Consider the following 55,140-nt stretch of genomic DNA (forward strand, 5'->3'; position numbering starts at 1 on the left):
GAACACCCTTCACCCATCTCCACACACCACCCAGGGTTAGGACTTACTCATCTAGGGCCAGGGCAGAGCGTGAGGCGGCAGGAGCGGCCGCGATCGCACGAGCGGCACTCTCGTGACGCCACGAGAGGCACAGTCGTGCAGGGGCCAGGTGGTGGTGCGGGCCGGCCGCTGAACGCCGCTCGAGGGTTCAGGCGCAAGTGCAGCCAAAGAGGGCGAAGCCCGGTGGAAACCAGGCCCGACCGAAGACGGAGGCCCAGGCAGGAGCGGGCCAAGCGCAAGCCCTGCTCGCGGCAGAGCTGAAGCGTGAAGAGGCCCGGTCGGCAGCGAAACAAGCGGGACCACCGTCGGCGGAAGCAGGACCGGGCGAAGGAGCGGGACCACCTGCGGCCGAAGCAGGACCAGGCGGCGGAAGACCCGCCGAACGGCACCACCGAGCACCACCGCCGGGCAGCGCGCACGCCCGCGGACAACGAAGCCAAGCAGCCCCGCCAGCCAAAGCAGCGGAAGACCCGGACAGCAAAGCCATCCCCCCACCAGTAGCCGAGGGACGGAGAGCAAGGCCCTCCCACCACACCCACAGCCGAGGGACGAACAGCACAGCCCTCCCACCACGCCCACAGCGGAGGGACGCATCCCGCATCACCAGTCGCCGAGGCCCGAAGAGCAAAGCCACCCACCGCACCCATAGCCGATCGATCGATCGATCGCCTAAGCTCCTCCCATGACCTCGGTGGACCTCGAGATCGACGAAGGCGTCGCGCACATCTGGCTCAACCGGCCGGACCGCCTGAACGCCGTCGCGCCCGAACTTGTCGACGACCTGCTCACCGCGCTGGACCGGACGACCGGCACCAAAGCCGTCGTGCTCGGCGGGCGGGGGCGGGCCTTCTGCGCGGGCCACGACCTGAAGGAAAACCCCCAGGGCGACTCCCGTACACGCATCGAGCGCCTTCAGGAAGTCACCCGCCGGCTGCGCACCATCCCGCAGCCGGTCATCGCCGCCGTGCATGGGTACGCCATCGGCGCCGGGGCGGAGTTCGCGCTCGGCTGTGACCTCGTGCTCGCCGCCGAGGACGCCGTCTTCGCGTTCCCCGAGGCGAGCCTCGGCCTCAGCGTCACCGGCGCCGCGTCCCGCCTCCTGCCCCTCATCGTCGGGCCCCTCAAGGCGAAAGAGCTCCTCCTCCTCGGCGAGCGCGTCGACGCCCGCACCGCCCACGAGCTCGGCCTCGTCAACGCCGTCGTGCCGGACGTGCACGAGACGGCGCGCGACTGGGCCCGCCGCATCCCCGCCCACCCGGCCACCACCCTCGCCAAGCGCGCCCTCGACGCGGGCATCGACAGCGCCCTCGAACAGGCCCTCGAACTCGAGGTCAGCCACGCCCTGATCACCGAGCACCTGCCCGGCAACGCACTCGGCAGCCGCGCATGATCCCCGACGACCTGGTCGCCCTCACGAAACGCGCCGCGCGGAACTGGCCGGACAAAACCGCGTGGCTCTTCGACGAGACGGGCACCCGCTTCACCTTCGCCGACATCGACCGCGAAACCGACCGCCTCGCCGGCAGCCTCGCCGCGCTCGGCGTCAACCCCGGCGACCGCGTCGCCGTCATGCTCCGCAACGAGCCCGCCTTCCCCCTGCTCTGGCTCGCCCTCGCCAAACGCGGCGCCGTCCTCGTCCCCGTCAACACCAACTACCGCGAACTCGACGGCGCCCACGTCATCCGCCACTCCGGCGCCCGCCTCGCCATCGCCGCGCCGGAGTTCACCGACCTGCTCACCCGCATCGGCATCACCACCCGCACCCCGGACGACCTGCCCGCCGGCACGCCGCCCGAACACCACCCGGCCGCCGAGGCGCCCACCAACATCCAGTACACCTCCGGCACCACCGGCGCCCCCAAGGGCTGCGTCCTGCCGCACCGCTACTGGACCACCCTCGCCCGCAGCCTCGTCGACGACTTCCCCCACCTCACCGACGACGACACGATCCTCACCGCCCAGCCGTTCCACTACATTGATCCACAGTGGAACGTCGCGGCCGGCCTCGCCGCGGGCGCGACGCTCGTCGTGCTCGACCGCTTCCACCCCAGCACCTTCTGGGCGAAGGTCCGCGAACACGGCGTCACCTGGTTCTACTGCCTCGGCCTGATGCCGACGCTCCTGCTGCGCCAGCCGGAGCACCCGGACGACAAGAACCACCGCGTCCGCTCGGTCATGGCCTCGGCCATCCCCCGCGACCGGCACGCCGAACTCGAAGCCAGGTGGGGCGTGCCCTGGTACGAGGCGTTCGGCATGACCGAAACGGGCGGCGACATCCGCGACCGCCCCGAGGACCACCGGCCGGGCAGCGGCAGCATCGGCCGCCCCATCCGGGAGCGCGAGGTGGTGATCGCCGACGACGACGGCAAGCCGGTGCCCCGCGGCCGGACCGGGGAGCTGCTCATCCGCGGCGTCGGCCTCATGCACGGCTACCACGACGACCCCGAGGCGACCGCCCGCGCCTTCCGCGGCGGCTGGTTCCACACCGGCGACCTGGCCACAATGGACGCCGAGGGCCGGGTCCACTACGTGGGCCGCACGAAGGACATGATCCGCCGCAGCGGCGAGAACATCTCGGCCGACGAGGTCGAGCGCGCGCTCCTGCTGCACCCCGCCGTCGCGCTGGCGGCCGTCATCGCGGTGCCCGACGACCTGCGCGGGGAAGAAGTCAAAGCCTTCATCGTGCCTGCGAAGGACACCACCCCGGACGAGCTGGCCGAACACTGCGCGTCCCAGCTGGCCTACTTCAAGGTCCCGCGCTACTGGTCGCTCACCGCGGACCTGCCGCGCACCCCGTCGGAACGCATCGCGAAGGGCAAGCTCGCCGCCCTCGACACCCCGACCTACGACCGGGTGGCGGGCACATGGCTCTGACCACCGAGCAGCGCGTCCGCCGCGCCGCGGTCAAGCTGTTCGCCGCCAAGGGGTTCCACGGCACCGGCATCCGCGACCTGGCCCAGGCCGCCAAGATCTCCAGCGCGAGCCTCTACCACTACATGGGCACCAAGGAGGACCTGCTCGTCGACATCATGCGGGAGTGCCTCGACCGGCTCCTGCTGGCCGCGCGCCGGGCCCTGGACACCGTCGACGACCCGGCCGACGCGCTGTCCGCCCTGGTCACGCTGCACGTCATGGCCCACGCCGCCCAGCCGGACGAGACCCGCGTGGTGGACAACGAGGTCAGCGCCCTGTCCCGGGCCCCGCGGCGGCGGATCGTGGCGCTGCGGGACCAGTACGAGGCCATCTGGGCGGACACCATCGACAAGGGTGTCTCGGCGGGCGTGTTCGACGCCCCCGAACCGGCCGTGACCAGGCTCGCCCTGCTGGAGATGTGCACCGGCGTCGCCCGCTGGTACTCACCACGGGGTCCACTGCCGCTGGACCGCCTCGCCGCCCGATATGCCCAGCTCGCGCTGCGCATGCTGGGAAGCCCGGCGCTCCTCGGCGGCGACGGCGCCGAACGGGCACGCGAGGTCGCCGCTGAGGTGTGGCGCATACGGCCCTAGCTGGGGTCTTGCCGACTCGGCCGGGCTGAGGGACCCTCGAAGGGTGACTGAGCGAACGATCCAACTGGAATTGGATGAGCAGGGTCTCGCACTGGGCCTCCCTGCACCGTCCCACCCTCAGGATCATGTACACGATGTGCCCTACCGCCCCGTCCAGTTCCGTGACGACGACCTGCCCACCGCGCTCGAGCGCTGTGCGCACTGGCTCAGGTCGGCACAGGAGTGGCTGGGCGAGCCGGTGGATGTGGTCTCCATCCACCTCGACTACGACGACCGCGAAGGCGCGCCGTACTACGACCTGAAGCTCCTCTGCAACGAGGAGGACCTGGCCGGGGCGCCGCGCGCACTGCGGGACGCCGCCAACGAATCCTGAGTCAGTTGTCAGATCCCTCGGGGCCGCCTCCGGAACTTTCCGGGGGCGGCCCTGAGGGTTGTTCTCAACCCAGCGCGCCGCCGACCTTGACGTGCCCCTTCAACAGGTTCCGGGCGATGGTGCGGCGCTGGATCTCGTCCGTGCCCTCGTAGATGCGCAGCAGGCGCAGCTCGCGGTACCACCGCTCGATCGGCAGCTCCCGCGTGTAACCCATGCCACCGTGGATCTGCAGCACGCGGTCGACGATCTCGTTGGCCTTGATGCCGCCGTACAGCTTCGCGATCGACTGCGCGTGGCGGGAGTCCATTCCGGAATCGACCTGCCAGGCCGCGTGCAGCACCAGCCAGCGCAGCGCTTCCAGCTCCACACCGGAGTCCGCGATCATCCACTGGATGGCCTGCCGGGTCGCGATCGGCGCCCCGAACGTCTCACGCGTGTTGGCGTGCTCGATCGCCATCGAAATCAGCCGCTCGCAGGACCCGATCGCGCGAGCCGGCAGCAGGTAGCGGCCGCGGCCGATCCACTGCATCGCCAGCGCGAAGCCCTGGCCCTCCTCGCCGAGGATCTGGCTCTCCGGGACGCGCACGTTGTCGAACACCAGCGACGCCGGGCCCCACTCGCCCATGGTGTCGATCGGCTCGGACTTCCAGCCCATGTCGCGGTCGACGAGGAAGCAGGTGACGCCGCCGCCCGCCCCCTTCTCCGGGTCGGTCACGGCGAACACCATCACGAAGTCGGCCTCGTTGCCGCCGGTGATGAACGTCTTCTCGCCGTTGATGATCCAGTCCGCGCCGTCCTTGCGGGCCGAGGTGCGGATGTTCTTCGCGTCGGAGCCGGCGCCCGGCTCGGTGATCGCGAAGCACGACTTGCGCTCGCCGGAGATCGTCGGGAGCAGGTAGCGCTCCTTCTGCTCCTCGTTGGCGTGGAACAGGATGTTGTCCGCCGCGCCGCCGAAGCGGAAGGGCACGAAGGTGCGGCCGAGTTCGGCCTCCAGCAGCGCGGTCATCACGGCCGACAGGCCCATGCCGCCGTACTCCTCCGGGGTCTGCACGCCCCAGAAGCCGGACTCCTTCGCCTTGAGCTGCAGCGCGGTCAGCTCGTCCGAGGTGAGGCCGGGTTCGCCGCGGCGTTCGCGGCGCAGCACCTCCTGTTCGAGCGGCATCAGCTCACGCTGCACGAACGTGCGCACCCAGTCGCGCACTTCCCGCTCTTCGGTGCTCAAGCTGAAGTCCATCGTCGGCCCTCCTACTAAGCGCTTGCTTACCTGTCAGGCTAGCGCACGCGGCTCGTTCCCGGAATGGCGTTCGGCGAGGAACCCACGCAGCGCGGCCGTGACCCGGTCCGGCCGTTCGACCGGCGGGAGGTGACCGGTGTCCGGCAGGTCGAGCCGCCGAGCTCCGGCGATACCCGCGCTGAGCAGGCCGGACACCTCCTGGATCTCCGGCACGTCGAGGAGGCCGTTGACCACCAGCGTGGGCGCCACCACCTCGGCCAGCCGGCCGGCCGGGCCCGGTTCCAAATGGCGTTCGGTCCGCTGCGGCCCGCTCCAGGTCCGCTGGAAGACGCCGCGGAGCATGTCGAGGACGAGTTCGGACGGTTCCGGCACCAGGAACCGCGCCTGGGCCAGCGCCATCGCCTCGACGTCGGCCGGGTCGGGCGCCCGGGTCCGCGCCGCGTAGGCGCGCAGCCGCTCGGCCGGCACCGCGCTGTGCACCTCGCGCGCGGCGCGGGCGCGCATCGACTCCGGCCACTCACGGCCGGACAGCCCCGAGCAGATCAGCACCAGCCCGCTGACCCGGTCGGGCGCCGCGAGCGCGGCCTCCAGCGCGTACGACCCACCCATCGAGCAGCCGACCAGGGCCGCCCGGCCGACGCCGAGCGCGTCCATCAGCCCGAGGAGGTCCTCGTAGTGGCAGTGGTCGCCGACGGCGTCGCTGGAGTCGCCGAAGCCGCGCTGGTCGTAGCGGATCACCCGGTGGGTGTCGGCGAGCCCGTCGAACTGGGCGGCCCACATGCGCCGGTCGGCCGCTCCGGCGTGCACAAAGACCACCGGCGAGCCCGCGCCGGCCTCGTCGTAGGCCAGGTCTGCCCCGTTGACGTGAACCAGGTTCATGACGGCCAACGTAGGAGGATCATCCGCTGTTCGCGCCCGTGTTCGCGCACCGCGTAGGTTTGGGGGCGTGATCGAGTGTGCGGTGTGGTGGGCGGTGCCGCTGCCGAACGAGCCCGGGTACCTCGACCTGCTGGACGACGTGGAGCGCGGACGGCACGCCGGCTACCGCAAGGAGATCGACCAGCGGCGGTTCCTCACCGGGCGGGTGCTGGCCAAGACGGTCGCCGCCGAGCTGCTCGGTCGCGCGCCCCACGAGGTGTCCTTCGACGCGACCTGCGACGACTGCGGCAAGCCCCACGGCAGGCCGCGGGTGCCAGGCGCCGGGTTCGACCTGTCCATCTCGCACTCCGGCGAGCGGATCGGGGTGGCCGTGACCAGCGGCGTTCCGGTGGGCCTGGACGTCGAGACGGCCACCCGCCGCGCCGAGGACTCGCTGATCGCCTACGCGCTGAACGAGACGGAGGTCGCCGCGCTGGACGGCCTGACCGGCGCCGAGCGGGTGGCCGCGTTCTTCCGGTACTGGACCGGCAAGGAGGCGCTGATGAAGGCCACCGGGCGCGGGCTGCGGATCCCGCTGCAGAGCATCACGCTGGCCGGTCCGGACGAACCGCCCCGGCTGCTCTCCTCGACCGACCCGGCATTGGACCCGGCGCGCGCCCGGCTGGCCGACCTGGACCCGGGCGAGGGCTACCGGGCGGCGATCGCCGTGCTGAGCGACGACGAGTTGAAGGTCACCGAGCGCTGGTGGAGCCCTACAGCTCCAACCCCATAGCGCGCAGCAGCGTCTGGAACTTCGCGGACGTCTCGTCCAGCTCGGCCTTCGGGTCGGACGCGGGCACGATGCCCCCGCCGGCGTACAGCCGCAGCCGCGACGAGGACACCTCGGCGCAGCGGATCGACACCGCCCACTCGCCGTCGCCGTTGGCGTCCATCCAACCGACGGTTCCGGCGTAGTACCCGCGGTCGAACGGCTCCAGCTCGCCGACCAGCTGCCGCGCGTCCTCGGTGGGCGAGCCGCAGATGGCGGGCGTCGGGTGCAGCGCGCCGGCCAGGTGCAGCGCCGTCACGTCCGGGTCGGTCAGCTCGCCCGTCACCATGGTGCTCAGGTGCCACATCGTGGGCGTCGACACGAGCGACGGGGTCCGCGGCACGTGCAGGTCGCGGCAGAACGGCCGCAGCGTCTCGACGATCGCCTCGGTCAGGACCGCGTGCTCGACGTGGTCCTTGCGCGAGGCCGCCAGCCGTTCGGCGTTCTCCCGGTCGGTGGCCGGGTCGGCCGAGCGCGGCGCGGACCCGGCGTGCGGGTGCGACACGACGCGCCGGCCGCTGCGGGACAGCAGCAGCTCCGGCGTCGCGCCGATGAGGGACCGCCCGCCGGGCAGGGCCGCGGCGAACGTGTAGCCGTGCGGGTTGTCCTTGACCAGGTTGTGCAGCACGGCCTTGACCGGCACCTCGCCGGAGAACTCCAGGTCGAGGGCGCGCGCGAGCACGACCTTGCGCATACCGCGATCGGACAGGGCCCGGACGGCGCGGGCGACCGCCTCCGCGTGGTCGACCGGTTCGGGCACGGCCCGGACGACGTCCGGACCGTCGACGGTCATCCGCGGCAGGTCAGCGGCCGCGGGGTGCGCCGGGGCGGCCACCTGGACCGCCTCGGGCACGACGAGGTGCCCGGGCGTCGCGGTGGTGTCGAAGGGCAGGACACCGACCGCGAGCGACCCCGGGGTCCCGGCCAGAGCGGCCGGGACCGCGTCACCGAGTGCCGGCACATCGGTGCCGGTGAAGGTCAGCCGGGAGCCGGACCCGAAGATCGTGTGCCGTGAGGTGGCGAAGTAGAAGTCGCCTGGCGTGTACTCCTCGAGCGTCTCCCTGGCATCCACACCCCCATTGTGCTCCCGCTCAGGCAGCGGCGAGCGGAAGTGTCACGGGCGCAACACTTCGCCGCCGACCTGCGGAAACGGTTACTTGAGGGCGTCGATCAGCGCCGCGCGCTGGCGCTCGCCGAGTCCGCCGGCCCGCCGGTCCGGGTCGATCCCGGCCTTCTCCAGCAGCGCGGCGACCTTGACGGCGCCGAGCCCGGGAACCGCCTTCAGCAGCTGGGTGACCTTGGTCTTGCCGATCGTCTTGTCGTCCTTGGCCTTCGACAGCACCGTGTCGATCGACTGCTGACCGGACTTGATCGACGCGAGCAGCTCGGAGCGAGCCTTCCGGGCCTCGGCCGCCTTGGCCAGGGCCTCCGCACGCTGCTCCGGGGTCAACGTGGGCAGAGCCAACGTAGTAGTCCTTCCGTGTGTCGGATATCCGCTCTCGCGGCGACGGCTGGCACCCAGCGAGGTGCTTGCTCGTGCAAGCGCTGGCCAGGCCGTCTGGTCCACGCGCCCAGTAAACGCCACCTGGGCTGATGCCGCGACACCGACACGCGAGGAAACCCCCGGTCGGGGCGGGGGCGATCAGTCCTGGCAACAGGCGGTGTCTTCCACTTAGAGTGACCGCAACACGTTCAACGCCGAACTTCACCGCGCGGGAGTGCCCATGCTGAGCACGATGCAGGACGGACAGCTTTCCCTTGCCAACCTGCTGCAACACGGAAGCCGGGTGCATGCCACCAGTCAGGTGACGACCTGGACCGACCAGGGGCCCCGCCGCGAGTCGTACGCGGATCTGGGTCGTAACGCTGCGCGACTGGCGAATGCGCTCCGTAGTCTGGGTGTAACCGGCGATCAGCGGGTCGGCACGTTCATGTGGAACAACGCCGAGCACCTGGCGGCCTACTTCGCGATCCCCGCGATGGGCGCCGTGCTGCACACCCTCAACATCCGGCTGTTCCCCGAGCAGCTGACCTTCGTCGCGAACCACGCCGAGGACCACGTCGTGATCGTGGACGGCTCGCTCGTCCCGCTGCTGGCCAAGCAGCTGCCGGAGCTGAAGACCGTCCGGCACGTGATCGTGGCCAACGGCGACCCGGCGACGCTGCAGGCCCCGGACGGCGTCGAGGTGCACTCCTACGACGCACTGCTGGCCGCACAGCCGGACACCTTCGACTGGCCGGAGATCGACGAGCGCTCCGCGGCCGCGATGTGCTACACGTCGGGCACGACCGGTGACCCGAAGGGCGTCGTCTACTCGCACCGCTCGATCTGGCTGCACTCGATGCAGGTCTGCATGACCGACAGCATGCAGCTCTCGCCCGCCGACAACGCGCTGGTCATCGTGCCGATGTTCCACGCGATGTCGTGGGGCCTGCCGTACGCGGCGTTCATGGTCGGCGCCTCGCTGGTCATGCCGGACCGGTTCCTGCAGCCGGGTCCGCTCGCGCAGATCCTCGCCTCGGAGAAGCCGACGTTCGCCGGCGCGGTCCCGACGATCTGGCAGGGCCTGCTGCAGCAGCTGGAGGCCCAGCCGCAGGACATCTCGCACCTGCGTGAGGTGGTCGTCGGCGGGTCGGCGTGCCCGCCCGCGCTGATGCACACCTTCGAGGAGCGCTACGGCGTGCCGATCCTGCACGCGTGGGGCATGACCGAGACGTCCCCGCTGGGCAGCGTGGCCCGGCCGCCCGCGGGCGCGACCGGCGAGGAGGCCTGGAAGTACCGGTACACGCAGGGCCGCTTCCCCGCGTCGGTGCGCGCGCGGCTCATCGACGACAACGGCAACGAGCAGCCGTGGGACAACGAGAGCGTGGGCGAGCTGGAGGTCGCCGGGCCGTGGATCGCCGGCGCCTACCACGGCGGCGCGGACCCGGAGAAGTTCCACGACGGCTGGCTGCGCACCGGTGACGTGGGCAAGATCAGCCCGGACGGCTACCTGACCCTGACCGACCGCGCGAAGGACGTCATCAAGTCCGGCGGCGAGTGGATCTCCTCGGTCGACCTGGAGAACACGGTGATGAGCCACCCGGCGGTCGCCGAGGCCGCGGTGGTCGGCGTGCCGGACGAGAAGTGGGACGAGCGGCCGCTGGTCGCGGTCGTGGTCCGGGAGGGCCAGAGCGTGACCGCCGAGGAGCTGCGTGAGTTCCTGTCCGACAAGGTCGCGAAGTGGCAGCTGCCGGAGCACTGGACGTTCATCGACGAGGTGCCCAAGACCAGCGTCGGCAAGTTCGACAAGAAGCGGCTGCGGGCCTTCCACTCGCAGGGCAAGCTGGACGTGACGCACTTCTGACGTTCACCGGGAGGCCACCCGCGTCTGCTTCGATGCGGGTGGCCTTCGCACATCTGGGGGATGCATGGGAATCAGCAGGCGGCACGTGCTGGCGGCGACCGGTGCGGCCGGGCTCGGGATCGTCGTCGGCGCACCGTCGGCGCAGGCGATCGACCGGGCGCTGCGGGAAAGCAGCCGGCGCGCGGTCGGCACGGCCGGCACCACGCTGGAGAGCGTGGCCACCCCGCTGGACGGCGCCGCGGCGTACACGCGACTGACCGGCGGGCCGGGCTGGCCGCTGGTGGTGCGCGAGGACCTGGCGGCGGGCAAGGCGGGCCGGGACGATCGGCGCACGGCGCTCACCGCGTTCGTCCAGTTCACCGACCTGCACATCACCGACTCCGAATCGCCGGCGCGGTTCGAGTACCTGCACCCGCTGATCGGGTCCGCCCACCGTCCACAGGAGACACTGGGTTCGGTGGCCACGGCCGCGCTCGTGGACCGGGTGAACAGCCTGCGGCAGGGGCCGTTCACCGGGCGGCCGCTGGACTTCGTGATGACCACCGGCGACAACACGGACAACCACGAGCACCTCGAACTCGGCTGGTTCCTGGGCGTGCTGGGCGGCGGCGAGGTCACCCCGAACTCCGGCGACCCGGGCGCCTACGAGGGCGTGCAGGCCTCCGGCGACCCGCTGTACTGGAACCCGGACCGCCGCCTGGACGGCGACTGGTCGGCGTTCCCGGTGCTGCCCGGCATCCTGACCGCAGGCACGCGCACGTTCACCTCGGCGGGACTCGACGTGCCCTGGTACTGCACGTTCGGCAACCACGACGACAGCATCGTCGGCAGCCTGCCCGACCTGCCGGGGATGGCGCACTGGTACACCGGCCGCTACAAGGTGATCGGCAAGGACTCCGGGACCGCGGAGAAGCTGGCGCGGGCCATCCGGACGCCGGGGGCGAGCGTGCCGGTCACCGAGCTGTTCGGCGGCAGCGGCACGATCCGCGAGATCACGCCGGACGAGCGGCGACGGCCGTTCACCACCGCCGAGTTCGTGCAGGCGCACCTCGATCCCGCCAACACCGGGCCCGGTCCGCAAGGCCACGGCTTCACCGGCAGCAACGCCGACGGCCTGGACGTCTACTACACGTTCCGCATCGCCCCGGGCATCACCGGCATCAGCCTGGACACCACCACGCTCGCCGGGTTCGCGGACGGTTCGATCGGGCTCGGGCAGTACCTGTGGGTCGAGCGGACGCTCAAGCGCGGCAGCTCGGTCCACTACGACTTCTGGGGCAACCGCGTCACCCGGCCGGTCACCGACGAGCTGTTCATCCTGTTCAGCCACCACACCTCGGACACTATGGGCAACGTCCTGCCCGACGCCCGCCACCCGCTGGAGCCGCGCCTGACCGGGGACGCGTTCGTCGCGCTCCTGCACCGGTTCCCGAACGTGCTCGCGTGGGTCAACGGGCACACGCACGAAAACCGCATCACGCCGCGGCCGGGCGCGACCCCCGCGCAGGGGTTCTGGGAGATCAACACCGCGTCCCACGTCGACTTCCCGCAGCACGCGCGGGTGATCGAGGTGGCGGACAACGCCGACGGCACGTTGTCGCTGTTCACCACCCTGATCGAGGCGCAGGCGCCGTACTCGGCCGACTACGGCGACACCTCGCCGGCCGCGCTGGCGTCGCTGTACCGGGAGCTGGCGTTCAACGACCTGCACGCCGACCCGGCCCGCACCGGCGCGGCGGCCGACCACAACACGGAGTTGTTGCTGGTCCACCCCTTGCGGTAGGAACGGATCATGACTCAGCTCGACGAGGCCGGGACGGCGTTGTTCCACCAGTCGATGCCGTTCTCCGAGCGGCTCGGCATCGAGGTCCTGGAGCACTCGAAGGACGTCGTGCAGGCGCGGCTCGCCTGGGACGCCACCCTCTGCACGATCGGCGGCGTGCTGCACGGCGGCGCCCTGATGGCGCTGGCCGACTCGACCGGCGCGGTGTGCGCGTTCCTCAACCTGCCCGAAGGCGCGCAGGGCACCTCGACCATCGAGTCGAAGACGAACTTCCTGCGCGGGGTGCGTGAGGGGCACGTGACCGCGACCGCCCGCCCGCTGCACGCGGGCCGCAAGGTGATCGTGGTGGAGACCGAGCTGCACGACGACGCCGGGAAGCTCGTCGCGAAGGTGACGCAGTCGCAATCAGTCCTTTGACTGGTTTACACCACCGGCGGCGGCGGGGAGAATTCCCGGATGACCCGCGCCCTGCTCGCCGTGCTGGCCGCCGCCATGATGGCGACGGTGACCGTGCAACCCGCGTCCGCTGCCCCCGGCCGGGCCGACGAGGCCGTCGACTACCACGAGTGGACGCCGGCAGGCCCGTTCGCGCCCGCAGGCACCGAGCCGTACGAGGGCCGGGACTACGAGCGGGCACAGTGGACCTCGCCGTTCCACGCGCCCGGGTTCGACGCGACCGAGCTGATCGCGTCGTGGAACGCGCAGACGCCGCCGGGCACCTGGATCCAGGTCGAGGCGCAGGCGCGCACCGCGACGGGCGCGGAGACCGCGTGGTACGTGATGGGCCGGTGGGCCGCGGGCGACGGTGACATCAAGCGGACGAGTGTGGACGGCCAGGACGACGCGCACGCGCAGGTCTCGGTCGACACGCTCGTGATGAAGCCCGGCGTGCTGCTGCGCTCGTACCGGCTGCGGGTCTCGCTCTACCGCGCGCCGGGCACGCGCGCCTCGGCCACGGTGGGCGCGGTCGGCGCGATGACGTCCAACGTGCCGGACCGGTTCGAGGTGCCGGTTTCCCGGCCGGGCAAGGCCTCCGGCATCGAGCTGCCGGTCCCGGCGTACGCGCAGAACATCCACAAGGGACACTTCCCGGAGTACGGCGGCGGCGGGGAGAGCTGGTGCAGCCCGACCTCCACCGAGATGGTCGTCGAGTACTGGGGCAGGCGGCCGCGCGAGGAGGACATGACCTGGATCCCGGCCGACTACCCGGACCGGACGGTCGACTACGCGGCCCGGCACACCTACGACCACTCCTACGAGGGCACCGGCAACTGGCCGTTCAACACCGCGTACGCGGCGACCTTCGGCCTGCGCGGGCACGTCACGCGCCTGCACTCGCTGACCGAGCTGGAGGACTACATCGCCCGGGGCATCCCGGTGATCACGTCCCAGTCGTTCCGGGCCGACGAACTGGACGGCGCGGGTTACGGCACCGCGGGGCACATCATGGTCGTCGTCGGGTTCACGGCGGACGGCGACGTCATCGCCAACGACCCGGCCGCGAACAGCAACGCGAACGTGCGCACGATCTACCCGCGGGCCCAGTTCGAGAACATCTGGCAGCGCACCAAGCGGCACACCGAGGACGGCTCCGTCGCGAGCGGCCCCGGCGGCGTCGTCTACCTGATCACCCCGTGACGCCGCGAACGGGGACATCGAGGTCAGAGCGCTTACTGGTAACTGGTGAACCCGTTCGGGTCACGGCGGTGACCTCGTCCGCGATCGTCTAATATCGCCCGCCTACAAAAGGCACCGCGCCTCACACCGGATTTCCCGATACCCTCGGTACCGGTGGGGGCAACGAACCACGAGGCATGGTGGTCAACAATGGCGGCAACGGGCTGCAGTGCGACAGATGGACGATGAGAGTCGCGCTGTGATCGGCGAGGCCCGGCCCTCCAGCGCGCTCGCGAACGCCCGCGGACGTCCCACGGCGGCACGCGTGTCCGACGACGTCCTGCTCGACGCGGCGCGCCGGTGCGTCCTCGCCTCCGGGCTGCGGCGCACCACGCTGGCCGAGATCGCGCGCACGGCGAAGGTCAGCCGGATGACGCTCTACCGGCGGTTCCCGGACGTGCGCAGCGTGCTGTCCGCGCTGATGACCCGCGAGTTCGGCGCGCTGCTGCACCAGGCGACGGTGAGCGGGGCCGACGCCCCGACCGCCCGCGCGCGCCTGGTGCGCAGTTCGGTGACCGCGGTGCGGCTGCTCAACGCAGATCCGCTCATGCGCACGGTCCTCGACGTCGACACCGCGCTGGTGGTGCCCTACGTCCTGGAACGGCTCGGCGGCACCCAGCGGCTCGGCGAGAAGTTCATCGTCGCGCTGCTGGAGGCCGGGCACCGGGACGGCTCGATCCGGCGCGCGGCCACGGCCGTGCAGGCGCGGTCGGTCCTGCTCGTGGTCCAGTCGTTCGTGCTGTCGCTGCGGCCGGCCACCGCGGACGTCGCGGCCGAGGCGCTGCTCGGCGAACTGGCCCACCACCTCAACGCGGCCCTGCGGCCGCTGTGACCCCAGAGATGCCCGCACCGGCACTGAAAATTGACCGGTTGTCCAAACGCTACGGATCGGTGGTTGCCCTCGACGGGATCTCCTTCGAGGTCGCACCGGGTGAGCTGTTCGGGTTCGTCGGCAGCAACGGCGCCGGCAAGACCACGACGATGCGCATCGTGCTGGGCGTGCTCGCGGCGGACAGCGGCGCGGTGCGGTTCGGCGGGGAGCCGGTCACGCACGCCACCCGGACGCGCATCGGGTACATGCCGGAGGAACGGGGCCTGTACCCGAAGATGCGGGTGCTCGACCAGCTCGTGTACCTCGCTGAGCTGCACGGGCTGGACAACACGCGGGCGCACCAGGCGGCGGAGGGCTGGATCGAGCGGCTCGGGTTGCGTGAGCGGCGCCGGGACGAGGTGCAGAAGCTCAGCCTCGGCAACCAGCAGCGGGTGCAGCTGGCGGCCGCGCTCGTGCACGACCCGGCGGTGCTGGTGCTGGACGAGCCGTTCTCCGGGCTGGACCCGATTGCGGTCGACGTGATGAGCGAGGTGCTGCGCGAGAAGGCGGCGACCGGGGTGCCGGTGGTGTTCTCCAGTCACCAGCTGGATCTGGTCGAGCGGCTGTGCGACCGCGTCGGGATCATCCAAAAGGGACGGGTGGTGGCGTGCGGGACGGTGGCGGAGCTGACTTCCGCGGCGCTGCTGGTCGTGTCCGCGCCGGACGCGCCGTGCGGCTGGGCCGGGCAGCTGGCCGGGGTGCGGGTGGTGGCCGACGAGCCGGGGCGGACCGTGCTGGAGCTGGATCCCGGGGTGGACGACCAGCGGGTGCTGGCGGCCGCGCTCGCGACGGGCGTGGTGCGAGAATTCCGGTGGCGGCGGCCGAGCCTGGCCGAGCTGTTCCGGAACGTGGTCACGGGGAGCGGGGAATGACGGTCTCACCCATCAAGGGTGTCGTCCTGGTCGCGCGGCGGGAGCTGAACACCCGCCTGCGCACGCGGTCGTTCGTGGTCGGGACCTTGGTGATCCTGCTGGTGATCGGCGGGTACCTGCTGCTGCAGGCGACGCTGATCAAGGGCGCGGACACGTCGAAGGTCGGGCTGACCGGGCAGGCCACGGCCGTCGCGGAGCAGCTGCGGGAGGCGGCCGAGGCGGCAGGCGCGCACGTCGAGACGGTGCCGGTGGCGAACCCGGAGCAGGGCGAGCAACAGGTGCGCGACGGCGACCTGGACGCGCTGGTGTCCGGCAGCGCGGCCGATCTGCGCGTGGTGGTGAAGGCGGAGCTGGACCAGCAGCTGCGGGCGTTGCTGAACGGGATCGCGCAGCAGCAGGTGCTGAACGCGAAGCTGCTGGAGGCCGACCTCGATCCGGCGCAGGTGATGCGCGAGGTGGGGCAGGCGCAGGTCCGGCTGACCGAGCTGGAGCCCCGCGACGCCGACAGCGGCCAGCGGCTCGCGATCGGGCTGGTGATCGTGTTCCTGATGTTCTTCGGCATCCAGGCCTACGGTGGCATGGTCGCGCAGGGCGTGGTCGAGGAGAAGGCCAGCCGGGTTGTCGAGATCCTGCTGTCGACGCTGCGGCCGTGGCAGCTGATGCTGGGCAAGGTGATCGGGCTCGGGCTGGTCGGCCTGGTGCAGCTGCTGATCCTGGCGGTGGCCGGGCTCGCGATGGCCGTCGGGAGCGGTGCCGTGACGCTGGGCGGGGTCGCGATCGGCACGGTCGCCTGGGGGCTGCTGTGGTACCTGCTGGGCTTCTTCCTGTACGCGACGGTCTACGCCGCGGCCGGCTCGCTGGTGTCGCGGCAGGAGGACACCGCGTCCGTGGTGACGCCCGTGAGCATGACGCTGATGGTCGGGTTCGTGGCCGGGTTCAACGTGCTGATCCAGGACCCGGATTCCACGGGCGCCCAGGTGCTGTCGCTGATCCCGGTGTTCTCGCCGATCCTGATGCCGGGCCGGATCGCCGCCGGGGTGGCCGCGTCGTGGGAGGTGGCGGCGGCACTGGCGCTGACCGTCGTGTTCGGCGCGCTGCTGACCTGGGTGAGCGGCCGGGTGTACCGCAACGCGGTGCTGCACACCGGCAGCCGCGTGCGGTTGCGCACGGCGCTGCGGATGTAGGTTCTGTTTCATGAGCGGCGGAGCCGCTTGCGGTGGGCCGTCAGGCAGGTCACGTCCAAAACACCCTAGGCGCCGAACTCCAAATTGAGGATCGTGGCGAGGTCGCGCAGGCAGTCCTCGAACACCGGCTCCAGGTCGGAGAAGGCGAAGTCGAGCTGGTGCAGCACTTCCATGCACAGCAGGCCGTACAGCCGGATCCAGCAGGACAGGAAGACGTGCGCGGCCGCGGGCGGCAGCTGTCCGTCGATGGCGGCCGAGTAGGCGGTCAGCTGCTCGCGCAGTGACGCGGGCAGCTCGGCCAGGTCGGGCACCGGGAACGGCCGGGTCCGCCACTGCTCGGCCACCAGGTCCAGCAGCACCTGCTCGAACCGCTGCCCGGCCTGGTGGCGCGGCGACTCCCGGTCGGACGGCGGGATCGGGCTGGCGAAGATCCACCCGAACTCGGCCGGGTGCGCGATCGCCCAGGCCCGCATGGCCCGGCAGGCCGCGAGGATCCGCTCGCCGGCCGGGGCGTCCGCGCGGGCGTCCCTGGCCTCCTCCATGGCCGTGGTCAGCTCACGGAAGAAGTCGGCGGTCACCGCACTGACCAGCTCCTCGTGACCGGCGTAGTAGTGGTACAGCGCCGGGCCGCTCATGCCCACCTTCCGGGCGACCGCGTTGATCGTCACCGCGGACGACCCCTGCTCGACCAGCAGCGCGCGTGCCGCCGCGTGGATCTCCGCCAGCGTGGACCGGCGCAGCTTCTCCCGCCTACTGCTCGTGCCTGCGGGCATCGTCACCCCTCTCGTCACTCCGTTGACATCCTAGAGCATCTATGTTCACTTAATACCTCTAAGCCAACTTAGAAGCGATAAGGAGAACCGATGAACTGGTGGTGGGCGGCGGTCGCGTTCGTGCTGCTGACGACGGCCGTGTGGTGGCGCAGGTCCAGGACCGTGCACCTGCGGCGGGCGGAGTCCGGGCGGTGAAGGCGACCATCGTGGGCGGCGGCATCGGCGGGCTGGCCGCGGCCGTCGCCTTCCACCGGCGCGGCTGGCAGGTCGAGGTGCTGGAACGGGCGCCCGAGTTCTCGGAGATCGGCGCGGGACTGTCGATCCAGCCCAACGGTCTCCGCGCGCTGGACGAGATCGGGCTCGGCGACGCGGTGCGCGCCGGCGGACTGGCGGACCCGCCCGCGGGCATCCGCCGCGCGGACGGGAACTGGCTGGTCCGCAACGACGTCGGCGACCTGCGGCGCCGGTTCGGGCCGTGGGTTGTCGTGCACCGCGCCGCGCTGGTCGACCTGCTCGTCGCGGCCCTGCCGGCCGACGCACTGCGGCCCGGCGCCGAGGTGCACACCGTGCGCGCCGACGGTTCAGTAGTCCACAGTGGAGGAACCTCGACCGCGGATGTGGTGGTGGGCGCCGATGGCGTGCGCAGCGTGACGCGGCGGTCGCTCTGGCCGGACCACCCCGGGCCGCGCTACGTCGGGTACACCACCTGGCGGTTCATCGCCCCGCCGCACCCGGTGGACGGGAGCGTGGAGATCTGGGGCCGCGGCGAGCGGTTCGGGCACGTGCCGATGCCCGACGGCCGCGTCTACTGCTACCTGATGGCGAACGCCGAGGCCGGCTCCCGCACCGGCCTGGCCGCGCTGCGCGACCGGTTCGCGCACTGGCACGCGCCGGTTCCCGCGCTGCTGGACTCGGTTTCGGCCGACGCAGTCCTGCAGCACGACACGCACGAGCTGCCGGAACTGCCCACGTTCGTCCGCGGCCGGGTCGCGCTCCTCGGCGACGCCGCGCACGCCATGACCCCCAACCTCGGGCAGGGCGCGTGCCAGGCGCTCGAAGACGCGGTCACCCTCGCGACCACAGTGGACAGTCGGGGTGTCGGCGCGGGACTGGCCGAGTACGACCGGATCCGGCGGCCGCGCACGCGGATGATCGTGCGCCGTTCCCTGCAAGCCGGCGCGCCCGCGCACTGGGCGGCTCCGCTGGCGGCGGTGCGTGACGTGGCTCTGCCGCGGCTGCCGGCGGCGCTCTTCGGGCGCTCCATCACGCCCGCCTACGTCTGGGAGCCGGCCCGATGACCCTCCCCCGCGTCCTGATCGCCGTGGTCGGTGTGGTCACCACGGTCAGCGCCGTGCTCGCCGACCTGGTCATCCCCGGCTTGGCGGCGCAACACGCGTTCAACCCGGCCTGGCCACCGCACGCCAAGTTCCACGACGCCCAGTACCTGGTCATGACGGTGCTGCTCGGCGTCATCGGCTTGGTGCTCGCGCGCCGGAACACGCGCGGCGGGTTGTGGTGCGCCGCCGCCGTCCTGGCCACGCCCTGGCTCGGCATGGTCGGCGCGCTCGCCTTCCCCGGCACCGCCACATACGACCCGGAGTTCGCCGACCGGACGCTGTTCGTGCTCGGGTTGCACGGGCAGGTCTTCCTGGCGATCGTCCTGCTCCTGGTCCTGCTCGCCGCGGCCGTCCTCGCGGCACGCGCCGAGCCGGCTAGGTGATGGCGTTGAAGCGGTCCAGCGCGACCTTGCGTTCCTGCGCGTGGTCGACCATCGGGGCCGGGTAGTCCTTCGGCGGGTGCGGCAGCTTCCACGGCTGGTGCACGGCCTTGCCGGGGATCTCACGCAGCTCCGGGACGTACTTGCGCACGTAGGCGCCGTCCGGGTCGAACTTCTCGCCCTGTCTGGTGGGGTTGAAGACGCGGAAGAACGGCGCCGGGTCGGTGCCGGTGCCCGCGACCCACTGCCAGTTCAGCTGGTTGGACGCCAGGTCGCCGTCCACGAGGTGGTTCATGAAGTGCCGGGCGCCCAGCCACCACGGCTGGTGCAGGTCCTTGACCAGGAAGCTCGCGACGATCATCCGGACGCGGTTGTGCATCCAGCCCTCGGCGAGCAGCTGCCGCATCCCCGCGTCGACGATCGGGTACCCGGTGCGGCCGTCGCGCCAGCGGTCGAAGGACTCCTGGTCGGTGTCGTACGCCAGTTTGTCGAAGCGCTCGTCGTAGTTCTCGCGCGCGGTTTCCGGGCGGTGGTGGAGCACGTCGGCGTAGAACTCGCGCCAGGCCAGTTCGCTGCGCAGCGATTCGGCGTCCTTGCCGTGCCGCGTGTCGAGGTCTGCCAGGACGGTGCGCGGGTGGATGCAGCCCCAGCGCAGGTACGGCGAGAGGCGCGTGGTGGCCGGCCGGTCCGGGCGGTCGCGGTCGGTCGCGTAGCCGTCCAAGCCGCCGTCGAGGAACTTCTCCCACACCTCGTGCGCGGCGGCTTCACCCGGTCGCGGCAGGGTCATCGAGCCGAGGTCGGGTTTCTCGGGGAGGCGGAAGGGTTTCTCCGGTTCGATCCAGTCCACTGTGGAGCCGGGGGCGGGGGCACGCCGGCCGTGCCGGCACCAGGCGCGGTAGAACGCGCTGAAGACCCGGTAGGGCTCGCCGTCGGGTTTCGTGATGCGCCCCGGGGTGACCGCGTAGGCCGAACCGCACTCCACCCACTCGATCTCCCCCAGCGCGTCGGCCACCGCCCGGTCGCGGCGGCTCCCGTACGGCGCCGTGTCGGTGCTGACGTGCACGCTTTCCGCACCGATCGACCGCGCCACCCGGGGCACCTCGCGGACCGGGTCGCCGCGCACCACCATCAACCGCCCGTCCAGGCTCTCCGCCAGCGCCTCCAGGCACCCGTACAGGAACGCCTGCCGTGGCTTGCCCGCCGGTTTCAACAGCGCGTCGTCGAGCACGTACAGCGCGAGCACCCGTGAGGCGCGTGCGCTCGCGCTCACCAGCGCGGGCAGATCGGCGAGCCGCAAATCGCGCCGAAACCATAACAAGGCGGTACTCACGGCCTCCGACTCTAGGCGATCCGGGGTAATCCGGCTCAGCGACTACTCGATCGGGAACGCCGGTGACCCTGCGTACGTCTAGATCATGTGCGGCAGACACCGGAGAACCCCGTGTTCGAGGGCGCCCATGCCCTGGTCGACCTCGTCAGGACGCTGTACCGGCGCCCGGGTCTGAGCAGGCGGGACCCGGAGCTGCGCATCCGCGGCGACGTGCCGCTCCCCCTGGTCTGCCTGCTGCGCAAGCCGGGCTCGGCGAAGTTCCTGCCGCGGCTGGGCGCTCAGCTGGACGTCGAACTCCGGCAGGTCCCGCACGCCTACCTCGACGCGAACGCGGTGCGCAACCCGGCGGTCCTGCCGCTGCTGGAGGAGCTGCACGACCGCCTCGGCGCGGACGCGTTCGGCCGCGGTCACCTCAAGCACTTCGACCACTACCGGCTCGCGACCTGGCTGACCGAGCGCTCCCTGCCACGCGCGGAGGGCAAGGGCGACCGGCCGATCGTGCGGCTGCTGCGCGACTGGACCGGGCAGCGCGGGCCGGGTGGCGCGGACGCGGCGGTCGACCACGTGCCGGCCGGTGGGTGGAGCAAGGTCGCGCTGAGCGTGCTGTGGTGGATCCTGCGGTACTTCGGGTTCCGGTGGGGCCGTCACCGCGTGCCCGGGCTTGGCCGGGAGAGCCGCTGGTTCATGCGCCAGCCGTTCATGGTCCCGCGCCACTCGGCGGACTTCCTCGGGTTCGCCGAGCGCCTGACCCGGGACCGGCTCGGATCGGAGAACCCCGAGCAGCTCAAGAAACTGCTCGTGCACGCGTTCCTGCAGGATCTGCGCGAGGCGTACCGCCGACGGAAGCTGCGGTTCCTGCCGCGGCGGCGGGGCTGGCGGCGCACGGCGTACGTGACCGTGCTGCTCGACAACGTCACCGAGGCCAACGGCGGCTGGGAACTGCTCCGGCTGATCAACGAGGTGCGCAACGAAACGGGCGACCTGGACCCGCTGCTGATCATCACCGCGAGCGACGAACGCCCGCCGCCGGCCGCGGAGTCGGTCGCGGGGGCCGAGCCGGCCGCCCGCGCCACCCGGGCGTGGTCGACGTGGAAGCACCGGCTGCCGGGCCGGCGGCAGATGCTGGCCGGCGACGCGCGGTACCTGTTCATCGACCTGCCCAAGCCGTCGGTGACGATCACCCCGGAGGACGCCGGCGTGTGGGAGGACCGGCAGGCCGGGCCGGTCACGCCGCCGTGGATCGCGCGTCGCGGGGTGCTCGAACTGGCTGTGGCGGCGCTGTTGGTGGTGAGCCTCGCGCCGACCGCGGTGCAGGTGAACGAGTACTGGGGCGCGCACTGCTCGTTCTTCCGGGCGGGGTTGTCCTCGGGCGTGGCCACGAAGGTCGTGGACGCGCAGTGCGTCGGCTACAGCGACAACGCGCGCCAGGTCTTCGGGGAGAACGAACGTCTGCGGCAGGCGCAGTTGCTGGTGTTCGCGGAGAACGCGAAGGCCGAGGAGCTGCACCGCGCCAACCCGGGACGCGCGTACGTGAGCCTGGTGTACCTGGCGGGGCTGACGAACAACGAGCACTCGCCGGCGACCGCCCACGCCGTCGCCGAGGAACTGGAAGGCGTGGTGATCCGGCAGCGTGAGCAGAACGACCCGTCGTCGAGCGTGAAGCCGCTGCTGCGGGTGGTCGTGGCCAACGGCGGGACCGGGATGTCGGCCGCGGACGTGGTGACCCGGGACATGCTGGTCCCGTTGATCGAGGGCGATCCGCGGATCCTCGGGGTGCTCGGGTTCGACCGGAGCGTCGCGCAGACCGAGCAGGCGATCGCGGAGCTGGGTGCCCACGGGATTTCGGCGCTGGGCACGACGTTGACGGCGGTGGGGCTGGCGGAGCGGTCGCCGCTGTACTTCCAGCTGGTGCCGGACAACACCCAGCAGGCCGAGTTGCTGGCCGGGTACGCGCGGTACGTGGGTGCGCCGAAGGTGACGATCTACCACCCGCCGCTGGATCCGGGGAACAGCTATGTGAGCACGCTGGTCGAGGTGGTGCGGCAGCGGTTGGCCGGGATCGAGGTGGCGAGCCAGGGCTGGACCACGAGTGTCGGGTCGTTGCCGTCGCTGTGCCGGGATTCGGCCGATCGGAGCAGCGAAATCGTGTTCTACGCGGGGCGGGAGACCGAGTTCGGTGATTTCCTGCGCACGGTGCGGAGCAATTGTGCCGAGCCGCGGAAACTGCCGCGAATCGTCGCCGACGACGCGGTGTCTCGGTTCGTGGCGCACGCGCCGGACCGGAATCGCAGCGAGCTGAACGGGATTCCCGTCTCCTACGTCGGGATGGGCAGCCCGGTGGTGCTCGGCGGGCAGGCGTGCGTGGACGGACGGCCCGGGGCGCTGCCCGGTGGCGGGCCCGCGCTGGACGCGTTCTGCGCCGGCTACGCCGATCTGTTGCGGGACTTGCGGAAGCTGCCCCCGGAGGAGGCGCCGACGACGCCGTGGGCCGGGGAGCGGGTGGGCGGCCTCTACGACGCGGCCGGGTTCTTCCTGGACGCGGCCCGGCGGTTGCCGCTCCTCGGGGGCGGCGCGGGGGCTTCCGGCGCTTCGGGCGCTTCCGTTGCGGTGGCCCCGAACCGGGCGGCGGTGGCGCAGCAGTTCCGCGAGATGACCTTCCAGGGCGCGACCGGGGAGATCAGTTTCGCGAGGTCCCGGATCGCGAACGACCGGAGCCTGGCGATCCTGACGATCGCGAACATCTCCCGGCTCGACGGCCCGGACGGCGTGCCCACGTGCGCATACCTGGTGGGCAAGCTGTACAGCGAAAACGAGCCCCGCGAGGCGAATGGGTGCCCGGCGGCGAGGTGAGGGGTTCTTTTGCGGGGGTAGCTCGGGTTGGGGCGGGGTGCTCGGGCTGGGGCGGGGTGCTCGGGTTGGCGGGGTCGAGTTGGCGAGTGGCGGGCTGCTCGGTTGGCGGGGTGCTCGATTGGCCCGGTGCTCGGGCTGGCGGGGTACCCGGAAACGGGTCGCCTGCGGGGTGCTCGGGTTGGGGCGGGGTGCTCGGTTGGCCGGTTGAGCGCGGTGTCCGGCGGGCGGGATGACGGCGAGGTACTGACTTGGCCGGATGGCTCGATGCTCGCTCGGCGGGGTGATGGCGCGGCGCTCGGCTGGCCGGCTGGCGGGGTGCTCGGTTGGCCGGGTGCCCCGGCCGGCGGGGTGCTCGATTGGCGGCGTGCGCGCGTTTCTCTGGTTGGCGGTTCCCCGGGCCGGTGCGTCGCTCGGGTTGGCGGGTTGCACGGATGTGCTCCGGCGGGCACGGCTCGGGACCCTGCGCGCGGTATCCGGCGGGCGAGATGACCACTCGCAGCCGTACCAAACGAACACTCGCGCGAGAACACCACTCACATGAGATGGCCACCGGTAGCCGCATCAATGGGCCAACCGCGCCAATACGCCTCCCGGAAAACAAGAACGGCGCGCCCCGCCAGGGACGCGCCGTCAGGGAACGCAGCAGAGTCAGCGCTCGGAGATCGCGGTGTACTCGCGCTCCTTCTCGCCGATGTAGATCTGCCTCGGGCGGCCGATCTTCGTCTGCGGGTCGTTGATCATCTCGCGCCAGTGCGCGATCCAGCCGGGCAGCCGGCCGAGCGCGAACAGCACCGTGAAGAACTGCGTCGGGAACCCGAGCGCGCGGTAGATCAACCCGGTGTAGAAGTCGACGTTCGGGTAGAGCTTGCGCTCGATGAAGTAGTCGTCCGAGAGCGCGGTCTCCTCGAGGCGCTTCGCGATGTCCAGGAGCTCGTCGTTCGGCGCGAGCTTGCCCAGGATCTGGTCCGCGGTGCGCTTGATGATCTTGGCGCGCGGGTCGTAGTTCTTGTACACCCGGTGGCCGAAGCCCATCAGGCGCACGCCCTTTTCCTTGTTCTTCACGCGGTTGACGAAGTTCGCCACGTCACCGCCCTCGGCCTTGATGCCGTTCAGCATCTCCAGCACCGCACTGTTGGCGCCACCGTGCAGCGGCCCGAACAGCGCCATGATCCCGGCCGAAATGCTCGCGAACAGGTTCGCCTCGGACGAACCGACCAGCCGCACCGTCGACGTGGAGCAGTTCTGCTCGTGGTCGGCGTGCAGGATGAACAGCAGGTCCAGCGCCTTGGCGACCTCGGGGTCGACCTCGTACGGCTCGGCGGGCAGGCCGAACGTCATCCGCAGGAAGTTCTCCACCAGGCCCAGCGAGTTGTCCGGGTACAGGAACGGCTGGCCGATGGACTTCTTGTAGGCGTACGCCGCCAGCGTCGGCACCTTGGCCAGCAGCCGGACGGTGGACAGCTCCACGTTCGGTTCGTCGAACGGGTTGAGCGAGTCCTGGTAGAAGGTGGACAGCGCGGACACCGCGGAGGACAGCACCGGCATCGGGTGCGCGTCACGCGGGAAGCCGTCGAAGAAGCGCTTGAGGTCCTCGTGCAGCAGGGTGTGCCGGTTGATCTTCTGGGTGAAGTCGTCCAGCTGCGCCTGGGTCGGCAGGTTGCCGTAGATCAGCAGGTAGGAGACCTCGAGGAAGCTGGAGCGCTCGGCCAGCTGCTCGATGGGGTAGCCGCGGTAGCGGAGGATCCCGGCGTCACCGTCGATGTAGGTGATGGCCGAGGAACACGACCCGGTGTTGACGAACCCCGGGTCGTACGTGATGTACCCGGTCGACGCCAGCAGCTTCCCCAGCTCGATGCCGGGAGCACCCTCGACGGCATTGACAACCTTCAGCTCGTGCTCGCCAGTCGGTAGGCGCAGCGATACGGTGCCGCCACCGGTCGCCGCAGTCGCGTCGGACATGCAGGTCGTCCCTCTCACGGTCACACGGGCCGGCAGCTCCTGCAGGTCACACAGGCAGCTTCGTGAACGCGCGTGACCGGAAATCGTCCGCGCACACCGCCCCGCTGGGGTATTAATTCTCCCATTACGCTAGTCGAACAACGGGCCTTCGCGCAGCCATTGTGTTACCTAGAGCAAACCGTTGGGATCAGGTTCACACCATCTCGGCCGCGGTGGGCGGCTCGGCGCCACTCCGCGAGACGGTGATGGACGCAGCCCTGGCCGCGAAAGTCAAGGCCTCGCGCCAGCCGGACTCACCCAGATCCGTGAGCGTGCCCACATTCCGATCGTGCAGCCACGACAGCAGCGCGCCCTGCACCGTGTCGCCGGCGCCGATCGTGTCCACCAGTTGCGCGGGCGCGGACGGTACCGAAACGGTCACGGATCCGGTGTGGACGGCCAGACCGTCGCCGCCGCGGGTCAGGACGACGGCGTCGACCCCGGCGTCCAGCCACGACTTGATCGCCGCGTCCAGCCCGGCGGCGCCGGCCAGCCACTCGCCGTCGTCGTCGGACAGCTTCAGCAGGCGCACGTCCGGCAGCCACGAGGTGAACCGGCGGCGGTAGCCGTCGGCGTCGGCGATGAGGTCGGCCCGGATGTTCGGGTCCAGCGCGGTCAGCACCCCGCGGGCGGCTTCGCGGCGCAGCACCGTCTCGTAACTGGTGGCGCCGGGCTCCAGGACCATGCCGAGCGTGCCCAGGCACAGCACGGTGACGTCCTCGGGCAGCGGGCCCGGGTCGGCGACGAGCCGGTCGGCCGTGCCCTCGGTGTAGAAGGTGTAGCTCGCCGACCCGTTCGGCGCGAGCGCCACCACGGCGAGGGTCGTGTTCTCCGGACCCTCCTGCACCATCGATATGTCGACGTTCGACGCCGTCAGCCGGTCCCGCAGGGCCTGGCCGAAGCGGTCGGTCGAGATCCGGGACAGGAACGCGGTCGGCGTGCCGAGCCGCCCGGCCGCGAGGGCCACGTTGTACGGGCCGCCGCCGAGGCGCGGCACCAGGGACGTCAGGCCGTCGTTCGTCTTCTCGGCACCCGGCACCAGGTCGACCAGCGCCTCACCACCCACCACGATCACGGGCGAGATGCTAGCCCGCCGAGCAACAGTTCGGACAACGCCGTGAAGGCCTCCGCGTCCGACACCCCGGTCCGCGAGCCGACCACCCCGGTCTGGATGGCCTCGACGAGCACCGCGGCCATCTCCGCGATGAGCGTCGCGTGCACGTCCCGGAACACCCCGTCCGCGACGCCCTTGGCGATGAACGACCGGATCTTCGCCGCCGCGGCCCTGCTGTTCAGCTCGTAGGCCGCGCGCGCCGGGGCGAAGTCGTTGATGTCCCGCATGAACGCCGGGGACGCCCGGTTCAGGTACTCGGCGATGCCGCTGAGGTAGACGCCGATGATCTCGCGCGCGTCCTCGATGCCGGCGGTCCGCTCGTCGAGCAGGTCGGCGGCGCCCTTGAAGTAGTGCGCCACGACGCGGACGGCGAGCTGTTCCTTGCTCGGCGCCAGCGCGTACAGCGTCGACTTCGAGCAGTGCGTCTTCGCGGCCAGGTCGTCGAGCGTGAAGTGGACGAAGCCCTCGACCAGGAACAACTCCTCCAGCTCGGCGAGCAGCGCCCGCTGCCGGGCGGTCAGCGCCTTGCCGCCCGGGGGTCGTAGCGCCTCGCGACTGGTCATCGGACCACCGTATGTGCTGTACTGGAGACGATTACAGAGTACTGTTTTGAGTACACTTCCGGAGGCAAAGATGCCGGTCGACCGCCTGCTCCCCGGCCGCGAGTACGAGGACCTGCTCGCGCTGGCGACGGAACTGGCCCGCGACGAGCTCAAGCCGCTCGCCGCCGAGTACGAGGAGGCCGAGCGCTTCCCGCGCGAGCAGTTCCGGCTGCTCGGCAAGTCGGGCCTGCTCGGGCTGCCGTACTCCGAGCGCTGGGGCGGCGGCGAGGTGCCGTACGAGGTGTACCTGCAGGTCCTGGAGGAGATCGCGGCCGCGTGGATGTCGGTCGGCGTCGGGCTGTCCGTGCACACCATGTCCTGCTACGCGCTGGCCCACTACGGCACCGACGAGCAGCGCGACCGGTGGCTGCCGGACATGCTCGAGGGGCAGCTGCTGGGTGCGTACGCGCTGTCGGAGTCGCACGCCGGGTCCGACGCGGCGGCGCTGTCGACGCGGGCGCGGCTGGACGGTGACCAGTACGTCGTCAACGGCACGAAGGCGTGGATCACGCACGGCGGCGAGGCCGACTTCTACACGACGATGGTGCGCACCGGCGAGTCCGAGATCTCGTGCCTGCTGGTGGACGGCGGCACGCCGGGCCTGTCCGCGGCGCCGCCGGAGCGGAAGATGGGGCTCACCGGGTCGACCACCGCGCAGATGATCTTCGCCGACGCGCGGGTGGACGCCGACCGGCTGATCGGCCCGGCGGGCGCCGGAATGCGCATCGCGCTGTCCTCATTGGACTCCGGACGACTCGGGATCGCCGCCTGCGCGGTGGGTCTGGCGCAGGCGGCGCTCGACGAGGCCGTCGCGTACGCGAAGGGCCGCACGCAGTTCGGCAAGCCGATCATCGACTTCCAGGGGCTGGAGTTCCTGCTCGCCGACATGGCCGCCGCGGTCGACTCGGCGCGCGCGACGTACCTGGACGCGGCGCGGCGGCGCGACCGCGGGATGCCGTTCGGCCGCCAGGCGTCGGTCGCGAAGCTGATCGCGACCGACGCGGCGATGAAGGTGACCACCGACGCCGTCCAGGTCCTCGGCGGCGCCGGGTACACGCGGGACTTCCCGGTGGAGCGCTACATGCGGGAGGCGAAGGTGCCGCAGATCTTCGAGGGCACCAACCAGATCCAGCGCATGGTGATCGCGCGGCACCTGAAGCGCGCCTGAGCCGATGCGGCGCCGCTGCGTGTGCGACTCGGGCGGCTGAACGCAGACCTCGCGCGGCGGAGCGCGGGACTCGCGCGGCCCTCGCGGGCGTGAGTTCCGCGAGCGCGGGGCGCGACGAGCGTGAGCCATCGCGGCGCCGCTGAGCACGGGACTCGCGTGGCGGATCGTGGGACTCGCGAGACCCGCGAGTCCCACCTTCGAGGGCGGCGCCCCCGGGACCTACTCCGCGTAGCGGCGCGGCGTCACCACGCCCTCGCCGCTGGTGTCGTCGAAGCGGTAGACCTCCTGGCCGCGCACGAAGACCCGCATGGCGCGGTTCATCACGTCCAGCGGGTCGCCCGACCACAGCACGATGTCGGCGTCCAGGCCCGGCTTCAGCGAGCCGATCCGGTCGTCCAGCGACAGCATCGCCGCCGGGTTGACCGTCAGCGCCCGCAGCGCGGTCTCCGGGTCCAGCCCGTCCTTCACGGCGAGCGCGGCCTGGTAGACGAGGAAGTTGATCGGTACCACCGGGTGATCGGTGGTGATCGCGATCTTCACCCCGGCCCGCGCCAGGATGCCGGCCGACCGCAGCGTCCGGTTCCGCAGCTCGACCTTCGACCGCGTGGTGAACAGCGGCCCGAGGATCACCGGGACGTCCTTCTCCGCCAGCACATCGGCGATCAGGTGCCCCTCGGTGCCGTGGTTGACCACCAGCTTGTAGCCGAACTCCTCGGCGAGCCGGATCGCGGTCACGATGTCGTCGGCGCGGTGGGTGTGCTGGTCCCAGTACAGCTCGCCGTCGAGGACCTTCGCCAGGGTTTCCAGCGTCAGGTCGACGTCGAACGGCTTGCCCTCGGCCCGCGCGTGGTCGCGCTGCGCCGCGTAGTTGCGGGCCTTCGTGAACGCCTCGCGGATGATCGCCGCGACACCGAGCCTGGTCGACGGCGTCTGGTTCTTGTCGCCGTACACGCGCTTCGGGTTCTCGCCCAGCGCGCTCTTCACGCTGACCGCCTCGTCGAAGACCATGTCGAGCGCGGTGCGGCCCCACGTCTTCACCGCGACGGTCTGCCCGCCGATCGGGTTGCCGGAACCGGGCTTGATCACCACGCTGGTGACCCCGCCGGAGAGGGCGTCGTCGAAGCCGATCTCGAACGGGTCGATGCCGTCGATCGCCCGGAAGCGGGCGCCGTTCGGGTCGGTCATCTCGTTCGTGTCGTTGCCGGCCCAGCCCTCGCCCTCCTCGTGCACGCCGAGGTGGGTGTGAGCGTCGACGAACCCGGGCAGCACCCAGGTGCCCGACGCGTCCACCAGCTCCGCGTCCTCCGGGACGTCGACCTCCGCGGCCGTGCCGACCGCGGTGATCCTGCCGTTCTCGACCAGGACCGTGCCGCCGTCGATCGGGTCACCCTCGACCGGCACCACGTATCCGCCAACAATCGCCTTCACCATGGTCAGCCACGCTAACGGAACCGCTTCTCCAGGTGCACGAGGTGGTAGTGCGCCTCGGGGGTTCGTCCGGTTTCGACATATCCCAGCCGGGCGTACAGCCGCAGCGGGCCTTCGCTGAGCTCGCCCGTGAACAGCCGCAGCACCCGCACCTCCGGCGGCAGCCGGTCCTCGGCGGCCTTCATCAGCGCCGAGCCGAGTCCCGCGCCCTGACGGTCGGGCGCGACGACCAGCCGTCCGACCTCGCCCACCTCGCCCCGCAAACGGATCCGGACACTCGCGACCAACCGCCCCGACTCGCGGATGCCCCACGTGACCACGCCGGGATCGGTCAGCACGGCACGCAGCTCGTCGAGGGTCTCGACCAGCGGCGGCAGGTCGAGGCTCCGGTGCGCCCGCACCTCGGTGACGAACGCGGCGCGCTGCAGGGTCAGCAGCTCGCCCGCGTCCGCTGTGCCAAGTCTGACCGGGTCAGCCATGGACGCGGATGCCCCAGCTGCCGGTCCACGAGCCGCCCGGCTCCAGCTCGATCAGGTCGGTGCCGGAGTTCAGCGCGTCGGCCGGGCAGGTCATCGGCTCGATCGCGACGGCGCGGCCGCGGCCGACCAGGTCGGTGGGCGTGAACACCTGCACCCAGCCGAAGTCCGGCCCGGCCCACACGTCGACGCTGCGCTCGCCGTGGGACAGCACGTGGTGGAACCGGCCGTCCTCGGCCGCGACGAGACCGCCGAACGCGGTGTCCAGGTCGACCTCGGCGAGAACCCGGCCCTCGCGGAAGTCGTACTCGGTGCCCGCGGTGTCCTGCTCGTCGCCGTAGGGCAGCTGCTGGTCACCCACGTAGGGGCGCACCCGGGTCGCCGGCAGGGTCAGCGTCAGCTCGTCGGTCGGCACGTCGCCGATGCGGAAGTACGGGTGCGCGCCGACGCCGACCCCGATGGCGGATTCGCCCTCGTTGCGGATCTCGTGGGTGACGGTCAGCTCGCGCGGCGCCAGGTCGTAGGTGATCCGCGCCTGCAGCGGCACCGGCCAGCCGGGCTGCTTCCCGACCTCGATCTCGAACGTGATCGACGATTCGGCGTGCTCGACGAGCGTCCACTCGCGGTGCCGGGTCAGGCCGTGGATCGCGTTGCCGCGGGCCTCCTCGGTGACCTCCAGCTGCTGTTCCTCGCCCTGGTAGGTCCAGCGCGCGGCCTTGGTCCGGTTGGGCCACGGCAGCAGGATCTGCCCGGCGCCCTTCGGCGGGTGCTCGTCCTCGGCGAAGGTCTCCAGGTAGGGCACGCCGCTGATCTCGAACGTCCGCAGGCCCGCACCGATCTCGGTGACGACGGCGCGCGCGTTGCCGCGGGTGATCTCGAACTGCTGTCCCGTGGGGTTGGCCATGCGACGAACATAGCGCCCGGAGAACTAACTAGACCGGTCGTCATAGTTTGGGCTACGGTGATGGTCATGGTCCGGAGAACCGACACCCGCAACCGCATGGTCGCCTCGGCCGCGGAGCTGTTCCACACGCAGGGCTACCACGCGACCGGGCTGAACCAGCTGGTCAGCGCCGGTGGCGCGCCGAAGGGCTCGCTCTACTTCCACTTCCCCGGCGGCAAGGAGCAGCTGGCCGCCGAGGCGGTCGCGTTCTCCAGCGAGAACATGGCAGCCCTGCTGCGCGCGACGCTCGACTCCGCGCCGGACGCCGCGACGGCCATCACGCGGGTGATCGACGCGCTGGGCCGCAACCTCGTCGGCTCCGGCTACCGGTCCGGCTGTCCGATCGCGACGGTCGCGCTCGACGCCGGCGACAGCGAACCGATCCGCCAGGCGTGCACGGACGGGTACACGTCCTGGCACGCCGTCATCACCGAGTACCTCGCGGGACAGGGCATCGCGGCCGGGAAGGCGGCGACGCTGGCGACCATCGCGCTCAGCGCCATCGAGGGCGCCCTGCTCCTGGCCAAGACCCAGCACGACCTCGCGCCGCTGCACGCCGTCGGCGAGCACCTGCGCGCCACCTTCGAACGGGAGCTGCCTTGAAGGTCCACCACCTCAACTGCGGAACCATGCGCCCGCTCGGCGGCCGCCTGATCGACGGCCGCGGCGGGTTCCTGCACCGCGCCGAGCTGGTCTGCCACTGCCTGCTCGTCGACACCGGCGCCGAGCTGGTGCTGATCGAGACCGGCGTGGGGTCGCCGGCCGTCGACCGCGCCGCCGAGTGGCTGGGCGCGAATTTCGTGCGCATGGTCGGCATGCGGACGTCGGTGGCGGAGACCGCCGCCGAGCAGGTCCGGCGGCTCGGCTACGACGTCGAGGACGTCCGGCACATCGTCCTGACGCACCTCGACCTCGACCACGCGGGCGGGCTGGTCGACTTCCCGCACGCCACCGTGCACGTCTACGCCGAGGAACTGCGGGCCCTGCAATCACCGCGCGACGCGAAGGAACGCCTGCGGTACAAGCAGGTCCACTTCGCACACGGTCCACAGTGGAGCAGCTACGCGGACACCGGCGAGGAGTGGTTCGGCTTCGGCGCGGTGCGGGAGCTGAAGGAGCTGCCGCCGGAGATCCTGCTGGTCCCGCTCGGCGGGCACACGCGCGGGCACGCCGGGGTGGCGGTGGACACCGGCGACGGCTGGCTGCTGCACGCCGGTGACGCGTTCTTCCACCACGGCCAGATCGACCCGGCCCGCCCACACGCCACCCCGGGCCTCGCTTGGTTCGAGGCCCGGGTGGAGACCGTGTCCGGCGCGCGGCGGGAGAACCACCGGCGGTTGCGCGAACTGGTGCGCGAACACGGCGACGAGGTCACGGTGCTGTCGGCGCACGATCCTTGGTTCCTGAGGCACGCATCGCGAACCAGTTGACCACCCACAGCAGGAGACCGACGCCGAGCAGGATCGCCGCGATCACGTAGTCCCGCGCCGGCCGGCCGGACAGCGGGCTCACCAGGTACAGGCAGAACACCGCGGCCAGCGCCGGGATGATGGTGGGTGCGCGGAAGTGCGGGTGGTCCACCTTCTCCCGGCGCAGCACCAGCACGGCGATGTTGACGATGGCGAACACCAGCAGCAGCAACAGCGCCGTCGTGCCGCCGAGCACCCCGATGTCCACGGTGGACACCAACACGATCGCGATGAGGCTGGTGAACAAGATCGACACCCACGGCGTGCGGCGCAGCGGGTGCACCGTGCCGAGCACCTTCGGGATGATCCGCTCGTTCGACATGCCGTAGAGCAGGCGGCTGGCCATCAGCATGTTGATCAGGGCCGAGTTGATGACCGCGAACAAGCCGATCGCGGAGAACACCTCGCGCGGGAAGCCGGGCGCGCCGACGTCGAGCACCTTCAGCAGGGCGTTGCTCTTCGCGGCGGACAGCTCGTCCGCCGGCACCAGCAGGGAGGAGGTCAGCGACACCAGCACGTAGATGGTGGCCGCGACGACCATGCCCCACAGCATCGCCTTCGGGAAGATGCGCACCGGGTCGCGGCACTCCTCGGCCATGTTGACCGAGTCCTCGAACCCGACCATCGCGAAGAACGCCAGCGAGGTCGCCGAGGTGATGGCGACGAGCGCGGTCTGGTCGGCGGTGTCGATCTCGACGAGGCGGCCGGCGTCGCCGGAGCCGTTGAGCACCGCCCACACGCCGACACCGATGATGATCAGCAGGCCGGACACCTCGATGCAGGTGAGCACCAGGTTCGTCTTCACCGACTCGCTCACGCCGCGGAAGTTGATGGCGGCGAGCCCGACGATGAACAGCGGCGCGATCAGCCAGCCCGGGAGGTCGACGAACTCCTTCAGGTAGGTGTTGGCGAACGCGATCGCGGCCGAGGACGCGGACGTGATGCCCGAGCACATCACCGCGAACGCGACCATGAACGTCAGGAACGGGATGCGGAAGGCGCGGTTGGTGTAGAGCGCGGCGCCCGCCGCTTTCGGGTACTTCCCGACGAGTTCGAGGTAGCTGAACGCGGTCATGAACGCGACCACGAAGGCCAGCAGGAAGGGCAGCCACAGCGCGCCGCCGACGCGTCCGGCCACCTGCCCGGTCAGGGCGTAGACGCCGGTGCCGATGATGTCCCCGACCACGAAGAACAGCAGGAGCTTCGGGCCGATGACCCGTTTGAGGGCCGGTTCCTGAGTAGCGTTCACCTCAGTCATGCCCGAGAAGTGTGCCCGAATCCGGATTGCCCGGCCACGCTTTCGGGGTAATGCCCGCCGTTTGGATCAACGCTGGGGGGTAACACCGGTGCGTCGACGGCTTTCGAAGGGGCACCGCCGAATGGCCGAGCGCCCGCGCGCCGCGCCCGCGGGGGGCCGGAGGACGATCCCGACGTCCTCCGGCCCCGGTGGCACGCGTGACCGGCCGGGCACCGGGTAACCGGAACCGTGGACGGTTACCTGGCGATCTACCTCAACGACCAGCTCGCGCTCGGCATCGGCTGGCGTGAGCTGGCCCGGCGGGCCGCGGGCAACAACCGCGGCACCGAAGTGGGTGACGCACTCGCGCACGTGGCGACGGAGATCGCCGAGGACGTGGACACCTTCCGGTCGATCATGGACCAGCTCGGCGTGCGCCAGAACCCGCTCAAGACGGCCGCGGTGTTCGGGGCCGAGCGGCTCGCCCGCCTCAAACCCAACGGGCGGCTGCTGGCGTACTCACCGCTGAGCCGCTTCCTGGAACTGGAAGTGCTGACCATGGGGATCGACGGGAAGAAGCAGCTGTGGACCACGCTGCGGGACCTGGCCGGGCTCGCCGACCGGGTCCCCGGAGTCGATTTCGACGCGCTGATCGAACGGGCCGCGGGGCAGCGTTCGCTGCTGGAGCCGCACCGCGTCCAGGCGGGGACAGAAGCGTTCAGGGCCGGGTGATCACGCCGAAGTCCACTCCGGACGGATCGGTGATCGTCGCGATGCGGCCGTACACGAAGTCCTCCGGTTCGGTGGACTTCCCGCCCGCCGCGAGCGCCCGCGCGATCGTCTCGTCGGTGTCGGCCACCTCGAACGTCGTGGACCACCTGGAGTCCGCAGGGCCGGGCACGCCCATGATCCCGCCGACTTCGTGCCCGTCGGGGCGGCGGAGGAACGTGAAGTCCAGCTCGGGCAGGTCTGCGTTGCGGTCCAGCGTGAAGCCGAACACCTGCGGGTAGAAGGCGCGGGCGTGCTCGGGCCGCGCGGTGGTCAGGTCGTTGCGGACGAGCGAGCCGGGCTCGTTGACCACCTGGCAGCCGGGCAGCTCACGCCCCTGCCACAACCCGAACCGCGCGCCGACCGGGTCCACCGCCAGCGCGATCCGGGCGCGGTCGCCGAATTCGGCGGGACCCTCGACGACCTGCCCGCCCGCGGCGCGCACCCGCTTCGCGGTGGCGTCGCAGTCGGCGGTCGCGAGGTACGTCGTCCAGGCCGGGGCGCCTTCGGCGAACCCGGCGGCCACGCGGTCGCCCAGCAGGAACAGGTCGTCGCGCGTGGTCCACCCGAACACGGCGCGGTAGAACGCGGTGGCGCGCGGGAGGTCGGGGGCGGTGAGGGCCATCCAGGTCGGGGTGCCCTCGGGCTGGTTGGTGTCGACGGAGCTCATACCGCGAACGGTAGGAGCCGAGCAGGTCAGTTCCCGTCCTACTTCGCCACCGCCGCGGCCCGGTAGCGCCAGAACGCCGGCAGCAGCGCGACGGCGATCGCGATGAACACGATGACCAGCACCCCGCCACCGGTCGCGGCGGCGGCCGTGCCGACCGCGGCCGCGGTCCAGCCGTGCGTGAGGTCGGCGATCCGGGGCCCGCCCGCGACGACGACCGTGAACGCGCCCTGCATGCGGCCGCGCATCTCGTCGGTCGCGGCCATCACCAGGATCGCCTGCCGGTAGATCGCGCTGACCATGTCCGCCGCGCCGGCCAGGCACAGGAACACCACGGCGAGCCACAGCGAGCTCGACAGCCCGAACCCGACGATGGCCAGGCCCCAGGCGCAGATCGCGATCGTGACGGCGACGCCCTGCCTGCGGACGCGGCCGAGCCAGCCGGAGAACAGCCCGATGACCACCGAGCCGATCGGGATCGCCGCGTACAGCCAGCCCAGGGCGAGGCCACCGCCGGGCGGGTCGCCGAACGTGCGCTCGGCCATCTCCGGGAACAACGCGCGCGGCATGCCGGCGACCATGGCGATGATGTCCACGACGAACGAGGCGAGCAGGACCTTCTGGGTGCCCATGTAGCGGAAGCCGTCGAGGACGTCCTTCAGCCCGGCGGCCCGGACGGTGCCGGACAGCGGCGGCAGCGGGGGCAGCCGCCAGACCGCGTACAGGGCGATGACCAAGGCGATCGTGTCGATGAGGTAGAGCGTGGGCAGGCCGATCACCGGCATCAGGGCGCCGGCGGCCATCGGCCCGAACACCATGCCGAACGTGTTGACGGTGCCGGACAGCGCGGCCGCCGCGGGCAGCAGTTCCGGTTCGATCAGCCGGGCCACGATCGCGCTGCGGGTCGGCATGTTGATCGCGAAGAACGCCTGGTTGAACGCGAGGAGCACGAAGACGAGCCACACCGAGCCGACGTCGAAGAACGCCTGCGCCCAGAGCAGGGCGGACACGACGGCGATGCCGGTGTTGCCGACGATGAGCAGCTTCCGGCGGTCGACGGTGTCGGCGATCGCGCCGCCCCACAGCCCGAAAACGAGCAGCGGCACCAGCGCGACGATGCCGGTCAGGCCGACGTACCCGGACGAGCCGGTGAGGTCGAAGACCTGCTTCGGCACGGCGACGGTGGTGAGCTGGCTGCCGATCGCGGTGATCGCGGTGCCGCTGAACAGGCGCCGGAAGGCGGGTGTGCGCAGCGGCCGCACGTCCACAACGACCGATTTCAGCAGTTTGCGCTTCTTACCCCGTTGTGACCCCGCCTCGACACTCACAACCGACCAGTTTAGCCGCGCTAACTAAACAGCGCTGGTGATTTAGCTCGCCGGCAGCAGGGCGGGAACGCAGAACTCGCGGCGGCGAGATCCGCGGTCGGCACGGGTCAGGGGGCGACGCGCTCGATGTGCCACCCGTCCTGGGTGCGCACGTACCGGAGCCGGTCGTGCAGCCGGTTCTGCTGCCCCTGCCAGAACTCGACGATCTCGGGCCGGATGCGCCACCCGCCCCAGTGCGGCGGCAGCGGCACCTCCTCGACGTCGCCGAAGCGGCGCTCGATCGAGGACAGCGCGACGTCCAGGTCCCGGCGGCTCGTGACGACCTTCGACTGCGGCGACGCCCAGGCCCCGAGCTGCGAGCCGCGCGGGCGCTGCTTCCAGTACTCGGCGGTCTCCTTGACGTCGACCTTCTCCACCTCGCCGCGCACGGTCACCTGCCGCTGCAGCGCGTACCAGGGGAAGGTCGCCGACGCGTACCGGGTCACGGTCAGGTCGTGGCTCTTCTTCGAGGTGTAGTTCGTGTAGAACACGACACCGCGCTCGTCGAGGCCCTTGCAGAGCACGGTGCGGGAGGACGGTCGACCTTCGGCGTCGGCGGTCGCCAGCACCATGGCGTTGGCTTCGGCGACCCCGGCGGCGATGGCCTCGTTCAGCCAGTCCTGCAGCTGCTCGGTCCAGCTGCCGGCCAGGTCGGCCTCGTCCAGCGCCTTGCCGTCGTAGGCCACCCGCATGCCGGGAAGGCGTACCGCAACGTCGTCGATGTTTTCGACCTCTGGCATGTGCCAACCTCCGACCCGCTTACTCACCCGTAACAGCTCACGTTAGGGCCTGGGGGGCCACTCCGAAAGCCAGCGAACGGTGACACCTGCCACGGCCCAGCAGCTCCTCGGCGGTGACCGCGTCCGGGGCGAGCGCGGTGATCAGGTGCCCCGCGACCGGCAGCGGCGTCACCGCCCACCAGTCGCCGCTCGACGGCTCCACCACCTCGTCGCCGACCAGCAGCTCGGTCGCCAGCACGCGGCGCCCGGCGAGGACGGCGGCGCTGGCGTCCAGGGCCGGGTCGCCGACGGTGAGGGTCTGGTCCAGCACCGGCCTGCCGCCCGAGGTGACGCGCTGCGACGTGGTGAGCCGTCCGGGTGCTTCACCCGCGCGGCCGAGGACCAGCACCTCGCGCGTGCGGAAACGTGCGGTCCCGTCCAGGGTCGCGATCAGCTCCGCGGTGTGCCGGGCCCGCGCGGTGACCACGGTCGGTTCCGGCAGGTACGCGAGCGACCCACCGGCGCCGACCTCGACCCGCACGGACGACCTGCTGGCCGCCGCGGCAGGGCCGGGCAGCGCGAGCGTCGCGGCGACGCCGGACAGTCGCAGGTCCGCGCCCGGCCCGACGCAGACCTCCAGCACCAGCTCGTCCCCGCCGAGCGGGGAGGTCGCCGAGTTGACCAGGTGGACCTGGGCCGCGGGACCGGACGCGCGCCGCGGCACCAGGGTCAGCGGCGCCATCGACTTCAGCTCCCGCAGCACCGTCCGCCCGCCGGCGACCTCGGCCACGAGCCGGGCGTGCGCCTTCACCCGGCGAGCTGCTTGCGCACCCAGGCCGCCACGTCGGGCGCGTCCGGCGTGCGCACCAGCGACTGGGTGATCACCGGCAGCTCCCCGCGCATGCGGTGGGCGTCGGAGGTCATCACGTCCATGTCGGCGTTGACCAGGTGGGCGATGTCGATCTTGTTGATCACCAGCAGGTCGGCCGTCGTGACGCCCGGCCCGCCCTTGCGCGGCACCTTGTCCCCGCCCGCGACGTCGACCACGAAGATCTGGCTGTCCGCCAGGCCCCGGCTGAACACCGCGGTCAGGTTGTCCCCGCCGCTTTCGATGATCACCAGCTCCAGGCCGGGGAACCGCTCCTCCAGCCGTTCCACCGCGTCCAGGTTGGCGGTGATGTCGTCGCGGATCGCGGTGTGCGGGCAGGCGCCGGTCTGCACGGCCTCGATGCGCGCCGGGTCGAGCACCCCGGCCTTGCGCAGGAAGTCGGCGTCCTCGGTGGTGTAGATGTCGTTGGTCACGACGGCGAGGTCGATCTCGTCCCCGAGCGCCCGGCACAGCGCGGCGGTCAGCGCGGTCTTGCCGCTGCCGACCGGCCCGCCGATGCCGATGCGGAAGGCCCGGCCGCGGGACGGCGGCGCCTCGTAGCGGTCGGGTTCGGTGGCCGTCGGGTCGAAGTTGACCGGGTGCACGTGGCCGTGCCCGTGTCCGTGTTCAGCTGGCAAAGAGACGCACCTCTTCCTGGTGGTGGCGCAGGTGTGCTTCGGCGAGCAGGTCCAGCGCCGGTGATCCCGGGGACGGCAGCCGCGCCGGGTCGGTCCCGGCGCAGCCGGCCGCCTTGTCCGCCACGGCTTCCAGGTCGGGCGCGAGCGCCGCGACCACCGCGTTCACCGCGAACGGGTCGAACCCCAGCAGCCGGACCGCCGCGCTCGCCGGCCCGCTGACCGCGAGGTAGGCGACGGTCAGCGCCGCGTCCCGCGGCGTGCCCCCGGAGACGCCGGTGAGCGCGCCGGTGATGATCGGGTGGTGCGGGCGCGGGGTGGCGGCCAGCAGCTCGTCGATCACCGGGGACGGCCAGGCGATGCGGCCGGCGCGCGCGGTGCCGCGGCCCTGGGCGCGTGAGGCCGCGCGCTGGGCCGGGGACGGCGTGCGGGCGTCGAGCTCCTCGTCCAGCCGCGTCCACTGCCTGCACCCGACGGACGCGGCGGCGAAGGCGGCGGCGAGGTACCCGGCCGTCCACAAGCGACCGTGCAGGAAGCCCGGCAGGTCGCGCACCTCGCGGATCAGGCCGCGCGCCACGGCTTCCTCCAGCCCGCCGGAGTGCACGTGGCCGCCGCCCGGGAACCGGGAGTCGGCAAGCAGGATCGCGGAGATGCCCATCAGAACAGGAAGTACCGCTGGGCCATGGGCAGTTCGGCGACCGGCTGCGGCTCGATCAGCTCGCCGTCCACGTGCACGGCGAAGCTGTCCGCGTCGACCTGGATGTCCGGCAGCGCGTCGTTGAGCACCATGTCGGCCTTGGTCACCCGCCGCACGTTCTTCACCGGCACCAGCGCGCGGGTCACCGGAAGTTCGGTGCCGAGCGCCTCCGGCGCGACGAAGTACAGGCTGCTCGCGGCGGCCACGGACGGCGCGGCGCCGAACATGGGCCGCGCGAGCACCGGCTGCGGCGTCGGGATGGACGCGTTGGCGTCGCCCATCGCGGCCCACGCGACGAACCCGCCCTTGAGCACGACGTGCGGCTTGACGCCGAAGAACTTCGGCTCCCACAGCACCAGGTCGGCGAGCTTGCCGACCTCGACCGAACCGATCTCGCCGTCCATCCCGTGCGCGATGGCCGGGTTGATCGTGTACTTGGCGACATAGCGACGCGCCCGCAGGTTGTCCGCCGCACCGTCGCCGGGCAGCGCGCCGCGGCGGCGTTTCATCACGTGCGCGGTCTGCCAGGTGCGGATGATCACCTCGCCGATCCGGCCCATCGCCTGCGAGTCCGAGCTCATCATCGAGATCGCGCCGAGGTCGTGCAGCACGTCCTCGGCCGCGATGGTGCTCGGCCGGATCCGGCTCTCGGCGAAGGCCAGGTCCTCCGGCACCGACGGGTTGAGGTGGTGGCACACCATGAGCATGTCGAGGTGCTCGTCAAGGGTGTTGACCGTGTGCGGGCGGGTCGGGTTGGTCGACGACGGCAGGAAGTTCGGCAGCCCGGCGACCTTGATGATGTCCGGCGCGTGCCCGCCGCCCGCGCCCTCGGTGTGGTAGGCGTTGATCGACCGGCCGGCCACCGCGTCCACAGTGGACTCCAGGAACCCGGCCTCGTTGAGCGTGTCGGTGTGGATCGCCACCTGCACACCGGATTCGTCGGCCACGGACAGGCACGCGTCGATCGCGGCCGGCGTGGTGCCCCAGTCCTCGTGCAGTTTGAACCCGCCGGCGCCGGCCGCGAGCTGCTCCCGCAGCGCTTCCGGCCGGACGGTGTTTCCCTTGCCCAGCAACAGGACGTTGACCGGCTGGCCGTCCATCGCCTGCAGCATCCGGGCCAGGTTCCACGGCCCCGGCGTGACCGTGGTGGCCTTGGTGCCCTCCGACGGGCCGGTGCCGCCGCCGACGAGCGTGGTCAGGCCGGAGGCCAGCGCGGTGTCGACGAGCTGCGGGCAGATGAAGTGGACGTGGCAGTCGACGCCGCCCGCGGTGAGGATCTTCCCGTTGCCGGACAGGACCTCCGTGGCCGGGCCGATCACCAGGTCCGGGTCGACGCCGTCCATGGTGTCCGGGTTGCCCGCCTTGCCGATGCCGACGATCCGGCCGTCGCGCACACCCACGTCGGCCTTGACCACGCCCCAGTGGTCGAGCACGACGGCGCCGGTGATGACCAGGTCCGGCGCGCCCTCGGCGCGGGTCGCCATGCCCTGGCCCATCGACTCGCGGATCACCTTGCCGCCGCCGAAGAGCACCTCGTCGCCGGAGCCGTCGCCCATGCTGCGGTCCTCGGTGACCTCGATGAGCAGATCGGTGTCGGCCAGCCGGATCCGGTCTCCGGTCGTGGGCCCGAACAGCTCGGCGTAGCGCTCGCGGTCGATGCTGGTCACTCGGCGTCCTTCCGCAGGCCCGGCACCACGCCGCGGCCGGCCAGCGGCACCAGGCCGACCTCGCGCTCGACGCCCGGCTCGAAGCGGACGGAGGTGCCGGCGGGGATGTCCAGGCGGTGACCGCGCGCGGCCGCCCGGTCGAATTCGAGCGCCGGGTTCGTCACCGCGAAGTGGTAGTGCGAGCCGACCTGCACCGGACGGTCACCGGTGTTGCTCACCCGCAACCGCACGCGTGGGCGACCCGGGTTCAGCTGCACGGGTGATTCCGCCGGGATGATCTCTCCTGGACGCACTCGGTGCTCCTCAGACGATCGGGTCGTGCACGGTGACGAGCTTCGTGCCGTCCGGGAAGGTGGCTTCGACCTGGACCGAGTCGACCATCTCGGGCACGCCGTCGAGCACCTGCTCCCGGGACAGCACGGACCGGCCGCTGGACATCAACTCGGCGACCGTGCGGCCGTCGCGGGCGCCCTCCAGGACGTGGTCGGTGATGAGCGCGACGGCTTCCGGGTAGTTCAGGCGCACGCCGCGCTCCAGCCGCTTCCGCGCCACGTCGGCGGCGACGTGGACCAGCAACTTGTCGCGCTCCTGGGGGCTCAGGTGCATGGGCTCAGGTCTATCACCGCGTGGACGGCGACACGCAGGCGCGAAACACAGGATTTACGTGCGAACGGCCCATCCGGCTGAATCGTTCTCGTAATCGTGACCGAAACCACCGCATTCTTCGATTGCCCCTACGCCGTTCGAGGGGCATGGTGTGGTCACCGTGCGACGAGGCGCCCCCGAGCGCGTCACGCGCGCGTAACAACTCCATGTCGGGGAAGAATGCGCAGCGAAAGGTTTCACCAGTGACTACCTCAGCGCCCGTTGCGAACAACACTGAACCGGACGACGGGTTCAAGCCCGGTCTGGAAGGCGTGGTCGCCTTCCGCACCCAGATCGCCGAGCCGGACCGCAACGGCGGCGCGCTGCGCTACCGGGGCGTGGACATCGAAGACCTGGCAGGCAAGGTCAGCTTCGGCGACGTGTGGGGCCTGCTGGTCGACGGCCACTTCGGCAACGGCCTGCCGCCCGCCGAGCCGTTCCCGATCCCGGTGCACACCGGCGACGTCCGGGTCGACGCGCAGGCCGCGCTCGCGATGGTCGCGCCGATCTGGGGTTTCCGGCCGCTGCTGGACATCAGTGACGAGGAGGCGCGGGACAACCTCGCGCGCGCCTCGGTGATGGCGCTGTCGTACGTGGCGCAGTCCGCGCGCGGCGTCGGGGTGCCTGCCGTGCCGCAGTCCGCGGTGGACGCGGGGCACACGATCACCGAGCGGTTCATGATCCGCTGGCGCGGCGAGCCGGACCCGGCGCATGTCAAGGCCGTCGACGCGTACTGGGTGTCGGCGGCGGAGCACGGCCTCAACGCCTCGACGTTCACCGCGCGCGTGATCGCTTCGACGGGCGCCGACGTCGCGGCCGCGTTGTCCGGCGCGATCGGCGCGATGTCGGGCCCGCTGCACGGCGGCGCGCCCGCGCGGGTGCTGCCGATGATCGAGGCGGTCGAGAAGGAAGGCGACGCGCGCAAGGTGGTCAAGGGGATCCTCGACCGCAAGGAGCGCCTGATGGGCTTCGGGCACCGGGTGTACCGGGCGGAGGACCCGCGGGCCCGCGTGCTGCGGCGGACGTGCCGCGAGCTGGGCGCCGCGCGGTACGAGGTGGCCGAGGCGCTGGAGCAGGCCGCGCTGGCCGAGCTGCGCGAGCGGCGCCCGGACCGCGCGATCGAGACGAACGTCGAGTTCTGGGCGGCGGTCATTCTGGACTTCGCGCAGGTCCCGACGCACATGATGCCGGCCATGTTCACCTCGGCGCGCACCGCGGGCTGGGCGGCGCACATCCTGGAGCAGAAGCAGACCGGCCGGCTCGTCCGCCCCTCGGCGAGCTACGTCGGCCCCGGCCCGCGCTCGCCGGAGGAGGTCGAGGGCTGGTCGGCGGTCAAGCCGCTGTAGTCCGTCGCGGAATGCCCCGGGATCACTGCGGTTCCGGGGCCTTTTCGCCGCGCGCCGTCACCGCGCGCAGCACCGGGCGCACCAGGACCGCGCCGGCCAGGAGGATCACGGCCGCGCCGAGGCAGGCCGCGCGCCAGCCGGAGCCGGTGCCGTAGAGCAGGCCGGCGGTGAAGGCGCCGATGGTGGCGCCGAGCAGCGTCGCGCTCTCGTAGATGCCCATCGCCCGGCCGAGGCTCACCCCCGCGGCCTCGGCCACGATCTCCTGCTCGACGGGGATCGCCGCGGCGAACGCGGCCGCCGACAGCACCCACATCCCGGCCAGCACCACCGGGTTGGGCGCGAACGACAGTCCTGCCGCGAAGACCGCGCTGCACCCCATCGCCAGCGACAGCACCGTCGTGCGGCCCAGCCGTCCGGTCACCTTGTGCAGGTACTCCGGCAGTGTCGTGTAGACGATGAACCCGGGCAGGAACACCCCGGCGATCTCGCCCAGCTCCAGGTGGTGCCCGCGCTGCAGGTGCATGAGCAGCAACAGGGCCACGCCCGCTTCGGCGAGCGCGGTGATCACCACGAGCAGCAGCATCGGCCGCAACCGCCTGCCCAGCTGCCCGAACCCCTGCCCGGTCGTCCGCGGCGCGGCCGGACCCGTCGGCGCGAGCATCACCACCGCCGCGACGGCACAGGCGGCCGCGCCGAGCCAGAACACGCCGCGGTAGTCGATGCGCGGCACCAGGGACATGGCGGCGACGAAGGCGATCCACGTGCCAGCGCCCTCGGCGGAGAACAGTTTGCTGAACGCGGCCTTGTCGTTGTCGAGCCCTTCGCCGACACGGGCGCGCAGCGCCACCCAGAAGATCGCCCCGCCAGCGCCGCCGAGCACCGCGGCCGCGAAAGCCGGCCCCAGCCCCGGAGTGACCGCGTACCCGGCGAACGACAGTCCATAGAGGACAGCGCCGATGGCGGCCAGCCGTCCGCGGTCGAAGCGGTCGGCCAGCACCCCCGCGAGCGGCCGCACCACGAACGACACCAGGGTCTCCAGCGCCGTCAGCGCCCCCACCCCGGCCGCGCTCGCGCCCAGCGCGCTGCCCGCCCACAGGGGCAGGAAGAAGTCCAGGACCTCGACCGGCCCGCGCGTCAAGGCCGCGGCCAGCTCGTTCTGACTCGCGCGGCGTTTCCCCTGCGCCATCGCAACCCCCAGGTTTTGAAGATACGATCGTATCTTAACGCGCGCGGTCAAACGATTTCGGCGACTCCGTCGATCTCGCACCTGGGCGTCGAAGTCGGCCGGATTTCGTGCGTGGCCGGGTCGAGCGGCCCCTGTCCGGAGGTGAAGACCAGGTCGCCGGCGCGCATGGCCTGGGACAGCGGCGGCTCGGTGCCGTCGGGGAAACGGACGAACGGAGCCGTGCCGGTGTGGATTCTCTCGATCATGCGCGCCATCCCGCCGAACCTAGGATGGCAACCGTGCCCAAGATCGTGGACCGCGAGCAGCGCCGCCGGGAGATCGCGGAAGCCGTGCTCCGGCTGATCGCCAGGGAGGGCATCGAAGCGGTCAGCGTGCGCACCGTCGCCACCGAGGCCGGGCTCTCCGCAGGGGCCGTGCAGAAGTACTTCGCCACCCGCGACGAGCTGTTCCGCTTCGCGTTCGACCTCACCGGCGAGTACATCGAGCAGCGCTGGATGCGCGTCCCGCAGGGCCACCTGCTCACCATGCTGCGCGCGCTCGTCGCCGAGGCCCTGCCGCTGGACGACCAGCGCCGCGCCGAGGTCATCGTCGTCCTCGCGTTCGCGGCGCGCGCCGCGGTCCTCCCGGAGTGGGCGGACCACCTGCGCGAGGGCTACGAGTTCATGCGCGCGCAGACCGCCGACTTCCTCGGCCAGGCCCAGCGCCACGGGCACGTCCGCGACGACCTGGACGCGGGGAAGCTCGCCGACGTCGTCGTCGCCCTCACCGACGGCTTCGCCCAGCACCTGCTGCAGGCCCCGCCCGGGTCGGAGCTGCACCGCCGCCTGCTCGGCTCGCTCGAGTTCGCCCTCACGGAGCTGCTCGCGCCCCGCGCGGCAGAATGACGGCATGCTGCCCAGCACCGAGTTCGCCCTGCTCCGCCGCCTGTCCCTGGAACAGGTGAACGGCCGCGCGCCGTCGATGGTCGCCGCCGTCGTCCGCGACGGCGAGGTCGCCTGGTGGGGCGCGCGTGGCTCCGTCGACGGCGCCGCGCCCGACGACGACACCCAGTACCGCCTCGGCTCGATCACCAAGTCGATCGTCGCCGCGCTCGTGATGCGGCTGCGCGACGAGGGCCGTCTCGACCTCAACGACCCGCTGGACAAGCACGTGCCTGGCACGAGCTTCGGCGCCTCCACCGTCGGGCAGCTGCTCTCGCACACCGGCGGACTGACGTCGGAGTCCCCCGGCTCCTGGTGGGAGCGCAGCGAGGGCGGCGACTGGGCCAGCCTCGAGGCGAGCCTCGCCCGGGACGCGCTGAAGAACCGCCCCGGCAGCCGGTTCCACTACTCCAACGTCGGCTACGGCGTGCTCGGCGAGCTGATCGCCCGCCACCGCGGCACCGACTGGCTGACCGCGCTGAACCGCGAGGTCCTCGAACCGCTGGGCATGTCGCGCACGACGCCGCACCCCACCGGCAAGCACGCTCGCGGCTGGGCGGTGCACCCGTTCGCCGACCTGCTGCTGCCCGAGCCCAGCCCGGACGCCGGCGCGATGGCCCCGGCCGGGCAGCTGTGGTCGACGGTCCGCGACCTGGCCCGCTGGACCGCGTTCGTCGGGGGCGACAGCGCGGACGTGCTCAGCCCGGACACCGTCGCCGAGATGCGCGCGGTCGCCACGGTCGACGACGCCGACACCTGGACCTCCGGGTACGGCCTCGGCCTGCAGGTCCTGCGCCACCAGGGCAGGCGGCTGGCCGGGCACACCGGCTCGATGCCCGGGTTCCTCGCCTGCACGCTGGTCGACGAGGTCACCGGCACCGGCGCGCTGACCCTCGCCAACACCACCTCCGGCCCGGCGATCCTCGGACTGGCGGTCGACCTGATCTCGATCGCCGACGAGCAGGAGCCGAACCTGCCCGAGGAGTGGCGCCCGTCCGAGGTGGACCGGTCGCTGCTCACCCTCACCGGCCTGTGGCACTGGGGCCCGACGCCCTACCACCTGCGGCTGATCCCGGGCGGCATGCTGAGCCTCGCCCCGGTCAGCGGCATGGGCCGCGCGTCCCGGTTCCGCCCGGTCGCGCCGGACGAGTGGCTCGGGCTGGACGGCTACTACGCGGGCGAGACGCTGCGCGTCGGCCGCGACACCGACGGCACGCCGCGGCACCTGGACCTGGCGACGTTCGTCTTCACCCGCACCCCGTACGACCCGGCCGCGCCCGTCCCCGGCGGCGTCGACCCGGAGGGCTGGCGTACCGCATAGTGGGACCCGCCACCGCCGTCACGCGGCGGAAACGCGACCTGCGAGACTGGGTCCATGACCGATGAGCTGACCATTCCGGCTGAACTGAAGCCCTCCGACGGGCGCTTCGGCTGCGGACCGTCCAAGGTCCGGGCGGAGCAGCTGGCGAACCTCGCTTCCGAGGGCGCCGCCTACATGGGCACCTCCCACCGGCAGAAGCCGGTGAAGTCCCTCGTCGGACGGGTGCGCTCCGGTCTGTCCCAGCTCTTCTCCCTGCCCGACGGCTACGAGGTCGTGCTCGGCAACGGCGGCACCACGGCGTTCTGGGACGCGGCCGCGTTCGGCCTGGTGAACGAGCGTGCGCAGCACTTCACCTACGGCGAGTTCTCGTCGAAGTTCGCCAAGGTGACCTCGGACGCGCCGTTCCTGGGCGACTCGATCGTCGTCAAGGCCGAGCCGGGCAGCGCCCCGGAGATCGCCTACGAGCAGGGCGCGGACCTGGTCGGCTGGGCGCACAACGAGACCTCGACCGGTGTCGCGGTGCCGGTGCGCCGCCCCGCGGGCAGCGAGGGCGCGCTCGTCGCGATCGACGCCACCTCGGGCGCAGGCGGCCTGCCGGTCAAGGCCGAGGACTTCGACGTCTACTACTTCGCGCCGCAGAAGTGCTTCGCCTCCGACGGCGGCCTGTGGCTGGCGCTGATGTCGCCGGCGGCCATCGAGCGGGTCGAGAAGATCGGCTCCAGCGGCCGGTGGATCCCCGAGTTCCTGTCGCTGACCACGGCGCTGGACAACTCGCGCAAGGACCAGACGTACAACACCCCGGCGGTGGCGACGCTGTTCCTGCTGGCCGACCAGATCGAGTGGATGCTGTCCAACGGCGGGCTCGACTGGGCGGTGTCACGCACGCAGGACTCCTCGACGCGGCTGTACGAGTGGGCCGAGGAGACCAGCTACACCGTGCCGTTCGTGAAGGACCCGTCGCTGCGCTCGCAGGTCGTGGGCACCATCGACTTCGTGGACGAGGTCGACGCGGCGCAGGTCGCCAAGGTGCTGCGGGCCAACGGCATCGTCGACGTCGAGCCGTACCGCAAGCTGGGCCGCAACCAGCTACGCGTCGGCATGTTCCCCGCGATCGAGCCGGGCGACGTCACGGCGCTGACCAGCTGCATCGAATGGGTCGTCGAGCGGCTTGGCGACTAGTCCCAGCACCAGGAGCAGCAGGACGCCGGTGAGGACGTAGCTCTCGGCGAGCGGCCAGACGCTCCGGTGGTCCCACAACGGGCTGACCACGAACACCATTGTCGCGAGGGCGGCGGTTCCGAGCACCAGCGGCCGGAACCGCCGCCCTCGCCACGTCAGGACCCCGATCACCGGCGCCGCCCACACCCAGTGGTGGGTCCAGGACACCGGTGAGACCAGCAGCGCGCCGACCGCGCACGCCAGCAACGCCACCACGGCGTCGGCGCGCCGCATCACCAGCGCGGTGACGACGAGGGTGACGGCCACCGCGACCAGCCAGGCCCAGGTCGGCGCGCCGAGCCGGGCGAGCAGGCCGTGCAGCGACTGGTTGCCGATGTAGCCGGGGTCGCCGACCCGCTCGCCCTGGAAGACCAGTTTCGTCCAGTACGTGACCGAGGCCTGCGGCGCGATCGCCCACGCCAGGAGCGCGCAGGCGGCGAACGTCGCGACCGCTCGCCCGGCGGCCCGGAAGTCCTTGCGCAGCAAGAAGAACAGCACGAACGCGGCCGGGGTCAGCTTGACCGCCGCGGCGAGGCCGACCAGGAATCCGCGACGGCGGACCGGGGCGAGCGCGTCGACCGCGACGAGCAGCACGAGCAGCAGGTTGATCTGCCCGAACCCGAGTGTGGCGCGCACCGGCTCGCTGAACGACGCCACCGCCTGGACGATCAGCGCGGCGCCGCCGAACACGTGCAGCCGCCGGTCGTACCGGGAAAAGCACAACGCGAGCACGGCGCCGAGCGCGACGACGGACACGACGGTGATCCCGACGAGCGCGACATCGGGCGGAATCACCAGCAACGGCGCGAAAACGAACGCGGCGAACGGCGGATAGGTGAACGGCAGGAGTGTTCCGTTCCGCGTAGGCGGCAATGGGCCGTACGGGTCACCGCGGTCGAAGAACGCCTGCGCGCCGAGCCGGTAGACGTCCAGATCCAGGCCGTCCAACCGCTTCCAGGCCAGCAGGATCCCGACCAGCACGACTTCGATCGCCACTCCCGTGGCCAGCACCCTCCGCCCCACCGCGCAATACTCGCGGATCCTGATCACCGGGGTCCCGTCCGGGTGGCCGAACGGGTGGAATTGCTGCAAGATCAACCAAAAAGTGTCGGCGCGCCTGCCCCGTCAAGCGGACGCGCCGACCTACCGTGAACACCCGAAGGTGAAGTCAGGAGGAAGCGGATGCGGACGCTGAGAGTGGTCGGGCTGCACGAGGACGGTAAGTCCATCGTGTGCGAAGACCCAGCGCGGCGCGAGCGTTTCCTCCTGCCCGCCGATGAGAAGCTGCGCGCGGCCGTCCGGGGCGACGTGCCGAGGCTCGGGCAGATCGAAATCGAGACGGAGAGCCAGATGCGACCACGCGAGATCCAGGCCCGGATCCGGGCCGGCGAGTCGGTGCAGCAGGTCGCGGACGCCGCCGGGGTTTCGGTGGAACGGGTGGAGCGGTTCGCGTACCCGGTGCTGCTGGAGCGGTCCCGCACCGCCGAGCTGGCACAGTCGGCGCACCCGGTGCGCGAGGACGGCCCGGACGTGCGGACGCTCGGCGAGATCGTGGCGTACGCGTTCGGCGTGCGAGGCCAGGACTACTCGCAGGCGTCGTGGGACGCCTGGCGCGGCGACGACGGCCGGTGGATCGTGGCGCTCCGGTGGACCGCGGGCCGCTCCGACAACGCCGCGCACTGGCAGTTCTCGGCCGGCGCGCACGGCGGCACGGTCACGGCGCTGGACGAGCACGCCGAGGACCTGCTGGACCCGCACCGCACGCCGCGGACGCTGCGAGCGGTGGGCGCGGAGGCCGAGCCGCTGCCGGAGCCCGAGCCCGAGCCGGCGGACGAGCAGCCCACGCTCGACATCGACGCCCACCCCGACCCGACGGCAGCCAAGCCGAAGCCGAAGAAGAAGGCCCACCCAGCCGTCCCAGCCTGGGAAGACGTCCTACTGGGAGTCCGCAGCCAGCGCGGCTGACAGCCACGGGGTTGGCGCGAGTTTCCGCAACTCGGGCGAGTTCCGGCTAGCATCGGACACGTGACATTCGAGCGGATCACCGTGGACGCTGACCTGATGGGGGGTCAGCCGTGCATCCGTGGCCTACGGATACCCGTGGCCACGGTGATCGCCATGCTTGCCGACGGCATGACCGTGGACGAGATCGTCACCGAGTTGCCCGACCTCACGCCTGGTGACGTCGTGGAGGCGCTGCGGTTCGCCGCCGAAGCAGTACGGGAACGTGAGCTGCCCCTGAGGCACACCGCGTGAGGTTCCTCGTCGACAACAATCTGTCGCCTGCGGTTGCCAAGCTCCTCACCGACGCCGGACACGAGGCTGTCCACCTGCGGGAGTACGGTCTGCAGGCCGCTCCGGACCCGGTCGTGCTGGCCGTGCCCGCGACGAAGACCGGATCCTGATCTCGGCGGACACCGACTTCGGCACCCTCCTCGCCCGGGAGCACGCCGACCGTCCATCGGTGCTGCTCGTTCGCCGTCTCGTCGGTCGACGAGCTGCCGATCAGGCAGCCGTCATCATCGCCAACCTTCCGACGGTCGAGGACGATCTGGCGAGCGGTGCAGTCGTCGTGCTCGCCGACGATTGGCTCCGCGTGCGTCGTCTCCCATTACTGCCCTGATCGACTACGCGGAACCGGCCCCACACCAGACCGCCGCCCCGGCAGCAGCGACGCATGCCGCTGCCCCGGCCCCTCCCCATAACGCGAAGCCAGCCAATCGGCCACGACCCCGGTCCCGGCAGCGTAAACACCCTTGTGCGCCAGGTCCACGACGAGCTCCCGCCGCGGCCAGGTCCACGGCGGCGCCCCCACCCCGGTCGCGTTCTCCAGCGTCTGGTCGTTCGTCAGCCGGACCGCCCAGAACATGGCCGACGCCCACGGGCCGCGCAGCCCGGCCGTCGCCATCACGCCCCGCAGCGCCCCCAGCAGCGCGCCCTGCCCGAAGTGCATCGCCAGGTTCACCGACCGCCGCCTGCCGTCCGGCAGCCCGAGCAGCCGTGCGAGGGTCCGCCCCGGCACGTGCGAGTCCGGCCGTCCGGTGAACCGCTGCTCGACCTTCTCCGCCGCCGTCATCACGAGCACGCCCGCCAGCCCGGCGACCGCGCCCTGCGCTACCGCTCGTCCCCACATGCGGGCACGTCTACCCGCGCCGGGCGAATCGAACCACCGCCACGGGGTACTGGGACCTGGTGAAACGAATCCTCACCGCCGCCGAGTCCCTCCGCGCCGTCGACCCCGCCACCTCCGTCGCGGCCCGCGGCCTGCGCAAGGTGATCGGCCGCGGCGCCGCCGACCGCCTGCTCCGGGGCGCCTGGCTCGGCCACCCCGTGCACCCGCTGCTGGTCACGTTGCCGATCGGGGCGTGGCTGTCCTCGGCGGTGCTCGACCTGACCGGCCAGCCCGAAGCCGCCCGGCGCCTGGTCACGATCGGACTGGCCGCGACCCCGCCGACGGTCCTCACCGGCCTCGCCGAGTTCTCCGGACTGGACACCGCACAGCGCCGCGTCGGGGCGATCCACGCCGTCGCCAACACCCTCGCCGCGGGCTGCTTCCTCGCCGCGAACCGCTCCAGCCGCCGCACCGCCCGCTTCTGGGCCGCGGCCGGGCTGGTCACGCTCAGCGCCGGCGGCGCGCTGGGCGGGCACCTGTCCTACGCGCAGGGCGCCGGCGTTGGCCGCTGGTCATCCCTCCAGCCGGACGGCCAGTGAACCCGGCACCACCCCCGGGTCCGTCAGAACACGACGGCCAGCACGCCGAACCAGGACAGCACGACCCCGGCCGCCGCGCCCAGCGCCACCCACCGGATGATCGGCAGCTTCCGCGCCAGCCACAGCGACGGCGCGATCCCGGCGGTGACCACGACCGCCGCGACCAGCACCAGCCAGCCCGCGGTCTCCGCCGCCAGCGCGATCGCGAGCGCCATCATCGCGACGATCACCACCGCCGCCACGAACCCGGCCACCACCAGCCCGGTCGCCCACGGCGTCGGCTCGTCCCCGACCCCGGCGAACAGCCGCGGGGGCTCCTCGGCGCGCGGTGGCGGCGGCACGACCACCTGCTCCCCGGTCACCGGGTCCACGTAGTGCACCGGCGTGCCCATCACCCCGGCGACGCGCGAAGCCAGCTGCTGCCCGCGCCGGGACACCACGGTCGCGGCCTCGCTCGGGTCGTTCGCCGATCGCCGCAGCGCCGCGGCGACCTGTGCCCACTCGTGCAGCGCGTCGGCCAGTTCGACACCCAGCGCGAGGCTGTGGGGGTCGATCTCGCGCGTGTACACGTCACCGTGCCCCTTGAGCACGGCGCGGTCGCCGCGGACCCGCAATTCCACGCATGCACCTTTCCGGCCGTCGCGCCAGGACGTCGTCAATTTACCGCTGCGGCGAGCTCGTAGAAGGCCACCGCCGCGGCAGTGGCCACGTTGAGCGAATCGACGCCTTCGCTCATCGGGATCCGCACCGCGACGTCGGCGCTGTCCAGCGCTTCCGCGGTCAGGCCGGGCCCCTCCGAGCCGAGCAGCAGCGCCGTCCGGCCACCGTCGGCGGCCACCTCGCGCAGCGTCCGCGAGTCGGCGCGGGGCGTCAGCGCCGCCACCCGGAACCCCGCCGCCCGCACCCGCTCAAGCCCGGACGGCCACGGCGTCAGCGCGGCGAACGGCACCCGCAGCACGTTGCCCATCGACACCCGCACGCTCCGCCGGTACAGCGGGTCCGCGCAGCCGGCGCCGAGCAGCACCCCGTCGACCCCGAGCGCGGCCGCGTTGCGGAACAGGGCGCCGATGTTCTCGTGGTCGCCGACGCCCTCCAGCACGGCGACCACCCGCGACCGCGCGAGGATCTCGTCCGCGTCCGGCTGGGGCGCGCGGTCGGCCACCGCGAGCACGCCCCGGTTGAGGTGGAACCCGACGACCTTCGCCATCACCTCGGCCGACGTGACGTACGCCGGCACCGGCACGTCCGCCAGGTCGGGCGCGAGTTCTTCGATCCGCCGCTCGACGCCCAGCAGGGCCCGCGGCGGGTACGCTGACGCGAGCAGGCGCCGGACCACCACGGTGCCCTCGGCGATCACCAGGCCGCGCCCGCCGGGCCGGTCCGGTCGCCGGTCCGCCGTGGAGAGGTCCCGGAAGTCGTCGAGCCTGGGATCACCCTCGTCTTCGGTTCGCACGATCTGCGCCACGGCATGAAGTCTGCGGCTTCGGGGTAGATCCTCCGTCGTCGGGGTGGGTGCTCCGAACGTCATGCGTACCACTGGGCCGAACGGAGCAGCAGGGGCCGCGGTGGGGCGCGTCGCAGCGGAGCCACCGTTTTGGCCGATGACCCCGCGACGATCGCTGTGCGACCGTTGTCGGCCGGGGTGCCGCGGCGATCACCACAGCCGCGGCCGAGGACAAGAGCAGGGATGGCATGGGCAAGGACGTGTCGGCGGAAACCTTCAGCCCCCGGGACCGGGCGCGGTACCGGCACAAGCTCCAGCGGTGCCTGGACACCCTGGCCAGGATGCTCGCCGACGACAGCTTCTCGTTCCCGCGAAGACACATCGGGCTCGAGGTCGAACTGAACCTGGTGGACGACCGGCTGCGGCCGTCCATGTCGAACAGCGCCGTGCTGGAGGCGCTGGACGACGAGTCCTTCACCACGGAACTGTCGCAGCACAACATCGAGCTGAACGTGCCGCCGCGACCGCTCGCCGGGAAGTCCGCGATCGAACTGGAGCACGACCTGGTCGGCTACCTGGGCGAGGCCGACCGGAACGCGACGGCCGCGGGCGCGCGGCTGGCCGTGATCGGCATCCTGCCGACACTGGCGCAGGACCACTTCGACCAGAAGTGGATCACCAACAACACCCGCTACACGCTGCTCAACGACCAGATCTTCGCCGCCCGCGGGGAGAACATGACGCTGTCCATGGACGGCGCCCCGCTCGGCGGGCACAACCCGGAGCGGTTGCGCGCCTACTCCGAGTCCATCCTGCCCGAGGCCGCGTGCACGTCGGTGCAGTTGCACGTGCAGGTGGCGCCGGAGGAATTCGCCACGCACTGGAACGCCGCGCAGTGCCTGGCGGGTGTGCAGGTGGCGGTCGGCGCGAACTCGCCGTTCCTGCTGGGCAAGGCGCTGTGGCACGAGACCCGCATCCCGCTGTTCCTGCAGGCCACCGACACGCGCCCGGAGGAGCTGCGCAACCAGGGCGTGCGGCCGCGGGTGTGGTTCGGCGAGCGGTGGATCACCTCGATCTTCGACCTGTTCGAGGAGAACGTCCGCTACTTCCCCGGTCTGCTGCCGGAGACCGACAGCGAGGACCCGCTGGACACGCTGGAGTCCGGGCAGGCGCCGAAGCTCACGGAACTGATGCTGCACAACGGAACCGTGTGGCGCTGGAACCGCCCGGTGTACGACGTGGTGGACGGCAAACCGCACCTGCGCGTGGAGAACCGCGTGCTGCCCGCGGGCCCGACCGTGCTCGACATGATGGCCAACGCGGCGTTCTTCTACGGCGCGCAGCGGGCGCTCGCCGAGGCGGAGCGTCCGGTGTGGACACAGATGTCGTTCCAGGCAGCGGAGGAGAACCTGTACGCCGGCGCGCGCAACGGGTTTGACGCGCAGCTCTACTGGCCCGGCCAGGGCTGGGTGCCGCCGGACGAGCTGGTGCTGCGCGTGCTGCTGCCGCTCGCGGTCGAGGGGCTGCGCAGCGCGGACGTGTCCGAAGCGGCCATCGACCGCTACCTCGGCGTCATCGAGCAGCGCTGCCTGACCCGCCGCAACGGCGCGTGGTGGCAGCGGGCGGTGGTCACCGGGGCGGAGGACCGCGGCGAGGACCGCGAGACCGCGTTGAACACCATGCTCGGGCGCTACCTGGAACTGAGCCGGAGCGGCGAGGCCGTGCACACCTGGCCCGTGGACACTCCGTGATCAACCGGGCTCTGTTCGGGTCAATCCGGCCTTGTTAGGGTAGCCTAAGTGACCGATGTCGCTTACAGTGCCACTCATGGCGGCTCCCCTCGCGGTTGACTCGGACCTGACCCAGACCCCGTTCTCGACCACCCTGAGGGAGTCGACACGGCGGGCGCACGACCGAGCGCACCACTCCCGGTACATGCGGGACCTGTTCAACGGCGACCTGGACCTGACCGAGTACGCCCGGCTGGTGGCCCAGTACTGGTTCATCTACCAGGCGATCGAGGAGGCCGCGGACGCGATGCGCCGCGACCCGGTCGGCGGCCGGTTCGTGTTCGACGAGCTGCGCCGGGTGCCCGCGCTGGCGGCCGACCTGGAGTTCCTCTACGGCGAACAGTGGCGGGACCGCGTCACGCCGGTCCCGGCCACCGAGGACTACGTGCGCCGCATCCGGTCGGTCGCCTTCGACTGGGCAGGCGGCTACGTGGCCCACCACTACACGCGCTACCTCGGCGACCTCGCCGGCGGACAGGCGGTGCGCAAGCTG

Annotated in this window: 56 protein-coding genes and 1 pseudogene (1 of these 57 only partly in view); 29 read left to right on the forward strand and 28 right to left on the reverse strand. The window is 71.6% G+C overall.

What is annotated here, in order from left to right; all coding sequences use genetic code 11:
* Positions 1–721 precede the first annotated feature (721 nt).
* From L2C96_RS32675 to L2C96_RS32690, 4 genes are read left to right on the forward strand one after another with little or no spacing between them, the layout of a single operon-like run.
* On the forward strand, positions 722–1,429 hold the full coding sequence (locus tag L2C96_RS32675) for an enoyl-CoA hydratase/isomerase family protein (RefSeq protein WP_020416834.1): 708 nt from the start codon (positions 722–724) through the stop codon (positions 1,427–1,429).
* A complete protein-coding gene (locus tag L2C96_RS32680) occupies positions 1,426–2,913 on the forward strand; it encodes an AMP-binding protein (RefSeq protein WP_020416835.1) in 1,488 nt (495 codons plus the stop codon). Before L2C96_RS32675 ends, L2C96_RS32680 begins: the two co-directional genes overlap by 4 nt.
* A complete protein-coding gene (locus tag L2C96_RS32685; protein ID WP_020416836.1) occupies positions 2,904–3,545 on the forward strand; it encodes a TetR/AcrR family transcriptional regulator in 642 nt (213 codons plus the stop codon). Before L2C96_RS32680 ends, L2C96_RS32685 begins: the two co-directional genes overlap by 10 nt.
* 43 nt (positions 3,546–3,588) lie before the next feature.
* The gene (locus tag L2C96_RS32690) at positions 3,589–3,918 is read left to right on the forward strand and encodes a hypothetical protein (protein WP_026153533.1); all 330 of its coding nucleotides are present in this window, start codon (positions 3,589–3,591) and stop codon (positions 3,916–3,918) included.
* Between the two features lie 64 nt (positions 3,919–3,982).
* Here the strand turns inward: L2C96_RS32690 and L2C96_RS32695 are convergent, their stop codons facing one another.
* Together L2C96_RS32695 and L2C96_RS32700 are read right to left on the reverse strand one after the other, a co-directional pair.
* Positions 3,983–5,152 (reverse strand): acyl-CoA dehydrogenase family protein, encoded by a 1,170-nt coding sequence (locus L2C96_RS32695; RefSeq protein ID WP_020416837.1) that lies wholly within the window; start codon positions 5,150–5,152, stop codon positions 3,983–3,985.
* Positions 5,153–5,185: 33 nt separating this feature from the next.
* Positions 5,186–6,031, reverse strand: a complete 846-nt coding sequence (locus L2C96_RS32700; protein WP_020416838.1) for an alpha/beta fold hydrolase — start codon at positions 6,029–6,031, stop codon at positions 5,186–5,188.
* A 67-nt stretch (positions 6,032–6,098) separates the two neighbouring features.
* Here L2C96_RS32700 and L2C96_RS32705 point away from each other — a divergent pair, with 67 nt between their 5' ends.
* Positions 6,099–6,803 carry a 4'-phosphopantetheinyl transferase family protein gene (locus tag L2C96_RS32705; protein WP_020416839.1) on the forward strand — a complete coding sequence of 235 codons (705 nt, stop codon included), beginning with the start codon at positions 6,099–6,101 and terminating at the stop codon, positions 6,801–6,803.
* Here L2C96_RS32705 and L2C96_RS32710 read toward each other — a convergent pair.
* Both L2C96_RS32710 and mihF read right to left on the reverse strand, forming a co-directional pair.
* Complete coding sequence (locus L2C96_RS32710) at positions 6,784–7,911, reverse strand: isochorismate synthase (RefSeq protein WP_020416840.1); 1,128 nt, start codon at positions 7,909–7,911, stop codon at positions 6,784–6,786. The two genes, L2C96_RS32705 and L2C96_RS32710, sit on opposite strands and share 20 nt — an antisense overlap.
* 81 nt (positions 7,912–7,992) lie before the next feature.
* Positions 7,993–8,304, reverse strand: a complete 312-nt coding sequence (gene mihF, locus L2C96_RS32715) for an integration host factor, actinobacterial type (RefSeq protein ID WP_026153534.1) — start codon at positions 8,302–8,304, stop codon at positions 7,993–7,995.
* Between the two features lie 259 nt (positions 8,305–8,563).
* Here mihF and L2C96_RS32720 point away from each other — a divergent pair, with 259 nt between their 5' ends.
* From L2C96_RS32720 to L2C96_RS32750, 7 genes are all read left to right on the forward strand, one after another.
* Entirely contained in the window at positions 8,564–10,186 is a 1,623-nt protein-coding gene (locus L2C96_RS32720) for a long-chain fatty acid--CoA ligase (RefSeq protein ID WP_237338954.1), read from the forward strand.
* A gap of 64 nt (positions 10,187–10,250) precedes the next feature.
* Entirely contained in the window at positions 10,251–11,969 is a 1,719-nt protein-coding gene (locus L2C96_RS32725) for a TIGR03767 family metallophosphoesterase (RefSeq protein WP_237338955.1), read from the forward strand.
* 9 nt (positions 11,970–11,978) lie between these two features.
* Complete coding sequence (locus L2C96_RS32730) at positions 11,979–12,386, forward strand: PaaI family thioesterase (RefSeq protein ID WP_237338956.1); 408 nt, start codon at positions 11,979–11,981, stop codon at positions 12,384–12,386.
* A gap of 39 nt (positions 12,387–12,425) precedes the next feature.
* On the forward strand, positions 12,426–13,607 hold the full coding sequence (locus L2C96_RS32735; protein WP_237338957.1) for a C39 family peptidase: 1,182 nt from the start codon (positions 12,426–12,428) through the stop codon (positions 13,605–13,607).
* A gap of 217 nt (positions 13,608–13,824) precedes the next feature.
* Entirely contained in the window at positions 13,825–14,478 is a 654-nt protein-coding gene (locus L2C96_RS32740) for a TetR/AcrR family transcriptional regulator (protein WP_027935681.1), read from the forward strand.
* A gap of 8 nt (positions 14,479–14,486) precedes the next feature.
* Entirely contained in the window at positions 14,487–15,389 is a 903-nt protein-coding gene (locus tag L2C96_RS32745) for an ABC transporter ATP-binding protein (protein ID WP_237338958.1), read from the forward strand.
* Positions 15,386–16,573 (forward strand): ABC transporter permease, encoded by a 1,188-nt coding sequence (locus L2C96_RS32750; RefSeq protein WP_020416847.1) that lies wholly within the window; start codon positions 15,386–15,388, stop codon positions 16,571–16,573. Before L2C96_RS32745 ends, L2C96_RS32750 begins: the two co-directional genes overlap by 4 nt.
* 65 nt (positions 16,574–16,638) lie before the next feature.
* Here L2C96_RS32750 and L2C96_RS32755 read toward each other — a convergent pair whose 3' ends face one another.
* A complete protein-coding gene (locus L2C96_RS32755; RefSeq protein WP_237338959.1) occupies positions 16,639–17,346 on the reverse strand; it encodes a TetR/AcrR family transcriptional regulator in 708 nt (235 codons plus the stop codon).
* 191 nt (positions 17,347–17,537) lie between these two features.
* Between L2C96_RS32755 and L2C96_RS32760 the strand changes: the two genes are divergently transcribed.
* Together L2C96_RS32760 and L2C96_RS32765 are read left to right on the forward strand one after the other, a co-directional pair.
* A complete protein-coding gene (locus L2C96_RS32760; protein ID WP_237338960.1) occupies positions 17,538–18,644 on the forward strand; it encodes an FAD-dependent monooxygenase in 1,107 nt (368 codons plus the stop codon).
* Positions 18,641–19,066, forward strand: coding sequence for a DUF6640 family protein (locus L2C96_RS32765; protein WP_237338961.1), 426 nt, complete (start codon positions 18,641–18,643; stop codon positions 19,064–19,066). Before L2C96_RS32760 ends, L2C96_RS32765 begins: the two co-directional genes overlap by 4 nt.
* Here L2C96_RS32765 and L2C96_RS32770 read toward each other — a convergent pair.
* Entirely contained in the window at positions 19,059–20,393 is a 1,335-nt protein-coding gene (locus L2C96_RS32770; protein ID WP_308191199.1) for a cryptochrome/photolyase family protein, read from the reverse strand. The genes L2C96_RS32765 and L2C96_RS32770 overlap by 8 nt on opposite strands.
* A gap of 111 nt (positions 20,394–20,504) precedes the next feature.
* Between L2C96_RS32770 and L2C96_RS32775 the strand changes: the two genes are divergently transcribed.
* On the forward strand, positions 20,505–23,243 hold the full coding sequence (locus L2C96_RS32775) for a type 1 periplasmic-binding domain-containing protein (RefSeq protein ID WP_237338962.1): 2,739 nt from the start codon (positions 20,505–20,507) through the stop codon (positions 23,241–23,243).
* 648 nt (positions 23,244–23,891) lie between these two features.
* Here the strand turns inward: L2C96_RS32775 and L2C96_RS32780 are convergent.
* The 3 genes from L2C96_RS32780 to L2C96_RS32790 form a co-directional block, all read right to left on the reverse strand.
* Positions 23,892–25,202 carry a citrate synthase gene (locus tag L2C96_RS32780; RefSeq protein ID WP_020416854.1) on the reverse strand — a complete coding sequence of 437 codons (1,311 nt, stop codon included), beginning with the start codon at positions 25,200–25,202 and terminating at the stop codon, positions 23,892–23,894.
* Positions 25,203–25,395: 193 nt separating this feature from the next.
* Positions 25,396–26,316: a carbohydrate kinase family protein gene (locus L2C96_RS32785; protein ID WP_237338963.1), complete on the reverse strand. Its 921-nt coding sequence runs from the start codon at positions 26,314–26,316 to the stop codon at positions 25,396–25,398.
* Positions 26,313–26,918: a TetR/AcrR family transcriptional regulator gene (locus tag L2C96_RS32790; RefSeq protein WP_020416856.1), complete on the reverse strand. Its 606-nt coding sequence runs from the start codon at positions 26,916–26,918 to the stop codon at positions 26,313–26,315. The genes L2C96_RS32785 and L2C96_RS32790 overlap by 4 nt, the downstream gene beginning before the upstream one ends.
* A gap of 70 nt (positions 26,919–26,988) precedes the next feature.
* Here L2C96_RS32790 and L2C96_RS32795 point away from each other — a divergent pair, with 70 nt between their 5' ends.
* Positions 26,989–28,125 (forward strand): acyl-CoA dehydrogenase family protein, encoded by a 1,137-nt coding sequence (locus L2C96_RS32795; protein ID WP_237338964.1) that lies wholly within the window; start codon positions 26,989–26,991, stop codon positions 28,123–28,125.
* Positions 28,126–28,344: 219 nt separating this feature from the next.
* Here the strand turns inward: L2C96_RS32795 and L2C96_RS32800 are convergent, their stop codons facing one another.
* Genes L2C96_RS32800 through L2C96_RS32810 form a run of 3 tightly spaced genes read right to left on the reverse strand, consistent with a single transcriptional unit; the run spans position 28,345 to position 30,933 of the window.
* The gene (locus L2C96_RS32800) at positions 28,345–29,556 is read right to left on the reverse strand and encodes an amidohydrolase (protein ID WP_237338965.1); all 1,212 of its coding nucleotides are present in this window, start codon (positions 29,554–29,556) and stop codon (positions 28,345–28,347) included.
* Positions 29,557–29,567: 11 nt separating this feature from the next.
* On the reverse strand, positions 29,568–30,032 hold the full coding sequence (locus L2C96_RS32805; RefSeq protein ID WP_237338966.1) for a GNAT family N-acetyltransferase: 465 nt from the start codon (positions 30,030–30,032) through the stop codon (positions 29,568–29,570).
* Positions 30,025–30,933: an aldose 1-epimerase family protein gene (locus L2C96_RS32810; RefSeq protein ID WP_237338967.1), complete on the reverse strand. Its 909-nt coding sequence runs from the start codon at positions 30,931–30,933 to the stop codon at positions 30,025–30,027. Before L2C96_RS32810 ends, L2C96_RS32805 begins: the two co-directional genes overlap by 8 nt.
* 66 nt (positions 30,934–30,999) lie before the next feature.
* Between L2C96_RS32810 and L2C96_RS32815 the strand changes: the two genes are divergently transcribed.
* Together L2C96_RS32815 and L2C96_RS32820 are read left to right on the forward strand one after the other, a co-directional pair.
* A complete protein-coding gene (locus tag L2C96_RS32815; RefSeq protein ID WP_237338968.1) occupies positions 31,000–31,575 on the forward strand; it encodes a TetR/AcrR family transcriptional regulator in 576 nt (191 codons plus the stop codon).
* Entirely contained in the window at positions 31,572–32,402 is an 831-nt protein-coding gene (locus tag L2C96_RS32820; RefSeq protein WP_237338969.1) for an MBL fold metallo-hydrolase, read from the forward strand. The genes L2C96_RS32815 and L2C96_RS32820 overlap by 4 nt, the downstream gene beginning before the upstream one ends.
* On the opposite strand, the gene L2C96_RS32825 is transcribed toward L2C96_RS32820, so the two are convergent.
* On the reverse strand, positions 32,344–33,699 hold the full coding sequence (locus L2C96_RS32825) for an APC family permease (protein WP_020416863.1): 1,356 nt from the start codon (positions 33,697–33,699) through the stop codon (positions 32,344–32,346). The genes L2C96_RS32820 and L2C96_RS32825 overlap by 59 nt on opposite strands.
* Positions 33,700–33,927: 228 nt before the next feature.
* Between L2C96_RS32825 and L2C96_RS32830 the strand changes: the two genes are divergently transcribed.
* Positions 33,928–34,410, forward strand: coding sequence for a hypothetical protein (locus L2C96_RS32830; protein WP_237338970.1), 483 nt, complete (start codon positions 33,928–33,930; stop codon positions 34,408–34,410).
* Here L2C96_RS32830 and L2C96_RS32835 read toward each other — a convergent pair.
* From L2C96_RS32835 to L2C96_RS32875, 9 genes are all read right to left on the reverse strand, one after another.
* Positions 34,397–35,116, reverse strand: coding sequence for a VOC family protein (locus tag L2C96_RS32835; protein WP_237338971.1), 720 nt, complete (start codon positions 35,114–35,116; stop codon positions 34,397–34,399). The genes L2C96_RS32830 and L2C96_RS32835 overlap by 14 nt on opposite strands.
* A gap of 38 nt (positions 35,117–35,154) precedes the next feature.
* Positions 35,155–36,441 carry an MFS transporter gene (locus L2C96_RS32840; RefSeq protein WP_237338972.1) on the reverse strand — a complete coding sequence of 429 codons (1,287 nt, stop codon included), beginning with the start codon at positions 36,439–36,441 and terminating at the stop codon, positions 35,155–35,157.
* Between the two features lie 107 nt (positions 36,442–36,548).
* Positions 36,549–37,220 (reverse strand): pyridoxamine 5'-phosphate oxidase, encoded by a 672-nt coding sequence (pdxH, locus tag L2C96_RS32845; protein ID WP_027935687.1) that lies wholly within the window; start codon positions 37,218–37,220, stop codon positions 36,549–36,551.
* A 37-nt stretch (positions 37,221–37,257) separates the two neighbouring features.
* Positions 37,258–38,010: an urease accessory protein UreD gene (locus L2C96_RS32850; RefSeq protein ID WP_020416868.1), complete on the reverse strand. Its 753-nt coding sequence runs from the start codon at positions 38,008–38,010 to the stop codon at positions 37,258–37,260.
* A complete protein-coding gene (ureG, locus tag L2C96_RS32855; RefSeq protein ID WP_027935688.1) occupies positions 38,007–38,705 on the reverse strand; it encodes an urease accessory protein UreG in 699 nt (232 codons plus the stop codon). Before ureG ends, L2C96_RS32850 begins: the two co-directional genes overlap by 4 nt.
* Entirely contained in the window at positions 38,695–39,360 is a 666-nt protein-coding gene (locus L2C96_RS32860) for an urease accessory protein UreF (protein WP_020416870.1), read from the reverse strand. The genes ureG and L2C96_RS32860 overlap by 11 nt, the downstream gene beginning before the upstream one ends.
* On the reverse strand, positions 39,360–41,066 hold the full coding sequence (locus tag L2C96_RS32865; RefSeq protein ID WP_020416871.1) for an urease subunit alpha: 1,707 nt from the start codon (positions 41,064–41,066) through the stop codon (positions 39,360–39,362). The genes L2C96_RS32860 and L2C96_RS32865 overlap by 1 nt, the downstream gene beginning before the upstream one ends.
* A complete protein-coding gene (locus L2C96_RS32870) occupies positions 41,063–41,359 on the reverse strand; it encodes an urease subunit beta (protein WP_237338973.1) in 297 nt (98 codons plus the stop codon). The genes L2C96_RS32865 and L2C96_RS32870 overlap by 4 nt, the downstream gene beginning before the upstream one ends.
* Positions 41,360–41,369: 10 nt before the next feature.
* Entirely contained in the window at positions 41,370–41,672 is a 303-nt protein-coding gene (locus tag L2C96_RS32875; protein ID WP_020416873.1) for an urease subunit gamma, read from the reverse strand.
* A 242-nt stretch (positions 41,673–41,914) separates the two neighbouring features.
* Between L2C96_RS32875 and L2C96_RS32880 the strand changes: the two genes are divergently transcribed.
* Complete coding sequence (locus tag L2C96_RS32880) at positions 41,915–43,057, forward strand: citrate synthase 2 (RefSeq protein WP_027935690.1); 1,143 nt, start codon at positions 41,915–41,917, stop codon at positions 43,055–43,057.
* Positions 43,058–43,079: 22 nt separating this feature from the next.
* Here the strand turns inward: L2C96_RS32880 and L2C96_RS32885 are convergent, their stop codons facing one another.
* Both L2C96_RS32885 and L2C96_RS32890 read right to left on the reverse strand, forming a co-directional pair.
* Entirely contained in the window at positions 43,080–44,243 is a 1,164-nt protein-coding gene (locus L2C96_RS32885; protein WP_020416875.1) for an MFS transporter, read from the reverse strand.
* A gap of 47 nt (positions 44,244–44,290) precedes the next feature.
* Positions 44,291–44,497, reverse strand: coding sequence for a RidA family protein (locus L2C96_RS32890; RefSeq protein ID WP_020416876.1), 207 nt, complete (start codon positions 44,495–44,497; stop codon positions 44,291–44,293).
* A gap of 15 nt (positions 44,498–44,512) precedes the next feature.
* Between L2C96_RS32890 and L2C96_RS32895 the strand changes: the two genes are divergently transcribed.
* From L2C96_RS32895 to serC, 3 genes are read left to right on the forward strand one after another with little or no spacing between them, the layout of a single operon-like run.
* A complete protein-coding gene (locus tag L2C96_RS32895) occupies positions 44,513–45,127 on the forward strand; it encodes a TetR/AcrR family transcriptional regulator (protein WP_027935691.1) in 615 nt (204 codons plus the stop codon).
* A 4-nt stretch (positions 45,128–45,131) separates the two neighbouring features.
* On the forward strand, positions 45,132–46,484 hold the full coding sequence (locus L2C96_RS32900) for a serine hydrolase domain-containing protein (protein WP_020416878.1): 1,353 nt from the start codon (positions 45,132–45,134) through the stop codon (positions 46,482–46,484).
* A gap of 54 nt (positions 46,485–46,538) precedes the next feature.
* Complete coding sequence (serC, locus tag L2C96_RS32905; protein ID WP_020416879.1) at positions 46,539–47,663, forward strand: phosphoserine transaminase; 1,125 nt, start codon at positions 46,539–46,541, stop codon at positions 47,661–47,663.
* On the opposite strand, the gene L2C96_RS32910 is transcribed toward serC, so the two are convergent.
* Positions 47,571–48,800, reverse strand: a complete 1,230-nt coding sequence (locus tag L2C96_RS32910) for a glycosyltransferase 87 family protein (protein ID WP_237338974.1) — start codon at positions 48,798–48,800, stop codon at positions 47,571–47,573. The genes serC and L2C96_RS32910 overlap by 93 nt on opposite strands.
* 84 nt (positions 48,801–48,884) lie before the next feature.
* Between L2C96_RS32910 and sepH the strand changes: the two genes are divergently transcribed.
* The 3 genes and pseudogenes from sepH to L2C96_RS45405 all read left to right on the forward strand — a co-directional run bounded on the left by sepH (position 48,885) and on the right by L2C96_RS45405 (position 50,325).
* Positions 48,885–49,667: a septation protein SepH gene (gene sepH / locus L2C96_RS32915; RefSeq protein ID WP_020416881.1), complete on the forward strand. Its 783-nt coding sequence runs from the start codon at positions 48,885–48,887 to the stop codon at positions 49,665–49,667.
* A gap of 60 nt (positions 49,668–49,727) precedes the next feature.
* Positions 49,728–49,958, forward strand: coding sequence for a DUF433 domain-containing protein (locus L2C96_RS32920; RefSeq protein WP_020416882.1), 231 nt, complete (start codon positions 49,728–49,730; stop codon positions 49,956–49,958).
* Positions 49,955–50,325 (forward strand): annotated as a pseudogene (locus L2C96_RS45405) (DUF5615 family PIN-like protein). The gene L2C96_RS32920 and the pseudogene L2C96_RS45405 overlap by 4 nt, the downstream one beginning before the upstream one ends.
* Here L2C96_RS45405 and L2C96_RS32935 read toward each other — a convergent pair.
* Entirely contained in the window at positions 50,314–50,835 is a 522-nt protein-coding gene (locus tag L2C96_RS32935) for a hypothetical protein (protein WP_020416884.1), read from the reverse strand. The pseudogene L2C96_RS45405 and the gene L2C96_RS32935 overlap by 12 nt on opposite strands.
* Positions 50,836–50,894: 59 nt before the next feature.
* Between L2C96_RS32935 and L2C96_RS32940 the strand changes: the two genes are divergently transcribed.
* Positions 50,895–51,413: a DUF2231 domain-containing protein gene (locus L2C96_RS32940; RefSeq protein WP_020416885.1), complete on the forward strand. Its 519-nt coding sequence runs from the start codon at positions 50,895–50,897 to the stop codon at positions 51,411–51,413.
* Positions 51,414–51,436: 23 nt separating this feature from the next.
* On the opposite strand, the gene L2C96_RS32945 is transcribed toward L2C96_RS32940, so the two are convergent.
* Complete coding sequence (locus L2C96_RS32945) at positions 51,437–52,033, reverse strand: DUF2537 domain-containing protein (protein ID WP_020416886.1); 597 nt, start codon at positions 52,031–52,033, stop codon at positions 51,437–51,439.
* Positions 52,034–52,068: 35 nt separating this feature from the next.
* On the reverse strand, positions 52,069–52,878 hold the full coding sequence (locus tag L2C96_RS32950) for a TrmH family RNA methyltransferase (protein WP_237338975.1): 810 nt from the start codon (positions 52,876–52,878) through the stop codon (positions 52,069–52,071).
* Positions 52,879–53,105: 227 nt separating this feature from the next.
* Between L2C96_RS32950 and L2C96_RS32955 the strand changes: the two genes are divergently transcribed.
* Positions 53,106–54,608, forward strand: a complete 1,503-nt coding sequence (locus L2C96_RS32955) for a glutamate-cysteine ligase family protein (RefSeq protein WP_237338976.1) — start codon at positions 53,106–53,108, stop codon at positions 54,606–54,608.
* Between the two features lie 76 nt (positions 54,609–54,684).
* Positions 54,685–55,140, forward strand: the 5' portion of a protein-coding gene (locus L2C96_RS32960; RefSeq protein WP_237338977.1) for a biliverdin-producing heme oxygenase. The gene runs 204 nt beyond the window's last position; only the first 456 of its 660 coding nucleotides appear in the window; the start codon lies at positions 54,685–54,687; its stop codon lies off the right edge, out of view.

The organism is Amycolatopsis tucumanensis, assembly GCF_021654135.1.
In the GTDB taxonomy this organism is placed as follows: Bacteria; Actinomycetota; Actinomycetes; order Mycobacteriales; family Pseudonocardiaceae; genus Amycolatopsis_E; species Amycolatopsis_E tucumanensis.

What these genes read in the sequence shown, in the direction of transcription:
- L2C96_RS32740 (WP_027935681.1), top strand. Translation starts at nt 13,825, where the DNA reads ATGGACGATGAGAGTCGCGCTGTGATCGGCGAGGCCCGGCCCTCCAGC.
- L2C96_RS32835 (WP_237338971.1), bottom strand. Translation starts at nt 35,116, where the DNA reads ATGAGCTCCGTCGACACCAACCAGCCCGAGGGCACCCCGACCTGGATG.
- L2C96_RS32720 (WP_237338954.1), top strand. Translation starts at nt 8,564, where the DNA reads ATGCTGAGCACGATGCAGGACGGACAGCTTTCCCTTGCCAACCTGCTG.
- L2C96_RS32730 (WP_237338956.1), top strand. Translation starts at nt 11,979, where the DNA reads ATGACTCAGCTCGACGAGGCCGGGACGGCGTTGTTCCACCAGTCGATG.
- sepH (WP_020416881.1), top strand. Translation starts at nt 48,885, where the DNA reads ATGCGGACGCTGAGAGTGGTCGGGCTGCACGAGGACGGTAAGTCCATC.
- L2C96_RS32875 (WP_020416873.1), bottom strand. Translation starts at nt 41,672, where the DNA reads ATGCACCTGAGCCCCCAGGAGCGCGACAAGTTGCTGGTCCACGTCGCC.
- L2C96_RS32735 (WP_237338957.1), top strand. Translation starts at nt 12,426, where the DNA reads ATGACCCGCGCCCTGCTCGCCGTGCTGGCCGCCGCCATGATGGCGACG.
- serC (WP_020416879.1), top strand. Translation starts at nt 46,539, where the DNA reads ATGACCGATGAGCTGACCATTCCGGCTGAACTGAAGCCCTCCGACGGG.
- L2C96_RS32695 (WP_020416837.1), bottom strand. Translation starts at nt 5,152, where the DNA reads ATGGACTTCAGCTTGAGCACCGAAGAGCGGGAAGTGCGCGACTGGGTG.
- L2C96_RS32890 (WP_020416876.1), bottom strand. Translation starts at nt 44,497, where the DNA reads ATGGCGCGCATGATCGAGAGAATCCACACCGGCACGGCTCCGTTCGTC.
- L2C96_RS32780 (WP_020416854.1), bottom strand. Translation starts at nt 25,202, where the DNA reads ATGTCCGACGCGACTGCGGCGACCGGTGGCGGCACCGTATCGCTGCGC.
- L2C96_RS32675 (WP_020416834.1), top strand. Translation starts at nt 722, where the DNA reads ATGACCTCGGTGGACCTCGAGATCGACGAAGGCGTCGCGCACATCTGG.
- L2C96_RS32680 (WP_020416835.1), top strand. Translation starts at nt 1,426, where the DNA reads ATGATCCCCGACGACCTGGTCGCCCTCACGAAACGCGCCGCGCGGAAC.
- pdxH (WP_027935687.1), bottom strand. Translation starts at nt 37,220, where the DNA reads ATGCCAGAGGTCGAAAACATCGACGACGTTGCGGTACGCCTTCCCGGC.
- L2C96_RS32755 (WP_237338959.1), bottom strand. Translation starts at nt 17,346, where the DNA reads ATGCCCGCAGGCACGAGCAGTAGGCGGGAGAAGCTGCGCCGGTCCACG.
- L2C96_RS32815 (WP_237338968.1), top strand. Translation starts at nt 31,000, where the DNA reads ATGGTCCGGAGAACCGACACCCGCAACCGCATGGTCGCCTCGGCCGCG.
- L2C96_RS32685 (WP_020416836.1), top strand. Translation starts at nt 2,904, where the DNA reads ATGGCTCTGACCACCGAGCAGCGCGTCCGCCGCGCCGCGGTCAAGCTG.
- L2C96_RS32795 (WP_237338964.1), top strand. Translation starts at nt 26,989, where the DNA reads ATGCCGGTCGACCGCCTGCTCCCCGGCCGCGAGTACGAGGACCTGCTC.
- L2C96_RS32800 (WP_237338965.1), bottom strand. Translation starts at nt 29,556, where the DNA reads ATGGTGAAGGCGATTGTTGGCGGATACGTGGTGCCGGTCGAGGGTGAC.
- L2C96_RS32765 (WP_237338961.1), top strand. Translation starts at nt 18,641, where the DNA reads ATGACCCTCCCCCGCGTCCTGATCGCCGTGGTCGGTGTGGTCACCACG.
- L2C96_RS32805 (WP_237338966.1), bottom strand. Translation starts at nt 30,032, where the DNA reads ATGGCTGACCCGGTCAGACTTGGCACAGCGGACGCGGGCGAGCTGCTG.
- L2C96_RS32790 (WP_020416856.1), bottom strand. Translation starts at nt 26,918, where the DNA reads ATGACCAGTCGCGAGGCGCTACGACCCCCGGGCGGCAAGGCGCTGACC.
- L2C96_RS32935 (WP_020416884.1), bottom strand. Translation starts at nt 50,835, where the DNA reads ATGTGGGGACGAGCGGTAGCGCAGGGCGCGGTCGCCGGGCTGGCGGGC.
- L2C96_RS32955 (WP_237338976.1), top strand. Translation starts at nt 53,106, where the DNA reads ATGGGCAAGGACGTGTCGGCGGAAACCTTCAGCCCCCGGGACCGGGCG.
- L2C96_RS32860 (WP_020416870.1), bottom strand. Translation starts at nt 39,360, where the DNA reads ATGGGCATCTCCGCGATCCTGCTTGCCGACTCCCGGTTCCCGGGCGGC.
- L2C96_RS32885 (WP_020416875.1), bottom strand. Translation starts at nt 44,243, where the DNA reads ATGGCGCAGGGGAAACGCCGCGCGAGTCAGAACGAGCTGGCCGCGGCC.
- L2C96_RS32825 (WP_020416863.1), bottom strand. Translation starts at nt 33,699, where the DNA reads ATGACTGAGGTGAACGCTACTCAGGAACCGGCCCTCAAACGGGTCATC.
- L2C96_RS32745 (WP_237338958.1), top strand. Translation starts at nt 14,487, where the DNA reads ATGCCCGCACCGGCACTGAAAATTGACCGGTTGTCCAAACGCTACGGA.
- L2C96_RS32900 (WP_020416878.1), top strand. Translation starts at nt 45,132, where the DNA reads ATGCTGCCCAGCACCGAGTTCGCCCTGCTCCGCCGCCTGTCCCTGGAA.
- L2C96_RS32895 (WP_027935691.1), top strand. Translation starts at nt 44,513, where the DNA reads ATGGCAACCGTGCCCAAGATCGTGGACCGCGAGCAGCGCCGCCGGGAG.
- L2C96_RS32750 (WP_020416847.1), top strand. Translation starts at nt 15,386, where the DNA reads ATGACGGTCTCACCCATCAAGGGTGTCGTCCTGGTCGCGCGGCGGGAG.
- L2C96_RS32725 (WP_237338955.1), top strand. Translation starts at nt 10,251, where the DNA reads ATGGGAATCAGCAGGCGGCACGTGCTGGCGGCGACCGGTGCGGCCGGG.
- L2C96_RS32810 (WP_237338967.1), bottom strand. Translation starts at nt 30,933, where the DNA reads ATGGCCAACCCCACGGGACAGCAGTTCGAGATCACCCGCGGCAACGCG.
- L2C96_RS32700 (WP_020416838.1), bottom strand. Translation starts at nt 6,031, where the DNA reads ATGAACCTGGTTCACGTCAACGGGGCAGACCTGGCCTACGACGAGGCC.